Source organism: Ruegeria sp. AH12, from assembly GCF_056541465.1.
The window spans coordinates 286,473-343,901 of record NZ_JBQFYL010000003.1; the positions used below are offsets into that span (position 1 = coordinate 286,473).

Sequence of the window (57,429 nt, forward strand, 5' to 3'; positions counted from 1 at the left end):
ACTGCTGTTGTCCTTAACTGATCATGCAAAGAAAGACCGTCAGTTTAGTTGCGGTGAAATCCAGACACATGCGCGCCTCGGATACGGAACCTTTGAGGCGCGCATGAAAGTGCCATATGCACGCGGTATGAACGCAAATATGTTCACCTTCATTGGCCCGCCGCAGGACCGGCCACATAATGAAATCGACTTTGAGTTTATTGCGCCGAATAATCCGTTACTCCAGACGAATGTCCACTTTCGGGGCGACAGCGAAAACACAGAGTTGATCGCACGACCGGATGATAACGCATTCCATGACTATGCTTTTGTTTGGGAGTCTGGGCGCGTTCGCTGGTTCATTGACGGAGAACTTATCCGGGACCTTCGCGGTGATGCTTTACCGAATGAGCCGCAAAAGATGTATCTCAGCCTGTGGTCGACCGATACACTTGTGAGTTGGATGGGAAAGTTCGACGCCGCTTCTGCGCCGCAGGAACTAGAGGTCGAATGGGCCGCTTATACCAAGCTTGGGCAGGGCTGCGCCTTTGAGCAGTCGCTGTTGTGTCAGGATGGGGTCGATGTGCCCTGAGCCCGCCTATGTTCGTTTTATATGTGAGCCCAAGGTGCTCTCAGCTGAGTTAGCTTGTTCATTTTTTGGGCAAGTTACGGCGATGTTGGCGCTGGCTTTACGGGCTTTTGTTGTTTTGTGCGCCTCAATGCGGCACCTGAGACTACGCCATACCCTTGGGTTGCATATTGCACAGCGCGTTTTCACCTCCTGGGATCAACGGGAATTGGCTAAAACCGTATGAACGTCAGACTGGCCTCTATCATCGACCCCGAACGGAACACAGCTTATGTCGTGCCGGCCGTCGTGGCGTCGATGGTCACCTTTGCCTATTCGGTGAGTTTCGGCCCTTTGGTGATCCTCGCCTTCTACGGGTGCTGGATTCTGCCCTTTGCACTTGCCCCGCGCATTTTGCTGGCGCGTCCGGGGCCGGTGGTCCTGCTGCTTTTGGTTCCGTTTTTCTTTGCCTTGTCCGTATTGTGGAGCGATGCTCCGTCGACCACTCTGCGTGCTTCAATCCAATATGGTATTACCTTCTTTGCAGGCCTTGTCGCTGCGCGCATCACCTCTGTCGCCAATCTGGCGCTTGGGGGGACCATCGGTAGCCTTCTGATCCTGACATATTCGGCGATGAATGGCGGCTACTCCTATGACTATATTGATGGGAGTTATGCTTTTAACGGCGCCTTTTCATCAAAAAACCAACTGGGGTATTTCGCCACGCTCGCCATAATTTTCTCGCTTTCGTTGATCTGGGTTTTTCGGACGCGTGGCGCATTGATACCGATCTCGGCCCTCACCGGTGCGATGGGGTTCGTCATGCTGTGGATGTCAGATTCAGCAACATCGTTGCTATCCGCCTTTGCTGCTTTTTCCGCGATCCTGTTTGTTGGCTTTGTCCTGTTGCTTGCGCCCTGGCTGCGGCGGGCCGCAGTTTTTCTGGCTGTGACCGGAGGTGCTGCGATGGCGGTGGCATCTTATCGTTTGGGGGCATTCGACGCCGTGCTTGCAGCCTTTGGCAAGGATTCCAGTCTGACGGGTCGCACATATCTTTGGAGCAAAGCATTTGAATTTGGCGCTGATCGGCCGGTTTTGGGCCTTGGCTATAACGCTTTCTGGACACGCGGACGCCCCGAGGCCGAGGTGCTCTGGCAAGAGTTCTACATCACTGGTCGAACGGGGTTCCATTTCCACAACCTGTTGATTGAAACCTATGTGGGCACCGGGTTGGTAGGGTTGGGTCTTGTGGTTGGGCTTTGCCTTTTGCTGATCCTGATGCCGCTTCGCGCCGCTCTGGGCCGGGGCGGCGTAGGATCTCTGATGCTGATCTCGGGTCTGTCAGTGCTGTTTGTTGTCCGGTCGGTCGCCGAGGTTGATTTTGTTACGCCCCACACGGTCGGAACCTTTCTGGTCGCCTTCGCGCTTTTGCGGTTGTTCGATCACAATCGCAACGTCCGCCACGCAACACGCCTTGCCATGCCAACGCAACGCCCCCGACACGCAACGGAGATCCTGATATGACCGGCCCGGTACAGGAACGACGCATTCATTGGACCAAGGACAACACACATCTTCTTGCGGGCTATCGGGACGAACCGCGTGTCGATTTCGGAGCGATGATACGCGCAGTTCGGCGACAAATGCTGTTGGTCGCGGCTTTTTCTATGACTGGTGTCGCCATTGCCGTGATGATGATCCTTGGATCGGTGCCAAAATACACAGCCGTAGAAACAGTGCTGCTGGATGAAGAACGTGCCGAGCTGCTAAACGAGGTGTCGCCCCTGCCCAATGCCGTCCGGTCGGATACGGCGGTGCAAAGCGAGATGGAAATCATCAGATCCGGTGCTCTGGCCTATCAGGTGGTCGATTTGCTGCAACTGGACAAAGATGCCGATTTTCTGTCGCCGCCGGTTGGCTTGACGGAAAAAGTCAGTAAGGCGATTTCTTCCGTGACACGTCCATTGGCCCGACTGCTGACACCGGAACCGCCCGCCCGCGCGAACGAGAATGCTTCGGTAGCGGGCGAAGCTGGCCCGGATGACAACGCAATACCCGACTTTGATCTGGAATTGACGGATCGGGATCGTGCGGTTCGGATTCTGCGTGATCGGCTGTCGGTTTCACGATCGGGACGCAGCCTGGTGATTGAAATTGCGTTTGCTGATTTTGATCCGACGCGGGCTGCGCAGATCGCGCGTGGCTATGGCTCAGCATATGAGAGCTTTCAGCTGTTAACTACAAACGAGGTGGCGGCCAAGGCAGAAGAATGGTTGCGCGAACGATTGGAAGAGCTTGAGCAGAAGAGCATCGATGCCGCATCGGCGTTGCAGGAGTTCCGGACCGAAAACGACTTGGTGCAAGTGCGCGGCGATCTGCTGACCGAACAGCAGCAATCTGAGCTTGCCAGCGAGTTGATGACAGCCGCGGCAGCGGCGGCAGAGGCAGAAGCTTACCTTGAAAGCATGGAGTCGCTGAGCGCCCGGGCGGTTGATGGTGATGAGATCATCGCAGTTCCTTTGGTCGAAGGACTCGCAGCCGGGATCAGCGAGGAACTGCGGCGTGACTATCTGAATGCTCGCCAGCGGCGACAAGAAATTGTCAGCCAGTTTGGGGCGGATCATCCGCAGGTACAGCAACTCAATGGCAGTATTCAAGTATTAGAGAATGCCCTGAAGATCGAGTTGCAGCAGGCGACTGAGGCCGCGCGCGTTGCCTACAATATTGCACGTGGCCGAGAGCAGTCGTTGCGGTCCGATCTGGCCGCAATAACCGGAACAACGGATTGGAACGTGGCCCTGAGGGGCCGGTTGCAACAGCTCGAGGCGATCTCGGAAACCTATGCTCAGGTCTATCGCGACTATCTGGCCCGACTTGAGGTCACCATGCAGCAGCAGGGCTTTCCTATTGCATCGGTTAAAATCATCTCTCCGGCAGAAATTCCGCAGGCGCCGTCCAGCCCGCAGAAAAAGGCAATGCTGTTTGCGGGGCTATTTCTGGGTGGTCTGCTGGGGGCGTTGATAGGGGCCACTCGCGAGTTGATGCCGAAACCCGTGCGCACCGTCTCGACCCTGCGAGAGGAGGTCGGAGTAAACTGCGCAGGCTTGTTGCCCGGCACTAAAAGCCACAACGACGCGGGTGCTGAACGGGCTCAGATGCTTACAATGGAACGTCTGGCCGGAGCTTGCGAAACCATTCTGCAGAAATCGACAGGCGCTTTGATCGCAATCGCACCGCTTTCATCTGGTCTGAAGGCCGAGGCCGATTTGCCGCGCGACCTTGCTGAACGGCTATCCCGCGATGGGTCACGGAAGGTATTGGTGATTTATCAGGATGCGTTTGCGCAAGCGCTACCCGTAAGCAAATTAGCAGCTGTTGAAATCACCAGCTTGCAGCAAGTGCTCAAGACTGTTTTAGGGAGCGACCAGACACTACCGCAAGGTGCTGACCTAACGATGTTGGTCAGTGAGTTGCGCAGCAAATTCAGCTTTGTTCTATTCGCGCTCAGGCCTCTGAGCCAGGCCACTGCTTCCGATATTCTTGCGGAAGAATGCGATGCCACGCTGCTTCGCATCCAGTGGGGTAAGGCGTTGCCCAGCTTTATCTCTGACGCGTTGATGGATCATCCCCGCTTCAGGGAGGCCTTGATCACAACGGTTCTGGAAGAGGCCAACCTGGCGCAGGCCCGACGCTATATCGGCCCCGGCAGCTATGAGGAGCTTCAGATCAATGCTTAGAAACCGGCATTTCCGCATTATTGTTTGGCTCGTTTCATGTGCTATGGCGCTGAACGCGACGCACCGGAGTGTGGCTGTCGCGCAATCACAGCCCGAGCCTCTTGCGGGCACAGAAACCATTGGTCCGCAGCAAACGCTTGAAATCCGGATCGGGCGATGGGACCCGGTGAACGAGGTTTTTGCATCCTGGGACGCGGTTGGTGGCTCTTATCCTGTCAGCACTACCGGCGCGGTGACCCTACCGCTGATTGGGAGTGTTCAGGCAGCAGGCATGACACCCGATGATTTGGGCGCCGATGTTTCGCGGCGAATACAGGATCGGATGGGCTTGCGTAGCGATGTACAGACTATCGTTACGATCACCGAATTTGCGCCGATCTATGTTTTGGGCGATGTGCGGACACCGGGTGCTTACCCGCATGTGCCGGGCATGACAGTGCTACAGGCACTGAGCCTGTCCGGCGGGATCAACACACCCTCAGCTGCGTTGGTGCGCGGAGAACGCAATGCGCTGAGTGCACTTGGCACCTATCGTGTCATGGAGCTTGAAAAGATGCGGCGGCTGGCCCGGTTGGCCCGGTTGGAGGCTGAGGAAAGCGGCACCGAAATCCAGACCCCGCCAGAGCTCCAGTCCTCGCCGCTGGGGATCGAACTGCTTGAGCAAGAGCGCCGGATCATGGTGTCGCAGAACTCGGCCTTTGCGTCTAGTTTGGCCCAGATCGACGAGCTAGAGGCCTTGCTGCTCGACCGGATTAATAGTCTGAAACAACAGGCCGATCTGCGTGAGCGGCAATTGCTGCTACTGAATGAAGAGCTTGAAAACGCAAACAGCCTCGTCGAGCGCGGCTTGTCCACCGTTGTGCGAGGAAGCAATCTGCAACGCGCGGTTACAGATCAACAGGTCCGGCTGCTTGAAGTCGAAACCGCGCGGTTGAACGCGGAACAACGGCTGAATGAGACGCGCCGCGACAGGCTGGACCTGACCAACGCGCGTGACCGCGAACGTGTTCAGGGATTGCAGGATCAGCGCGCTGCCATTGCTGAATTGGGTGTAAAAATGGAGACCGAAGCCGCGTTGTTTTCCGAAGCGGCACGTACGGGCAACGGGCTGGTCGAGCTTTCGGACCTCGTATCGCCCAGATTGCAGATCACCAGAACGGGTCCCGAAGGGACGACCACTTTTGCGGCAAATCGAGATGACAAGATTGAAGGTGGAGATGTTCTGGAAGTCGTTCTCTCAACATCTACGCCAAACGACATGATACCCGTGCGCCGCCTGTCTCCCGATGCGTTCGGTGCCACATTGCCGTCTGACCCCTCTCAGATCATTCCGGGTGAAGCGGCTGGCGAGGTACCTCCTTCCTGACAGCGGTGCGCCCCGTCCAGCGGGATGGGGCGGGACAGAATATCCAGCAATGTATCAATTTGACGCTCCGGTCTCATCTCGGGCCTTGCGGCATGATCGAGCGCGGCCTGTGACGCCGCCGCGTAGATCTGTTCGTCGTTCCAGAGCATACGCACCGCTTCCGCCCATTCCTCAACCGGGGCATTACGGTTCAACAACAGTCCACCTGGCCCGACAGCTTCTGGTAGCCCCCCGATCCGGGACGCTATGACCGGGATGCCGCTGATCTGCGGCTCGGCGGCGATACGGCCAAATGCCTCTTCCCATTGGCTGGGGGCAAGCACGATGCGGGCATCTTTGTAAATCGTACGCATGTCGTTTGTGGATGATCGCAACGTGACGTTTGGCAGGCGGGCCAGGCTGGATTGCAGATGCGCCTCTTGCTCGGGTGTCAAACCCCAGCCGCGCACAAAGACAAAAGGGATTTCTGGACAGGCCGCTGCCACCTTAAGCGCGATATCGACACCTTTGTTCGGATGCGGGTTGATAAATGTCACATTGCTACGGGAAGAGGTCACGCGGTATTTCTCGGCTTCGATCATCGGATAGATCACATCGGCATGAATGCCTTCTGTTTCGGCAAATCGCCGCGCGGTGAAGTTAGAGTTCGCGATGTATCCCGTTTGGGTTAGGTCGCTCGGCGATCCGCCCAGATCCTCATCTTCGACATTCCGCAGATAGATAAACGTGCGTGTCGCGTCCCGGTTGATCGACTGGGCGAGTTGCACCGGCAAGCGAGATTGGAAGATCGCCACATCGGCCCTAAAATCAGCTACAACACGGCCCACGACCTCTTGAGCAAACCACGCGCGGAATACAGGATAACTAAGCCCAGTGTCGCGTACATAACCGCGCCGATGCAACTTGAGCTGCGCTCGGCTGCGCAGACCCAGCCAGCCTTCGCCTGTCAGACCCGCTAGAACTCCAACAGTATGCCCGCGTGCGCGCAGACGTTTGACAAGCTCATGCGTACTTGTCTGCGCCCCGCCATACATCTGCGGCAGATAGGGATGGGCACTTCCAAAAAGAATGCGCATGGACAAGTTTACCTCATTTTCAATCTTCGGCAGCGGAGCTTATAGCATGTGGTTGCGGGTCGATCAGATGCATATCTTGACAAGAACTTCACCGGCACGCTGATGTTGAAGCGGACCCGATGATTTCGGAAGGCGGAAACGACTGGATCACAAGACACCAGAGTCACCTCGTCAGTATTCGGCTCGGGAACGATTCGTTCTGAGCATGGGTTCGATCTAGCTTTCATGAATTTACTGCTCTTTGCTTGCTTTGAGCACTCTCGCATAGCGTGAGTCAGATTCGCGCATCCCGATTGTATCGGAACACGAAAAGTTCTGTAGCTGCCTTGAATTCAGGCAGCTCGCACAGCCGAAGTCAAAAGATACTCGGCAACCGTGTCTATATGTGCGGATTCCACGTTAACGACCCGTTATCCATAGGCAATGCTTCGCTCGCACGGATAATCGAGTTTGCAATTGCAGCAATTGTCATACCCTTCTTATCTACAGATGCGAGAAGGGGCTTTGTAATGAGGACAGCCTGGTAGAGATCACTTTCGCCTGCATCGGGTGATGCGTGTTGGCGATCGTCTTTTCAATTTAAGGGGGCATCGGCGCTGATTTGCAGCGTTACGCAACTGGGAAATGAGGATGTGATGTGATGAAACCATTAGAGACAGAACCGGCTCCTGCTGAGAGTATTATGGTGTCAGCGCTAGGCCCGGCACAGGCAATATGGATCCGTCCGAAGCCACATAACGCCCCTGTTGGCGGGTTGGCAAAACGCGCACTCGACGTCACGGTTGCATTGACCATGCTGGTCATGTTCTCGCCGCTGATGGTTGGACTGGCTTTGCTGGTATTCACAACCTCGCCAGGTCCTATCCTGTATCATCATTGTCGCGTCGGGTATCGCAAACGGTCATTTGGCTGCCTAAAGTTTCGGACAATGGTGGTGAATAGCGACGAGATCCTTCAACAACATCTGGAGAACAGCCCCGAGGCGCGGCTGGAGTGGGAGCAGACCCAGAAGCTGCGTGATGACCCGCGTGTCACGTCGGTCGGTCATGTTTTGCGGAAGCTCAGTCTTGATGAGCTGCCGCAGTTGATCAACGTTCTGCGTGGTGAGATGAGCCTTGTTGGTCCCCGCCCGGTTTTGTTTGATGAACTGCGCCGCTATGGCCCTTCGAGCCGCCACTATCTGCGAGCGCGCCCGGGCATTACAGGTTTGTGGCAGGTTAGTGGTCGCAACAACACGACCTACAAACGCCGCGTTGCCTATGACCGTGCTTATGTCACCAATGTAAACACCGCTACGGACATCGCCATCCTTGTGCAAACACTGCCAGCGGCGCTGCGGTCGGATGAAACGGCGTAATCCTCGCGGGTTTATGTACCGGTGCGCCGCTGTTCTGTGCGTTCTCTGAACCCACCGGGGCAATGCGTACATGAAAGCAGAACCCTCACCCCTGATTGCCGATGGTCCTGCGGAGGCCGAGATGGCCGGGCCATTGGTTTCGGTAATCATGTCGAATTACAACGGCTCCGCCTATCTAGCTGCAGCGGTGCTATCGGTTCTGAATCAATCATATTCCACTCTGGAGCTGATTGTTGTCGATGATGCCTCAATCGACGACAGTGTGGCGGTATTGCAAATACTGGCAGCCTCAGACAGCCGGCTTACAATCATTGCATTACCGAACAATTTAGGGCCTGCGGGAGCCAGAAACCGTGCGTTGGAGGCCGCAAATGGCGATTGGATTGCCATCATGGATGCGGATGATGTGATCCATCCCAAGCGGATTGCTCGCCTGCTGTCCGCCGCTTCGCAGCTAAAAGCCGATATGATCGCCGATGATCTGCTGAGCTTTGGATCGGCGAATGTTGCGGGTCAGACCTTGCTTGGAAAAGCTGCGACGGATGCCGCTAAACGCATCACCGCCGTCGATTTGGTCAAAAGTGACACAGCCAGTTCAGGGCTGGCATCGCTGGGTTATCTTAAACCAATGATCCACCGCGATGCCTTGCGTGCGCTGCGCTACGACGAAACGCTTCGGATCGGAGAGGACTTTGATCTATATTGCCGCCTGCTGATCGGCGGGGCCACGTTCTGGGTAACACCCGAGCCAACCTATCTCTATCGACGGCATTCGGAGTCTGTGTCACACCGTCTGTCCGTGCCTGCGCTAGAGAACTTGATTGCAGCTCACGACTCGGCAGCGACGCTGTCGAAATCGATGGGCGATGAAGGCTTGTACGCAGCGCTTGCAACTCGGCGACAACGTCTTATACGCACCTTACACTATCAGCATCTGGTGGTTGCGATTACTACGCGCGATACACTAAGCGCGTGCCGCCAACTGCTGCGGCGCCCCAAGCTTTTGATGGATCTGGTGGCCAGTCTGGCAGACCGTTGGAACCGCCGCCGACACGCCGCGTCGGATCGACATATCTCGGAACCTAGAACCGTTGTGCTTGCCTTGTCCGAGCAGATTTCGTCTGCTGATGCGCCTGAGGATGCGGTACGCGTATCGGTCGAATCTTGGTCTCCATCTAACCAGTCAAACCGATATGCAATGGTGTGCCACCTGACAGAATTGGCCGCACAGGGCCCGGTCCACATTATCGCAATAGGTTTGGAAGGTTTGGACGGGTTGGGCTACGTGCCTGACTGGAACTCAGCGCGGATAATTCTTACCGCAGAAGAAGCGAAGGCCGCTAGCATTCCCTCAAACGCGATGCTGGAGATCTTAGAATCCCGAGATGGGAACAGCTCTGTCAGGGTTCAATAGCAATCGCGCACCGGTCTCAGGGGCAGCCTCATCTGCCATTTTACTGAGCCCAAGTTTATCTCTTGCGATTTGGTGTATGACGGGCCAGACCCTGTCGCGCGCGTCCAGAAGATATTGGATTGCAACCCCCGAACCCTGTGTGCGGCGCAGATCAAGAAAAACCCTGTGATCATGCTTGTGGCGAACGTCCTTTAGATGCGCCTGCATTGCGCCGGTCAGATCAGGTGCGTGAGGTCCCATACGCAAATGCGCCTCAAGCGCTTTCTGGAATTGTTCCAGCTCTTGAGCGCCATGCTGTGCGCTCAACGAATTTGACCGCACAACTGCGGCATATCCCGGCCTGTGCGTAAGCTTCATTAGTGCCCCGGCGAGCAACATTCGTACATAAAGATCATAGTCTTCGCCCAGCCTGAGCGCTGGATCATAGCGCAAGTTATGTTTGACTAGAAATTCGCGCGAAAGAATGGGTTTCAAAAACCCCAACTCTCCTCGCGATACACCCGGCCTGCGTAAGTTGCCGAGCACGAAATCGACGGTTCCAAGCGAAGAAAACTCGGGCGCGATTTCCGACCAATCCTGAGTTGTTGCTGCGTCCAAATGGGCGGGCGCGACAAATGCTATGTTGTCAGCGATCACCTCGCAGTTTGCTACTGACGACAAGCGTCTCAACCGCCCCGGCAAGAATACGTCGTCCGAATCTAGAATAGCCACGAAATCGGAAATGGCGACCTCTAAGGCTCGATTGCGCGCGGCCGCAGGTCCTTGGTTTTTGTCCTGACAGATGAGCCGAACACGCGGGTCTTGTTGAGCTTCGGCAGCGGCGATGGCTACGGTTTCGTCTTTAGAGGCATCATCCACCACGATCACTTCCGCCGTTTCCTGCTCGGCAAGTGCAGATCGGATCGCCCGAGACAGCGTGTCTTGTGCGTTGTAGGCGGCGATGATGACGGTAACGCTGGGGCGCATCGAGACTGGACCGGTTTGAGCAAAGCCGAAAGGCACCGACGACGGGTTCTTTGATGCAAAAATCGTATGCGATCTGCCGTTTGTGTCCAAGCGCCTTTGAAGTTTGCGCTGGTGTCTCGGCAGTCGACCGCTCGCATTGCTATAGTTTTGAGCGTTTACCTACAAAGAGCGATTTTGGCATCACGCATCAGTCTCTTGAGCAACTTGAGTCGATGGGGTGGCTGGCGTTTTGCCGTCTTTGTCCTGACGTTTGCGCTTCTGGTTTGCCGCTAGCAAAGCAACAACCGCTACATATGCCAGTTGCAAAACAACCGCTACGGCAATGACAAATAGGATGAGCTTTCCGGTGCTGAAGCCAGCGGCCATACCAATTGCTGCCGCTACAGCAACAGAGAAAAAGAAACCCGCTATGAAGATCGGCAATCGCATCGTTTTCACCAGCAAAACGGACGCAGATCGAAGTTCAATTCGCCCATTGTTCGACAAAGCCTACAGCAAAAGTCCGCGACCCTGCTACAGTGTTTTGCTCAGGATCGTCGCTTGTTGCCTGACGTAGCATTCTATTCTGGACGTCAATTGAGCAAAATCGAGGAAATTTCTAGATGCTTGTCCACGGGATTCTCGGCGGGAATCCAGGTCAGATTCCAGTTACGCGACGCTTGCTCGAGGATGATCCGTATATTGCGACTTCGCGAAAGCCGATCAGTGACGCAATTGTGCCCATGTGCAACGCACCCCGCAGGAGGTTGGCGTTGCGGCGAGCAGCGACCGGGATGGTTACTAGCGCCAGCCCCATACAATAGACCACTTTTGCAAAAGCGAGCGGCAGCATGGCAAAACGCCCGTGGGTTCCGTTGTCTTGACGCAGGAGGTTCCCATGGGTTTGTCCCATCCGAAACCGGCGCTTCAGCAGCCATGAAATTGTTGCCCGCTCAGGGGTAACCGGTTCATCCAACCACGCAGTTGGCGCAAACGCGATTTGCGCGCCGTCCTGCATCGCCGCCCTGAAAAAGGCCGTATCCTCGCCACCAGATACTCCACGCTCAAGATCGAAACGGCGTCCTGTGAGCGCATCGCTCGCCAGATTCATGATCACATTGCAACTGTGCCCGGCGATGGGTCGTCCGTCTGCGTCTGTTTCAGGTTGCGTGTCATGGATACTGAGATGCTGCATCCAGCGCGGCGCATCAGTCGGATAAATGGCTCTTACCGGTCCGACGACGACATCCGCATCCGCGTCTGTCAGCCGGGTGATAAGCGTGTTGAGCCACTCGGGTGGTGCGATCTCGTCATCATCAATGAATGCGAAGACACTTAATTCGCGTCGCTCGGCCTCTTCCAATGCTGCGTTTCGGGCAATCGAGATGTTACCGGAGGGGGCGAAGCGATAGATTACGTTGTGCTGCGACCCAGAGGCGAAGCTCTCGACCATGTCACGCGCCGTGGGAGTATCGTCATTGTCGACGACAATGATCGATAGGCGGGTTCCGCATGGCAGTACCTGGCCTTCCAATGAACGCAAAGTCCCGAGCAGTTCCGGTCGCCGATGAGTGCAGACCCCGACGGCGACATGGTCGATTAAGACTGGTGCGGTCTCTGGGGGGTGAGCCAGCGCGAGGCGAGAATGCGATGCTGGTGGGCGCAGAAGAACCTGCCGCCAGAACCCGATCGACCATCCCAGATGCATCGTGGCAGCAATTGGCGCAGCCGCAAGCGCCAAAGGATCGCGACGATTAACCGCCAGAGCGGCTCCACCGATCAGACATGCAAGCCCCCATAGAGCAGCCGGAAGTGTAAAGAACATTCCAAACGAGGCCAGCGCCGCCATTGCGACCGCAGGAGCGACCAATATCATGAGAAGTTGACGAGGGCGCGGCCTTAGCTTGTGCTTTAGAACTGTGCGCGCTCGTCCTCGGCCGAAATTTAGATATTGCCGGAAGAGCGACGCAAGAGACTGGCGCGGAAAATAGGTTAACTTCGTGCGGGATGTCAGCCAGATGCGATGCCCTGCCTGCGTCAGCCGCAAGTCCAGTTCTGCATCTTCGTTATGCGAAAAGCTCTCATCATATCCACCCACTGACCGGAACGCATCCAGCCGCATCAGGGCGTGATGCCCGTGATCGACAAACCGTCCCGTTCCGGTGAGACGATGGGCCGATCCACCATTGCCCAGCCGAGTGTTCTGCGTGAGTGCGATGATGCGCTGCTTTGGGGTCGTGCCAACCGCGTTCATGGAAACAACGACGCTTGCCACGCCAGTTTTCTCAGCCTCTTTAAGCAGCACATCGGTAAAATCGTCAGGATAGCTGGAATGGGCATCCAGACGCAGCAACCAATCCATCCCATCTCCAAACCGGGCGCAGGCGGCGTTGATCGCTGCGCTTTGGATGCGGGCAGGATTGTTCAGTAGGCGGATGTCGAATTGCGGCAATGCGGCGATTCGATCCCGAACGATGTCCAGCGTGTCATCTGTTGATCCACCATCGGCAATCACAAGACGCACCAGCGCACCACAACGCAGCCTGCGTTGCATAAAACCGGCCAATCCATCGATGACAGCTGCGATATGCGCGGCTTCGTTCAGTGTCGGCACAACGATCAGAACCGCGTCCTGTGACGTATTAACACGTTGCTCGGCTTTTTTGCCTGCTATTGCGTCTACAAGGTCGCGGGCCTCTTGATCGGTTGTCCTCCAAGTACTGAGGGGTGCGGTGTGTTGGGCTTGGCGCAGATGTTCGAGAGTTTCGGACGACAGTTTATCCATCATATCGATGACCGCGTCGTTATCTGCTTGATCCAGGATCAGCCCCAGTTCCAGTTCGTTCAGACGTCGCGCAGTTTCGGTCCCGGCCAAGGCAATCGGCGGGACTTGATTGATCCCGCTTTCATACAGACGGTTTGGCAAAAGCCAGTCGGAATTGCTTCCGGTATCATATCGGTCGATCAACCATGCAAGATCGACTCCGCTATAAATGCGCGCCAGATCGTCCGGATACACATAGGATCCTTCGAACTGCAAGTCCGGGTTGGCCTCCACGATCCGGTGAAAATCGGGTAGAGCGTCAAGGGCCGGGCGTCCGCGCAAAATGACCTGATAGCGGCCCGGCCGCGCCCGTGTCAGCGCATCGAGACTGTGCAGCGAGAAAGGACACCTGAGTATCCCGAACCAGCCGATGCGCAACGGCGCGTCCTTACATTTGTACTCGCTGGGCTTGGGTATTGGGGAAGCAGCATTGACCGCTTTGTTTTCAACTAGAAAGACCGGTGCTTGGCACTGCTCATAGGCCTCGAAATGGGCACGTAGGAAGGCCGGAGACGATACGATCAGGCCATCGACTCCTCGGCACAGGCGTCGCTCGATCCAGCGCATCGCCCGCGCAGGTTTCGAAGGGCCAACCATCAGGCGGTGAATATCGAGGACCTCGTAGATAAGCGCAACGGGCCGACCCTTCGAAAGGCTACGACGCAACGGGACGGCCAATGCCAACATCTCGAGGTTGCGGCACAAAATAGTGTCGGGATGCGGGATGTCCGAAAACGATGCCTTCAAGCGCATGCGTTGTTGCAGCACAGACAGCACGCGTTGCAGCATTCTGGCGTTGTAGGTTTGGCCCAGAACCAGAGCGTTCTCGGGCAAAGGACCGGTGCGGCGACGAAACCCGGCAACCGTGACCTCCGCGCCGCCCAGACGCAGCATGTCAACACGACGCCAGATCGCGGCGTCATCCAGATCATGGGCCAGATAAAGGATACGTCTCTGCTCGTCGGGGTTCCTGCAACCCGCAGAAAAATTATCATGATTCTTGTAGCTCTGAGTCGTCATCGGTCGATCATCCCACCACGGATGCAGCTATGGGTTGTAGCTAGACTCGCGCTTCGGTGATTGTCAAAGCCGGAGCCAACAGCGGGCGAAACAGAGCCGATGTCTGAGCTGGAATGAGCAGGAAAACGTCGATGTGCGGATTCTTGCGGCAACAATCGAATGCAGTACTGGCTTAATACCCGGATGTCCGCTTTCAGTCTTGCGCGTGGAAAGTAAGCGGGTTTGCCACTTTGTCGGGCACCCGTATGGCGGGAATTTGCTGAAAAGGATGCTGCACCTGCAAAGGATGGGCGAGTCACATCCCGCTGTGCTTAGGTCGCCCCAACGCACGACGTCGAATTGTCGGAAAGAACCTCGCAATGGCTCAACGTGGACTTCATGAGGCAGTAAAGACTGTTGCTCATGACAGTTACAAAGGTACCGTGCTGCAGGGCAGCTTTTACACCGGGCTCAGCCAGGGTGTGACGGTCGGCTGCCAGATTGCTTCTGTCCTCATTCTGTCGCGTCTGCTGGTGCCTGCCGACTTTGGCCGTATCGCGATGATCGGTCCGGTTATCGCGTTCCTGTCGATGTTCAAGGAAATGGGTCTGCTGCAAGCCGTTATTCAGAAAAAGTCGCTGACATACGGTCAGCTCAATTCGCTGTTCTGGATCAATATGGGCGTGAGCGCTGTCCTGACGATTTTCCTGATCCTGATGGCACCGTTGATCGCACAATTCTACAATGAACCAGACCTGATCTGGCTGATCCGAGCGATGGCGCTTGGCATGATGCTGACCGCCCTTGGGGCGCAGCATTTTGCGCTGCTGAACCGCCGGATGATGTTTGGACGGATCGCAATAAACAGCGGAATGGTTGCGCTGGCCACCCTTGCAACATCGATCCTGTGGGCGCTTGTGTCGCCCTCACCCTGGGCCTTGGTTGCGGGTACGTTAGTGGGCGGAATTGTTGGGTCTGTGATGGTTTGGGTCTGGGTGACCTGGCGCCCTTCGCGGCCCGGCTTAGCGCCGGGAACAGCCGATTTGCTGGGGTTTGGTGCCGGGATCACAGGTTTCAAACTGGCAAATTTTCTGTCGCGCAATCTGGATAGTATTCTGATCGGTCGGGTCTGGGGCAGCGCGCAGCTTGGGTTTTATGACCGCGCCTACAAGCTGATCCTGTTCCCGCTGAACCGGGTGGCTCAGCCTCTGTCGCAGGTTATGGTGCCTGTCCTTTCGCGTATGCAGGATGAGCCCGAGCGCTATGCCCGTGCATTTTTTCGTGTCTTCGGGTTAATGCAGCTCGCGATCCTGCCCGGCGTCGCCGCGATGACCGGTATGGCAGAGACGGCGGTTCCCTTTCTGTTGGGCGCGCAATGGGCCAACAGCGCGCCAATTTTTGCGGCTTTGGGAATCGCTGCCCTGGCTCAACCGCTCGCTAATCCGACGGGCTGGCTGTTTGTCAGTCAGGGGCGTACGAGCGAGATGGCATTTTGGGGCCTCGCGTCAGCCGTGGTGACCTGCGGGGCCGTTCTGTGGGGTGTGCAATACGGTGTAAGGGAAGTTGCAGTGGCTTATGCCGCCGTCACGGTCCTGAAGCTGTTTCCGCTTTGGGCTCTTGTCAGTCGAAAAGGACCGATTGGTCGAGACAGCCTTAGCAAGCATATCCTGCCAGTTTTTTGCTCCGGGCTTGCCGCCTACGCAGTCATTTGGGGCAGCCACTCGGGGCTGCCCGATACTGCGTCGCTGAAACTGCTGATGGGGACTACGCTGAGCTATTTGGTTTTTGTGGTTGTTTTGACGTTCAGCTCCTACGGGCGCGAGATTCTGGTCGAGGTGAAGCAGCTGCTCATCCAGGCGGCAAGAACCCTCCGTCGGCCCAGATCGGGAAAGCACGCCTGATGCGAATAGGAGCTCCATATCTCGTCGAACAGCGTGCCACTCACCGTTGGATGGCGGGGGAACTGCGTTGACTTATCTAGAACAGATCGGAACCCGGATCAGCTGGCAGGTCGCGCCCGGTCGGATGATTGCGCGGTCTCATCCCAAACCTGATCCAAACCTTGATGACGTCTATATGAAACGCGGGCTGATTCTGATTCATATTCCCAAGAACGCGGGCACCTCGGTCGAGGACGCTATCTATGGCTATCACGTTCGTCACCGCACATGGCGCGAGGTTCAGGCGCTTTGTCCGCGCGCCTGGCAATCTCTTCCCAAGATCGCGATATTACGTGATCCGGTGGATCGGTTCCTATCGGCATTCGATTATCTCAAATCTGGCGGACGAAACGAGCAGGACAGACGATTCGGTGCGCGTATGATCGGGGATCGCTCAATTGACGCGTTCCTGGACCGGTTCTGCAACAATCCATCGTTTCGGGCTACCTCCATGCGGTATTTTCACTTCCGGCCCCAAAGCGAATTCATCTGTGACGGCGATGTCATCGAGGTAGATCACTTGATCCCGTTTCACAGGATAGCGCAGGGGCTGGAGAAATTTGCTGGTGTGGCCCCCAGTGCCCTTAAACATGCCAATAAAACAATCGGGCGGCGCTCGGAGCTGCCGCAATCGGCGGCCGATCATCTGCGCAGTATTTATGCGCAGGACGCCGCCCTGTTCACACAAACCTGCCAAATGTGGAGGGCGGAGTCATGCCAAGAAACCCGCACATGAGTTTTCCTCAGACGTCACTGCGCACGCTGTTTTCATGCGAATTTGGAAGGTTTTGACGATGCGAATTCTGTTTGCTGGCGGGAATAGCTGGTTGCCCGAAGCCAGCGGTGGAACCCAGAACAGCACCGATCACCTAATCCGACAGAGTATCGCACAGGGCCACGAATGCGCAGTCTATTGCGGCTTTTCCGGGCGCGGAGTTTTCGGCTTTCGAATGCGCGTGCAACGCAAGATGACAGGCCGACCGTTCAGTATCGACCAAAGGCAAGGTTATGAGGTGATGCGTACGTGGGAGCCGACCGATCCGCATCGGATCGCCGCAGCTGTCCAGCATTTCCGGCCCGATGTCGTTGTGATCCAGACACGCCATTCGGCCCATCTTGGGCATGAGTTCGCAAAGTTGGGTCTGCCCGTCGTGCTCTATCTGCGCAATGTCGAATTCAATGAGAATGAAGGCGATGTCAGCGCTATTCCGGGCGCTAGCTTCATCGCTAATTCTAACTTTACGGCCGGAGCCTATCGCGACGCTTATGGTATCGACTGCACAGTTATAACTCCGACTATAAACTTTGAAGAATACAGCTGCGATTCGACAAAAGAGTTTGCGACACTGATCAACATTCACCCCAAAAAAGGATATGAGGTGGCTCGCGACGTTGCGCGCGCCTGTCCCGACATTCCGTTCTTGTTTGTCGAGGCCTGGACCTTGTGGGACGGGCTTTTCAAACAGATTATGGCCGAGATCGCCGAGTTGCCGAATGTAACTTACATGAGCCGGACCTCGGATATGTCGAGGGTCTACGGCCGCACAAAGGTCCTGTTGGCCCCAAGCCAGTGGGAAGAAGCCTGGGGCCGCGTAGCGTCCGAGGCCCATTGTAGTGGTATCCCTGTTGTCGGCTCGGACAGGGGTGGGCTGGGTCAGGCTATTGGACCTGGCGGTATTGTCCTGCCCCATGATGCACCGACCGAAGACTGGGTCGCTGCGCTGCGCAGACTCTGGTTTGATGACACCGCTTATGCCGATCTGTCCGAAAAAGCGTTGGCCTACGCTCAACGGCCCGAGCTGAACTTCCATCGCCAGCATGATACTTTTATTTCGGTGCTCAAGCGCGCAGTTTCTAAGCAAGATGCCAGCGTTCCAGCCTGATATGCGGATTTCGATCACCCAAGGAAGCGGGCTATGAAGATCTGCTTTTGTGTCTCTAGCTTTCCGGTTCTGTCGCAAACCTTTGTGACCTCGCAGGTGCTTCATGCCTTGCGGCACGGGCACGAGGTGATCGTCGCGTGCAAGACGGTCGGCACGGACGTTGCTCTTTCAGAGGAACAGGAAAGCTTGCTTGGCAATGTGAAGACGATCATCTGGCCACGCGAACAGCCACGTATCCTGAAGGTTCTACCGAGTTCGTGGTCTCGCCGGATCGCCGCACAGCTGGACCGAGCTGCGTGGCGACGTCAGATCGATGCCGATGTTGTTGTTGCGCATTTCGGGTTTCGGGGACGGGCGGTCGCCCGGGCACAACGTGGCTGGAAACATCGCCCCCCGCTTGTGACCGTTTTCCACGGGCGCGATGTCAGCGTTGAATACCGGCGCAACGCGTTGGCGGGTTATCGTGACCTCTTTACCGAAGGAGATCTGCAAGTCACTGTAAATGAGCAGTTTGCCCGGCAACTTGTGGAATGCGGCGCCCCGTCAGACCAAGTTGAAACCCGGCATCTCGGAATCCCGATCTCGGATTACGAATTTTGCTCTCCATCGTTTGGAACAACACTACGCTTTGTTAGCGTGTGTCGGCTGGTTGAGAAAAAGGGGCTAGAAACAGCGATCAGGGCGCTGACACTGCTGCGTCAGAGGCACCCTGAGTTGGATTGGCGTTATGACATAGGCGGCGATGGTCCCCTAATGGAGCAGCTGCGCGATCAGGTGGAAAAAACAGAGCTTGGGGATCGCATAGAGTTTTTGGGCTCGTTGCCGCACAAGGATGCGCTGTATCGGATAGCAGGTGCGGATGCTTTGTTTGTGCCGAGCCTGACGGCAAGGGATGGTGATCAGGAAGGCATCCCGGTCACATTGATGGAAGCAATGGCGTTGGGGACACCGGTTTGCACCACGTACCATTCCGGAATCCCCGAGCTAGTGACCCACGGTGAAACCGGTTTGCTGGCGGATGAGCGCGATGCAGAAGGTTTCTATAAAAACATCGTCCGTCTCGCTCAAAACCCCGATCTGACCAAAGCTCTTGCCACCGCAGCACGGGAAAAGGTGGAGAGCGAGTTCAACGAGGACCAGCAGAACATCCAGTTCCTGGATCGCTGTCAGGCTTTGCTGAAACAAGCGTCGGCAATTGGACCCAGAAGCACCCGCACCCCCATCAAGCTGTCTTAACGCCTGAACGATTGGCCATTTTGGAGTCGATGACTTTGGAAACACCGGATTTCATTATCGGAGGGGCGCCGAAATGTGGAACGACCTCATTGCATCAGGTGCTGGACCAGCACCCTGGTGTCTGGATGGCAAAGAACGAATTGTATTTTTTTGATGCCGATGATCCGATTGCGCATCGCGATTTCTTTGAAATGGATGGCGAGGATCTGGTCTGGCGTGATCCGAAGGCTCCGGCTTTGCGCGACTGGTATCAGAGCCGGTTCTCAGAAGCCCCTGACGGCTGTCTTATAGGTGAGGACACGACCACATATCTGATGTCTGATGTCGCTGCCTTTCGTATCGGGGCGGCGGACCCCGCGGTGAAGGCTATTTTCATGCTGCGCGATCCGGTTGAACGCGCGTTTTCCCAATATTGGCATCTGGTCCGCAGTGGGCGCACATGTCTGTCGTTCGAAAAAGCGTTGAGCGAAGAGCCTTCGATCATACTGGGATCAACCTACGCACCTGCGTTGCGCCAGTTTTTTTCAGCTCTGGGAAAGGATCGCGTTCATGTGGTTCTGTTCGAGGAGTTCAAAACCAATCAGCAAACGGCCATGGACGGCGTCGCTAGCTTTCTCGGTTTACCAAATATATCACTCGATGAGCTTGAGACCTGGCACAACAGGACAAAGTACCCGGCCCGAACAAAAACATTGCTGCATCTGAATCGCGTGGGCAGGGTTCTGGTTCGGTACCGTTACGCCCGACACTTCGGTGACGACAGCAGGTTCTTGTTTCGAGTTGCGAATAAAGCGTACTGGCACTGGTTTCGCTTTGTGGCAAAGCGGGTGCTGACTGAAGACAACCCACCATCTTCGATGCGCCCTAAAACGCGCGCGTATCTATGCCAGCATCTTTCAGATCGAAACGCCGGTCTCTCGGAACTTCTCGACGTGGAGTTAGCCAATCATTGGCCGGGATTCTGTCAATGACTCGGATCCGAGCAAGGGTAGGCAAAAGCCGACAATCCTAAACGCTATTAACGTCAGATCACGCATGTTCGTCAAATGAGCCATATAGTTCGCGACACATCCTTGTCGGTACATTCCAGCGCGCAGCGGCGTGTGGTGAAACCGACCAGCGATTCGCTTGAATTTGAGCTTTGGAACCTCCAAAAACAGGAGTTGTGGACTTAGGTTTTGCCTGCAAAAGACTCAGGGCTACACAAAAATGTCACGATGACACTGCTCCGCCTCAGAAAATTTCGGGTACCCCGTCGCTTTGGGTTTCTTTCTACCTTTGGTTGTTTAAATGACCAGCTAAGTCTTTATCACTTGCCCAAATAGTGTCACGTTCTGCAGCAGTGAAAGTCGACTTTCGCAACCACCTCACCGACTGCAATTAAGAAAGCTGCGACGCAGTGTTCCTTGCGAATTGGCAAAACCAAAATCGAATTGAACTGAGTCCCAGCGAACGTCGGACAAATCATGCTGCCGGATGCCACCCCCTTTTCAGGGTGCAATTCTGGCACCGACAAATGGGAGCAACAACATGAATAAATACATCCGAAACTCGCTGGCGGGGCTGCTGTCCTCGACCATGATCGCAGGTGCCGCCTTTGCTGCAGGCACCCATCCGGTAACCGGTGAACCGCTGGCCGACGATCAGACCTTTATCTACCGCGTTCTTGACGAGCACAGTTCGGTCGATCCGCAGGTTGTCGAAGATACCGATGGGGCCGATATCGTCCGTGACCTGTTCGAAGGTCTGATGAACCAGGACGAAAACGGCAACCTCGTTCCTGGGGTGGCGACAGACTTTACTGTCAACGATACCAAAGACGTCTACACCTTCACCCTGCGCGACAACGCCAAATGGTCAAATGGTGATCCGGTAACCGCAGGTGATTTTGTTTACGCATGGAAACGAGCGGTCGATCCCGCGCTGTCTTCTCCTTACGCGTGGTTCATGGAACTGATGTCGATTGAAAATGCAGCAGCAATCATCGCCGGTGAAAAGCCGGTTGGCGAGTTGGGCGTCAAAGCAATCGACGATCAAACGCTCGAAGTGAGACTGAGCGCGCCCCTGCCCTACTTCCCGCAGATGACCACACATTCGACCACGTTTCCGGCCCCGCGGAAGGTAATCGAGGAGTTCGGCGATGCTTGGACCAAACCCGGTAACATCGTATCGAATGGTGCTTATGTTCTGACCGAGCACCTGCCGCAGGAGCGTTCGGTTCGTGAGCGCAACGAAATGTACTGGGATAACGAGAACACCATCCTCGACAAAGTCGTTGCCCTGGTCATCAATGATGAGAACGTTGCCCTGACCCGCTATCTGGCAGGTGAACTGGACCGTACCGATGTTCCCGCAGGTCAGTTCCCGCGTCTGAGCAAAGAATATCCTGACGAAGCGATCAGCTATCCACGTCTGTGCAACTATTACTATACCTTCAACCTGTCCGAAGGTGGCCCCGAGGCGTTCAAGGATCCGAACGTCCGTCAGGCCCTGTCCCTGGCCGTTGACCGTAAGATCATCACCGAGAACATCATGGCTGGCGGTCAGCCGCAGGCCTACACTTTCGCACCCGAAGCGACCGCGGGCTTCGACGTTCCGGAGGTGGAAATGGCGTCGATGTCGCAAGCCGAGCGTGACGAACTGGCCAAAGAACTGCTGGCTGCGGCGGGCTACGGTCCTGACAACCCACTGACCTTCTCGATGGTCTACAACACCTCAGAGGCGCACAAGAAAGTCGCCGTAGCGCTGAGCCAGATGTGGAAACAGAAGCTGGGTGCCAACGTCGAACTCGCCAACATGGAGTGGAAGATCTTCCTGGAAGAGCGCGGCAACCAGAACTTCGATCTGGCACGTGGCGCATGGTGTGGCGACTACAACGAAGCATCCACCTTCCTCGATCTGCTGCAGTCGGATTCCGGCTACAACGACGGCAAGTACAACAACGCTCGCGTTGATGAGCTGCTGGCCGAAGCAAAGACAGCAGATGATGCAGCACCTCTGTACACTGAGGTCGAGCGTATCATCGCGCAAGAAACCCCTGTCATTCCGATCTATCATTATGCTGGCGTCTACATGATGGATAGCGACCTGGGGAACTGGCCGATCAATAACGTAGAGCAGAACTGGTATTCCAAGAACCTCTACAAGATCGCCGAATAATCATCCTAAATCGTGCTTTGCCCCGGAACCCTATCCGGGGCAAAGCCAATAATGGGGGCATGAAATGCTTGCCTATATCATCCGGCGATTGCTGATCGCCGTTCCAACGATCCTTTTGCTGATCGTTGCCAGTTTCTTTTTAATGCACTTCGCGCCAGGTGGACCCTTCACCTCGGAACGGCCACTGCCGCCGGCGGTTCTGGCCAATATCGAGGCGCGGTACGGGTTGGACCAGCCGCTGTGGAAGCAGCTCTGGGATTACCTGTACAACATCGTCGTGCATTTCGATTTCGGCCCGTCCTTCAAGTTTAAGGACCGCGACGTAAATGACATCATCGCGCAGGGTTTCCCGATCTCGCTGACCTACGGCTCGCTGTCGTTTCTTGTTGCTACTTTTGTCGGTGTCAGCCTTGGGATTGCTGCTGCCATCAAGCACAATAGCTGGATCGACTATTTTGCCGTTGGTCTGGGCATCGCGGCGCAGGCACTGCCGAACTTCATCATGGGTCCGATCCTGATCCTGACATTTACCCTGTGGCTGGGATGGCTGCCAGGCGGTGGCTGGAATGGCGGTCAATGGCCCTATCTGATTATGCCCGTGATTGCGCTGGCGACGTCCTACATGGGATCAATCGCCCGGATCACGCGATCGTCGATGCTGGAAGTTCTGAACTCGAACTTCATCCGCACCGCCCGCGCAAAAGGTCTGCCGACAAGAACTGTGATCTGGCGCCATGCACTGAAGCCAACTTTGCTGCCAGTCGTATCCTATCTGGGTCCGGTCTTTGTCTACGTTCTGACCGGCTCGGTCTTTGTGGACATCTACTTCTCGACCGGCGGATTGGGACAGGCCTATGTGGGATCTGCTCTGTCTCGCGACTATGCCGTGCTGCTGGGGGTTACGATCCTCTACGGCGTTCTGACCGTTTTCGTGAACCTTCTGACCGACCTGGCCTATGCCTGGTTCGATCCGAAAATCCGTTACTGAGGGGCTGGCAATGCTTGGAAAATCACAAAAAGCCGCCCATCTGGCCGAAGAAATCACCGATTACACGGTCATTCAGGGGCGATCACTCTGGCAGGACGCGCGCATGCGTTTCGTCCGCAACAAGGCCGCAATGGCGAGCGTCTTCATTCTGGGTCTGATCGTGTTGTTCACGATTATCGGGCCCTACTTTGCCGTGTGGAACAACGAGGAAATCGACTGGAACGTCATGGGTGACGTACGCGGCATGGGAATGCCGTCCATTGAAACAGGACACTACTTCGGTGTCGATGATCTTGGGCGTGACCTCTATAGCCGGGTCATTCAGGCGACGACCACATCGCTGTTGGTGGGCTTGATCGGCGCTGCGACAGCTCTGATCGTTGGCACTTGTTACGGGATTACCGCCGGATACATCGGAGGCCGCACAGACGGCGCCATGATGCGATTTGTCGACATCCTGCTGGCCATTCCGGCGACACTGGTCATCATCCTTTTGCTGGTGGTCGCAGGGCGGTCATTCTTCATGCTGTTCATTGCACTTGGTGCGGTCGGCTGGCTGACCATGGCTCGGATCGTTAGGGGACAGACCCTGACCCTGAAAAACCGCGAATTCATCGAAGCCGCCCGAGCCGCTGGTGTCAGCGAGTTCACCATCATGTATCGCCACATTCTGCCCAACCTACTGGGGGTGGTAATTGTTTACGCGTCGCTGCTGGTTCCCGAGATGATCCTGACCGAGAGTTTCATTTCGTTCCTCGGATTGGGGATTTCGGAACCTTACACATCGTTGGGCCGTCTGATCGCAGAAGGGGCCGGAACGATGGGTTATGGCACCTTGTGGCAGTTGATGTTCCCGCTCACATTCTACGTCGCAATCATCATCACGATGTTCTTCATCGGGGATGGACTTCGTGACGCTCTGGACCCGAAGGATCGCTGATATGAGTCTGTTTTCCGTAAAAGACCTGAGCGTCCAGTTCGACACACCCGATGGCGTGGTCGAGGCTGTCAAAGGCATCAGCTTTGATATCAATCCGGGTGAATGTCTGGGCATCGTGGGCGAAAGCGGGTCTGGCAAGAGCCAAACCTTCATGGCCGCGATGGGATTGCTGCCTGCGGCTGGCAAGGCCTCGGGGTCTGCCATGCTGAACGGGCAGGAAATCCTGAACCTGCCGGTCAACAAATTGAACCAGATCCGCGGCGATGATGTGGGCATGATCTTTCAGGATCCGCTGACAGCACTGACCCCGCATCTGCGGATCGGCCAGCAGATGCGCGAAGTGCTGCAGGTTCACGAAGGGCTGCAAGGCTCGGCGGCTCGTGCGCGTTGCCTGGAATGGCTGGATCGCGTGCGCATTCCTGAAGCCAAGCGGCGTCTGGACCAGTATCCCCACGAGCTATCGGGTGGTATGCGCCAGCGGGTCATGATCGCGATGTCGATGCTGTGCAATCCAAAACTGCTGATCGCTGACGAACCAACGACAGCTCTGGATGTAACCGTACAGGCGGACATTCTGGACCTGATGGTGCGCCTGCAAAAGGACGAGGGAACCGCAGTTGCTCTGATCACCCATGACATGGGTGTCGTGGCACGTATGTGTGACCGCATTCAGGTCATGCGGCTGGGTCAATTCGTCGAAGCAGGTGACACGCGCGAGGTCTTCCGTGCGCCCCAGCACGAGTATACGCGGACGCTGCTTGAGGCGATGCCCCGGATCGATTCGGGTGACGCCCCCAAAGCGCTGGACAAAATCGAAGAGCCACTGCTCAAAGTCGATGACGTCAAGGTTCACTTCCCGATCCACATCTCAGGTGGATTGTTTGGTCGCAAAGTGCCCCTGAAAGCCGTTGATGGTGTCAGCTTCGATATCCGCAAGGGCGAAACGCTGGGTGTTGTGGGTGAATCCGGTTGCGGTAAGTCCACATTGGCCCGGGCTGTCCTACAACTGATCGAACCCAGTGGTGGGAATGTAAGTTGGTTGGGTCATCCCATCGTGGGACTGAAACGCGCTGAACTGAACAAGTACCGCAAAGACTTGCAGATCGTGTTTCAAGATCCGCTGGCCAGCCTTGATCCACGCATGACCATTTCGGCCTCGATTGCTGAACCGCTGAAAACCTATCGCCCTGACCTGACCGAGCGTGAACGCAAGGACATGGTTGCCGAAATGATGGAACGGGTCGGCCTCAAGGCCAACATGATCAACCGTTACCCGCATGAGCTGTCCGGTGGGCAGAACCAACGGGTCGGCATTGCACGTGCGATGATCAACAAACCCAAGCTGATCATTTGTGACGAGGCGGTATCGGCGCTGGACGTGTCCATTCAGGCTCAGATCGTGGAGCTTTTGCGCGAACTGCAAAAGGAATTCGGCCTGTCGATGATCTTCATAAGCCACGACTTGTCTGTGGTTCGCGCAGTCTCGAACCGGATAATGGTTCTTTATCTCGGCCGGATCGTCGAGTTGGGGGATGGTGAGGTGATTTGTTCCGCGCCTATCCATCCATACACCAAATCGCTGATCTCAGCGGTGCCGATCCCGGATCCGGATGTGGAACGCAGCCGCCAGCGGCTCAAGCTGCCGGGCGAGTTGCCATCGCCCATGGACCCCAAGGCGGCGCTGCGCTTCCTGCCGAGCAGGTTGAACAGTGGTCAGACGGACTATGTTCCAAAACTCAGCGAAGTCGCGCCTGATCACTTTGTGGCAGAGCACGACACGCTGGAAGCCATTATCGGAAACACTTGAAAATATGCCCCGAAGCCGCAAACCAGCTTCGGGGCCCTTTTTGTTGCTGGCAATCAAACCTTTTGGCTCGGGTATCGGACTGAAGGGAGTGATGCAAATACGGTTCTCAGCAGACGAGCTGGATGCAAAGGCCCGGGCGGCCACGGATTTCCTGAAGACTCTGGCGCATGACCAGCGGCTATCGACTGTTTGTCTGCATATGCACGGAGCGAAAACTGTCACTGAGCTTCAGCAGGCCTTTGGTGTGCTGCAGTCAGCGACATCCCAACAAATATCTCGGTTGCGTCTATCAGGGCTGGTTTCAGGACGGCGCAAAGGCAAAAAATACATTACTTAGTGTCCGACGAAAGAGCTCGTGCGGTTGTCGCAACGTTGTACGAGTCGTTCTTTCGGGACGACGAATCGCCGGGAGAACTTACACTATTGCGTTTGACCCTGCGCAATTGTCGGATCACACCCTTAACGTGTCACAAAAACTCACAACATCTGTTATAATTGTTTTCACCTAGCACTCTTGAAGCCAAGCGATTCAGGCGACCTTAAGAGAACTTTCTGAAGAGGAACAAAAATGAAGAAACTCACTGTTGTGATGGCGTTGTTGCTGATTGCGGCTTGTGATCTGCCCAACGATCCTTCGGGCCAGAGCTCGTCGACAAGCCAGGGTCTAGACCTTCCCAGCGCTGAAGAAACCAACGACGACCTAGACAGAGAAATGGACGAGCAACAACTGCAACTCGATTGCTTCGACGGCAACCAGAAGTCATGCGATGATTTGCAGAAGCTTCGTGAGATTGATGACGTAGGCGATATCATCAAAGACGTTGCGAGCTGACTAGCCCTGAATTTTGGGTCCCGGGAACTTAGCGGGTGTTCGAGACTTCGCATGCTGCCATATCTGGTCCCACTTCCACTCTGACCATGGTTGCGGATGTTCAAGACGTTGGCCAAGGCTCCAAGAATGTCGATACGGATCGCTACACATTCGGATATGATAAGGCCTCAGCTGCGCCCACGAGAGTGTAACCTGCTGAACTTGCGAATTCGCAACCTTCATATCCAAAGCTGTAAGATCGAAATCAACAGTAGCAGCGCCATTGCACCGTTGAATATGTGCCAATGCCGGTCAGTACGCATTGAGTGTGCGATGACCCCTCCTACCAAAACCCAAAGCGACAGCGAAGCAGAAGCGCATAGCAGAAACACAGTGGCAAGAATGCTGCCAAGCAAAATGGGATCTGAGACTATATTAGAGAAAGACGAAGCGACACCCACCGCCATCGCCCAGGCCTTTGGGTTGACCAGCAACAGCGCTGCCCCGACGAGGAAACTCATGGGTTTTGTCCCGCTTAAGCGCGTGGCCGAGGGAGAACCTGCCAATCCAATTTTCAGTGCCAGCCAAACAAGGTACGCCGACCCGAATGCTCTAATAGCAGAATTCAGAAAAGGCGTTGATTGCAGCATCGCCGTCAGGCTGGTTCCGGACACGGCCACCAACAGAGCAAGTGCAATGGCGATTCCAAAAATCAAAGGCAGGCTTTGCCGATAGCCAAACCGCGCACCAGACGCTGTTGCAAGCGCTGTTGCCCCACCGGGAGAGCCCGTGGCGATCAGCGCAAAGAGTATAAGAGCCCAAATCTGATCCGGCATGTGTCATCCAGGTCAACGGGCCGCAGTTACTTCGATTTCGACGAGAAGATCTGGCGCTGCGAGGGCAGCAACGACCAGAGTCGTCACCGCCGGCGGATGTCCTTGGTTCCACCGGGCCTGACGCAGTTTGGATAGCTCGGGCAGAAAAGCTGCGTCGGTGACATAGTATACAACGCGCACAATATCGGGCGTATCCAACTCAGCGTCTTTGAGAAGTGCCTCAACATTGTCCATCGCCTGGTGGCATTGCTGTTCGAACCCCTTATGGGTTTTACCATCCGGAGCGACGCCGATTTGCCCTGACAAAAATACAAACGACCGCGGAGCAGTGATCTGGGTGCCATGCACATAAATACCCTGATACTGTTCTGGTACCGCACGCAGCGAGGCCGGAGCCAAACGTGTGATCATCTGATTTCCTTTGCGTGTTAGAAGTGTTGCAACCGAAAACTTGGGCCAAGTCGAACATCAGCACCAACAAAACATCAGGGCCTGGCATCAATGGTCGTTTTGACTCGCTCAGCTCTGGTCGACGATGCTGGCGATCTGTCCATCTTCGACGCGAAACGCAGATGCGCCCTGGAACTTCAGATGCTGCCCTGCTTTCCACCCGTTGGGCAGATCAGCCGAAACCACCGCTGAATAGTCGATCTCAACCAGCGTGACAGTCCCGACCGATATCATGTTTGTCACCGTTTGCTGGCGGGTTTTGAACGCTTGCACACCGGCAGCGGCCAACTCGGTAAAGGCCGGTTTCCCGGACTTTTCAATCGTTACATCTCCGCTGACGATGTTTCGAAACACCACGTCATCGGAAAGGCACGCGACCATACCGGCCACATCCATCTGGTTGTAGGCCTCAATGTAGGCTGCAATTGATTCTGGTAGGTCGTTCATTCTATGTCTCGAGCAGTGCCGGACACCCGTACCGAGCTTCCTCTGACGTCATCCAACGACACTTGGATCAAGGATGGGCTGCCCATATCTTCACCCTGGCGGATGGTGAACTCGCCGCCGTGCGGCCAGTTGCTATCTCGCAGGTACCCAGCAAAAGCTGCTGCCGCAGCGCCCGTTGCCGGGTCTTCCAGAACACCTCCCGAAGCGAATGCATTGCGCGCAATGAATGTCTGATCGGTCTCAATAAAAACAAGCATCACAGTGACCAGATTATGATGGCGCATCACCTGCCGTCCCTTGTCGAGATCATAAGCCATGGCAGCCAGTCGGGTTCGACTTTTCAGTGGCAGCACGACATGATCAGCACCGCCATGGATATGCGCCGGAGCAAGGCGCGGATCGAGGTCATTTGCCGTCAGATCAAAAAGCGCCAGGATATCGCGTGTTTCTGCGTCTGCCAGTGTGCGGCTTTTGGTCGGAGGTGACGACAAAGTGGCCACTACGCCTTCAGGTGTCGTGTCCGTGTCTACTGTGATCGTGGCGTCATTCAGGGCCAGCAAATAGGTGCCGGGCCCACTATGTCGCCCGAGCGCGGCGCCCAAGGCAATTGTTGCATGGCCACAGAATGGAACCTCAGATTCAGGAGAGAAGTAACGAACGCGCCAGCTCTTTTTCCCGTCATCCCGTACGACGGCAAACGCAGTCTCTGAATACCCGACTTCGGCCGCGACCTGGGCCATTTCCTCGGCACTCGCTTCACGTTCCAACAGTACAACACCCGCGGGGTTGCCGCCTTCCGATCCCCTGCTGAACGCCGCGATACGTTGAACATCCATCCCTGTCTCCTTGAATTCTGCTGGCGGCAAACTATCGGACATAACTGAGTTTTGTCCCAGTACAGATGAAGGGAAAATCTGAATTTTCCTTTCACATCGTTGTCAAACTCCCTACACTTCCTTCATGTCGAAAGAACTGGATCAAACAGACTGCCGAATCGTAGAACTTCTCGATTCCTATGGCCGTACTAGCCTTGCAGATATTGGAAAGAACGTAGGTCTTTCGGGTCCTGCTGTCGGTGAACGCCTTCGCCACCTGCAGGAGAGCGGATACATCATAGGTTTTAGTGCCCGGATCGATTTGCGACGGTTTGGCTATACAATCCAGGCTCTGGTCCGGATCAAACCAAGAAGTGGGCAGCTTCATATTGTCGAAAAGATGATCGAAGAGCAGCCTCGCTTTATGTCATGTGACAGGGTCACCGGCGACGATTGTTATGTCGCGCGGCTGCTTTTAAAAGAGATCAGCGAACTCGACGATATCCTTCTGCCCTTCCACGACCGGGCCGAGACCAACACATCCATCATAAAATCTTCGATCTTCGAGCACAGATTGCCACCCCTCGACCAGCCCTAGATCTCGGAACATTAGGATCGCCAGTCCTTGGTCTTTGCTTCCAGCCATTTCCTGAACCCCCGTATCTTCTGCGAATTTCGGTGGCTCTCGGGATAAACAAGCCAATAGCCTGACCCATCTTCACAGGTCAGATCGAAAGGTTGGATCAACCGCCCGCCTGCAAGCTCATCCTTGAAAAAAGCAGGGGTCAACATTGCAACACCCTGGCCTGATATGGCGGCGTTGGCTTCCAATACCTGAGGGCCGAAATGTTGACGGGCCTCGTCTGACAGTTCCGGCCTGTTCAATCCCGCCTCTGCAAACCATCGGTTCCACCAGGGATCGGAGGGTGACAGGATGTGGAGGCGCATTAGGTCCTTGGGATCACGAACGCCGCCTATGCTTTCAGCCAGATCCTCGCTCAGCATTGGGGTAAAACGGGTTTGGATTAGCAGATGACTCGACAGCCCGCGCCAATTGCCTTTGCCGCCTCGAATGGCGACATCGAAACCGCTGGAGACAAAATCGGTCAGGGTTTCGCTCACTTCCACCCGCACCGCAATATTGGGATTTTCCACCTGAAATTCCCCTAGGTGCCGCGCAAGGAAATTGGTTGCAAATGTTGGAATGACACTGATGGAAAGCGTTTCTTGAGAAACGCCTTTGGCCTCGGCAAATGCATCACTCAGAACGTTAAGTGCGTCGGTCGCCTTTTCCGCGAAACCGACCCCTATATCTGTCAGGGAAACTCCGCGTGCCTCGCGACGGAAGAGTGGTGCGCCAACCCGTTCCTCAAGGATCTTAATCTGATAGCTGACAGCAGCCTGGGTCATCCCAAGCTTGTCAGCAGCAACCGTGAAGTTCTTGCACCTCGCGGCCTCCTCAAAAACCCGAATGGCAGCCAATGGCGGAAGAATACCTCGGGAAGCCATTTAAATTCCTTATGTTATTGGACGCTGTTTTGTTTGTTTTATAGCTCTTCAACCGGTCAAACGTATGACAGTCATCAATCCAGCGAATGTGAGCATCATATGAAACTGCTGGCTTATTTTCAAAGCTTTCTGACTCGCGCTAGCGCAAAACGCTGGAACAAAACTGCTCACCTAGGCGAGTTTCAACACTGGTCGGGCCACATGAAAAGGGACATTGGCATGGATTATCCAGCGCCACCGGAAAGGTGTTACTTTCAAAGATCATCCTGGTAGTGCGAAAGCATCGCTAAGTCAGAAAGGTTAATTCAACTTCTAACAATTGGACAATTTATGGACCCAAAGATCATATCGGCTGAACACATCTCACTCGAGGATTTGCGCCAGGCAATGAACAGCGCATTTTCAGACTACGCAGTTCCAATGCAACTGACCCGGCAATCATTTGCTTTCATGTTGAAGCAAAGGGGATTTGATCGCCAAGCCTCGCGTGTTGCGCTTGTTGAAGGACAAATCGCTGCCATTTGGTTGGTGTCTTTGCGCGGTCGCCACAGCTATTTGGTTGCCAGTGGTACGGTTCCTGCGTTCCGACGGCTGGGATTGGCGCGGAAACTCGCAAAGGACAGCATCGCGCATCTCCGGCAGAGGCACACCGTCAGTCTCCAGACTGAGGTATTGGTCGAGAACGGCAAAGCATATGATCTATACGCCTCACTGGGTATGAACACTGCCCGGACTCTGCAGTGTTATGACGTTCCACGCCCGCCAATTGTCGATGCTCCCGATATGGCGCAAAAGGTATCCTGGACGGAAATTCAGAGCGACGTCATCGCAATGATCGAATTGGAACCCTCCTGGCAAAACGACATCGCGGCCGTCAACGCCGTGGCGGATGAAGCACAGTACTGGGCCATATCCGACTACCATGGTCTGGTGGCCTATGCGGTCATGTTGCCAGTTAACCGAACTCTTGCCCAAATAGGCGTTCGTAATGACCGACGACGGGAAGGGATCGCCAGCTCATTGCTCCGGACATGCCAGGCTGGCGGCGCGCTTCGCCAACTCAACATCGACGTCACATCAACAGAGTTCCAGTCATTTCTTGGAAGTGTCGGTGCTGTACCGACCGTCCGTCAATTTGAACTGAAGATGGAATTATGAGTTCCGGAGCTTACGAATGCCCAAAAGCGAGATTTTTCGCCCGATTTCAGAGCAAATTCTGGCAAGTGACTGGGGTATTTTGACAAAATACGAATTTGAACTGCGTCGTCAGAATGGCGAATGGCAGCGCCAAACGCGAGAAGCTTATGATCGCGGCAACGGGGCGACTTGCCTGTTGCACAACCCGGATACAGATCAAGTATTGCTCACGCGTCAGTTCCGATTGCCAGTTTTCCTCAATGGAGGGTTTGATGGGTTGATCGAAACCCCCGCTGGGTTGCTTGACGGCGCTCAGGCCGATGAGCGAATGCGCAATGAGCTTGAAGAAGAAACCGGTTATCAGATCGACAAACTCATTCACTTGTTTGACGTCTACATGAGCCCAGGCTCAGTCACAGAGCATCTGTCTTTCTTCAAAGGTATCTATTCAGCCTTAGATCAAACGAGTCAGGGCGGTGGTTCTTTCGAAGAAGGAGAAGATATCGAGGTTATGCACGTTCCACTAGCGGACGCGATGCAGATGATTGCCGAAGGCGAAATTCGAGATGCGAAGACCATCATTCTTCTACAGCAACTGATGATCGAAAAGTTGACGAGAACTGGCGGCAACTGAGAATAATCCCCTGTTCTTAATCCAAAACCCCAGGTCCTAAGACGGAAAATTCGAGCATTGCGAAGTTTCGTGGTGGCCCGCTAGGTTATGTTGACGCATGACGCATGACGCATGACGCATGACGCATGACGCATGACGCATGACGCATGACGCATGACGCAGCCAGAGTCGAATTGATGTGATGTCAATGAGGCCGAGGTAGCTTTCTGCAGTCTTGTCATATCGGGTGGCGACGCGTCTGGCATTCTTCAGTTTGTTGAAGCAGCGTTCCACCATGTTGTGTAGGCGATAAAGCGAACGGTCGACACCGATACATTTCTTGCGTGATTTCCGCATGTGGATGACCGGGAGCACATCGCGGTTGTCCTTGGTATTTCGGATGCTGTCGGCGTCATAACCACGGTCGGCCAGCAGGGCGCTCGGCTGGGGTAAATTGTCTGCCATAGCCAGATCGAAACCGAGATAGTCGTATGTCTGGCCAGGTGTGATTTCCGTCCTCATGGGCAAGCCGTGCGCGTTGACAAAGAGGTGGATTTTGGTCGTGAGGCCAGCTCTTGAGCGGCCAAAACCGTGACGCGGAATCCCCCTTTAGCACCTGCTGCCTGATGATGGGTGCGGACCACGGTGCTGCCGATTATTTGCAAAGCGCTCGAAACCGCCCCGCTTTGGCTCAGAGCGTCCATGATTTCCTCCCTGAGACCCGCCAGCGTCCAGCGCCCGAACTGGCGATCGACGCTTGGCCATTTGCCAACCTCACCAGGCAGGTCCCGCCAAGGGGCTCTGGTTCGGGCAATCCAGAAAATCCCATCAAGGACACGGCGGTGATCGGTGGGCCTTCGCCCATTTGGGTCACGTACGGCGAGAATGAAACGCTCAAAGAACGCCCATTCCTCATCGTTCAACAGGTCTCGTGCCAAACTGGTCTCCATCGTAGATACCAGCTTGAACCACGCCAATCGTCCGATGTGAATCCCTTTTGCCAACACGACCTAGTGGTCGGTTCTGAGTACCTTTGGCCGGGCAGCTTCCACGAGCGTCTCCATATCTCGACAAGTCAGTATGCTAGGATCGTTCGCGATTGAGTCACGTCGATCGGTCTAGAGGCGAGCGCATATGGCGCGCATTCGATCAGGCGAACAAAGGTGACCCAGAGCTACAAGAAGACCGGCAACTTGCGGGTGATTCAGCTTCGGCTTGGACGCACCAAAATGGACAGCACGGTCCGATATCTGGGCGTCGAGCTTGAAGACGCGCTAGCAATCGCCGATGCCATTGAATTCTAGCAACCTCGGGCCATCTTCCAAGGCGGCCCAAAGGCGACCTTCGGCACCCGGTCATGATGCTGCAGGAGCAGCCCGCATTTCCGCCAGCCGCTGCAGTCACGAAGAAACAGCCCGATGTCGATATTCACGTCGAAAAATTGCTTGCTTCGCGCTGCTGGTGCGCTTGTTTTTTACTAGATGGCCACGCGGTCACCAGCCGCTCGACAGAGAATCCAGTCAATACCGCGCGGATAGTCATCCATTGTCAGGGGATTGTTTGCTCCGCTGGAAGCGGAGAGTACAAACCGTGCGCATAGTCGATCAGCAGGTGAACAAGAACGTCACCCCCATCGCTGTTCTTTGATTGGTCAGTGCTGGACTTCAACTCTGTCGCCAAGTTTGTCAGGTCCGAGCTTATCAGCGTCACATCCTCAAGGATCGCGCGCAATAGGTTTGCATTCTTCAAGGCGTACCCGCAATAGGTCGCAATGATGCTCCGGGCCCGTTCGACCGGCGTGCCCCCGCCCATACCATCCAGGACGCCCGCGAATGTATGTTCCACCAGATCGGACACAAGCTGTTCCTTGGTCCCGGCGTGATAAGTCACCGCCATCGGAGTGACCCCAAGCTGATCGGCAAGCATGTGAAACAATAACGTATCGACGCCGTTTCGTTGGACAATTGGCAAGGCCGTCTTCAGGATCAGTTGCCTCGAAAGGCGTTGATCGGCCTTCGGTGGCCGCCCGGGTGAAGGAGCTTTCGTCACGCTGCTTTCAGCTTGTAACCGAGGTCCACCAGACCCGAGGGAAAGCTTTTGACTGAAACCAGTTCCAGATCGACGTCGCCTGCGGTCTTGTCAAAAATGCGGATGCCCTCACCGATTAGAATGGGAACAAGGGTGATCCGCATATCTTCCACCAACCCGGCCCTCAGAAATGAGCGAATGATCGCGCCGCCATCCACATAGACGCGATTGAAACCACGAGCGTCAAAGCTTGTCATCAGGTGTTCGGGTGCCATGTCTGACACTTCCACTTTCTCGCGCAGATCGTCGGGGATGTCATCTGTTTTCATCGTCCTACTGAGAACCACAACCGGTTTGGAATAAGGCCAGGCTCCGAAACCTCGCACCGTTCGGTACGATCCCGACCCCATGACGATCACATCGACACTGTCCTGAAAGGCGACAAAGCCGTGATCTTCATCCGCGGTCGCTTGTTTTTCCAACCAGTCCAGGCTGTGATCAGGTCGGGCGACAAAGCCGTCCAGGCTCATCGCCATCATGATATGTCCAGTGGTCATCTTCCCGGTCTCCCAAAATAAATTTTATACGGCATATAATAGAAGCCCAAGAACTGCTCAGGGGAGAGTTTTGTCAGGCTTCGCCCAGAACCCAGTCTGAGAAAAACTGCACCGCCTCGCTCGAAGCGGCGCTGTGGGGTCGAACCAAAAAATACCCGTAGTCTGGCAATTCGATCCTGGACAAACGAAACAACCGTCCGGTCTTCACATCGCTTTGAACCAGATCATCCATCAAAGCAATCCCTTGTCCATCGATCACCGCCTGCACTCGGACATTCGGGTCAGGGACAATCAGCACATCTCGCCTCGCTTGCGGGGGAAGCCCTGAGGCATTCAGCCAATCGGACCAGGCGCTGCTGTCGTCACGATCTCTGAGCAAGGTCAGATGCGAAATCGCCTGTTCCATCCCCAATCGGTTCACCAGTTCGGCCGCCGCCCGATTGCCAACCGGATATGGTGGCATGGGCATGAAAGGTGTCACGGCGCCGTCTTCCCAAGTCCCGTTGCCCCATCTGATTGTCAGATCCACCGCTTGCAGTTCATGCGTCGAAAACTCGATCATCGGTTGGATGCGAAGCTGCACGTCCGGGTGGTCTTGCATGAACGACATTAGGCGTGGCGAGAGCCAGCGCGCGGCGAAATAGGTCGAGACGCCAACGGTCAGCGAAAGATCCGCTATTCCCTTCAACGCCTGAATGTCGGTTTCGATCTCTTCGTATCGTGTCTGGCAGATTGCGCGGAGCTTTAAACCATCGCCGGTGAGCGTGACGCCCCGTGAAGTACGCTGGAACAGGGCCATCCCCAAATCGGCCTCAAGCGTCTTGATTTGATAACTGATGGCGCCCTTAGTCATATTGAGCGCCACTGCGGCTGTCGAAAAGCTGGAATAGCGGGCAATTTCGGCAAATAGCCTGAGCAGGTCATGGTGATGAAAGCGGGCTGGCATAAGCTATCGTACAAATTTTTTAAACGCAGCGAAAAGAAAAATTCGATTTTCAGGCTTATTTTCATGCCCTCATTCTGAACCAGGCTTTTGAAACGACAAAGTAGTGTTGGATACCTTGAACGCGACAGCAGATACATCAACATTGGCGGGGCATCAGGGTCGCGTGCGTCGGGGCCGTTTGGCCCGTCACAACGTACCATCCGAAGCAGTGCCTTTCACGGGCCGCAAAATACCTGCCTACAATCTGCTGAGCGACACGGCACTGACCCGGATCGAGGATCAGGCCGATTGGATCCTGGAAAATATTGGCGTCGAGTTTCGGGGGGATCGAACGGCGCTGGATCACTTTGCTGAGGCTGGCGCCCGCATTGACGGTGCGTGCGTGCGGTTTGAGCCGGGTCACGTCCGCGCCCTGTGCGCAACTGCCCCGGCTGAGTTTCAGTTGCATGGCCGGGACCCGGCCAAAACCGTAACGCTTGGCGGCAACAACGTTGTGCTGATGCCGGGATATGGCTCTCCCTTTGTAAGCGATCTGGCGAAGGGACGACGGTATGCGACGCTGGAGGATTTCCGCAATTTCGTAAAGCTGACCTACAGCGCGCCCGCCTTGCATCATTCCGGCGGTACGGTGGTCGAGCCAACGGACATACCGGTGAACAAACGGCATCTGGACATGATGTTGGCGCATCTGACCCTCTCGACCAAGCCTTTCATGGGGTCCGTGACGGCGCCCGACCGCGCGCGGGACAGTATCGAAATGGCACGCCTCGTCTTTGGTGAGGTCATGGACCGCCACGCGGTGATGCAGGCTAATATCAACGTCAACTCGCCGCTGATCTATGATGGCACCATGTCCTCGGCCCTGCGCATTTATGCCGAGGCGGGCCAATGCGTCTGCGTCTCTCCCGCGATTTTCGCGGGTGCCATGGGGCCGCTTTCACCAGCCGCGGTGGCGGCACAAACATTAGCCGAAGCGATGGTGGGCATCGCGCTTGCCCAACTGATGCAGCCCGGTTGTCCGGCGGTCTTCGGGTCGTTCCACTCTAGCATGAACCTGCGGACAGGAGCCCTGACCTTTGGATCGCCCGAGGCGAACATGACCACGATGGCGCTTTCGCAACTTGGCCGAAGGCTTGGCGTGCCGGTGCGCTCTGGCGGGGGGCAGATCACCGCGTCCAACGCGCCGGACGGGCAAGCCATGCAGGACAGCACCGGCGCGATGTGGTCCACGCTGCTCTCTGGTGCGCATCAGGTCTGGCATGCGGCAGGCTGGCTCGAGGGCGGGCTTGTGATGTCTTATGAGAAATTCACCATGGACCTCGACCATTGCGGCGCGATGCTGAAACTCTTGCAAGGCTTCGATACCGATGACGAGGCCTTTGGCCGGGATGCATACTATGAGACCGGCCCGGGCGAGAATTTCCTGTCGACCAGCCACACCCTACGCCACTACACAACGGCGAATTTTGAGCCGCAGATATCTGATGCCGGGTCATTCGAAAGCTGGTCAGAAAACGGCGCACTTACCTCAGACCAACGCGCCACGCAACGGTGGCGGCAAATGTTGAACGACTACCAACAACCCGAAATGAAACCTGGCATCCAGGCAGCGCTTGAGGACTTTGTATCCGAGCGCAAGGCCCATTTGCCGGACGAATGGTACTAGAAAGGAACACCCATGACCGCAGGACTTAGTCGCACATCCGCCCTTGCCTCTCGCCACACAGCGCTTGGGTCGGGGCTGGAGGATTGGAATGGCATGGGCACCGCCTGGACCTACGACACCGACCCCAACTGTGAACATGATGCGGTGCGCGAGCGCGCGGGCATGTTCGATATGTCGCCTTTGAAAAAGGTGTTTGTGCGCGGGCCAGACGCTCAGGCGGTTCTTGATCACCTGACCACACGCGATCTTTCCAAGATAACGCCGGGAAAGGCGGCTTACCTGTGTGTTCTGACCGATCAGGGCGGGATCGCCGATGACGCGATCGTGTCGAACAACGGCGATAGCGAGTGGATGATCGTGCATGGCTCGGGCGACACAATGGCGCTTTTGCAGGCGTCGGCGGAGGGGCACGATGTTCAGGTGCAGTTCACCGATGATCTGCATGATCTGTCGGTGCAGGGACCTGCGTCGCTTGATATTCTCAACGCACATACGGATATCGACCTGAGTACTCTGGCCTATTTCGAACACGCGCCCGCGACGCTCTTCGGTCACCCCTGCCGCATCTCGCGCACCGGGTACTCCAGCGAACGCGGCTACGAGATTTTTGCCGATGGTTCAGTGATCACCGACATCTGGGACAGATTGGCGGAGGCAGGGGTCATGCCCTGTTCCTTCACCGCTCTGGACAAGGTACGCATCGAGGCCGGGCTACTGTTCTATGGCTACGACATGACCCAGGACAACACGCCCTGGGAGGTGGGCCTTGGTTTCACGGTCAGCACGACAAAGCCTGCTTTTCGAGGCAAGGTCGCTGTGATGGCGGCTAAGGGGGCGGATAGGGTCAATAACGTCTGTCTTGAGATTGATCACCCGGACATGGTCGAAGGTGGGGAAACGCTTACCCTGAACGGCCAAGACGTCGGTGTCATCAACAGCCCTTGTTTCTCGCATCGAATGGCCAAGTCGCTGGCCCTGGCACATGTTCAGCCGGGGATTGCCGCTGGAACCACGCTCAGGGTCTCGGGGAACGATGTCACGACAGATGCAACTGTTGTTTCCAGCCCGATATACGATCCCGGCAAAACGCGCGCTCACGAATAGAATGGCATCGGCGCCGGTCCATTTGCGCACGGGTCATCATATGGATCTCGGCTCAGCGAATACTCTGTACCGATAACAGTCTCTTCGTCCATTTCTTCTCCATGAAGGTTCGTGAGCACAGCCAAAGAACAAAGTGCCACGCTCACCTGTTCGCGGACGAAACTCGCGGGCATCAAGGCAATCAACATGATCCGCAAGGGGCAGATTGGACCTTCGGCAGGAGGATTCCGTCTATTTGCAGAGCTCGATTGCTATATCCACCCGCTCATAGCGATAGCTTGGAAACGTACCAAAGTTTGCGATACCGCCCATCTTCCGTTTACATGGTCGGCGAAAAGGCCGTGCAGGTCACTCTGGAGGACGCCTAACTACACACTTTCATGGAAGGAGGCCATCATGGCACATAGCGTCGAATCCCTCATGGACTTGAGTCAGCAGGAACTGGACGAATTGTTCTCCAGCGTGGCGGCCGGGAATATACCCGACGGCGAGGCCGAGGGGACTGCCATTGTGGCTCCAGGCACCAGGTTCACACCGCTGATCTCGCGCTTCATCAACAGTTTTGCCTGGCAGGGCAAAGTCTTCGACCAGCAGAAAGGCGTGTTACGCAATCGCATCCTACCGTTCGGGCTGAATGCGATTTTGGCCAAAGTCTACAAGGACACAAGCTGGCTTGATGGAAAGGAGTGCATCGTTTTGGATTACTCCGATACGTCGCTTCTTGCGCAGTGGATTCGCGACGAGATACGTGCCGTCGGTCCCGGTCTTTATCTCGGTAAAGTCTATTGGGACGACAATCGATTGATCGATTTTGCGCTGGACTTCAATGTCGATACGTCATCGCCCTAAATGTGGTAGACTCGTCCTGCCATGACGCAGCAAAGCACATTTCTGATTTTGGCCCCTGTCGATGAAGGGCGGATTGACGATTTGCGCGCGCTGCTGTCCGAAATGGCCGTCAAACCCGGGCTTGCGGACCCGAAGAACCCGATTGTGCCCTTTGCAGAGTTTGACCGTCTGCACGTCGCGCGGTTCTTCCTTACTCAGGTCGACACATGGCGCGACATTGAAGCCTACGAGGTTGAAGCTCGCCCATTCCCACCACATCTGGCCTTTTTGGGTGACATGGACGGAGATCGGGACAGCTTTCTGGACGAGTTGGCAAATCAGGCGGGCGAGGGATTGCGACGGATCTTTTCGCATTGCGAAGATTTCGACCAAGACACAGACCTGAGCGATTGGATGGCCCGGCACAATGTCGTCGAGGCCGCCAATTACGTGAACATGCGCGGTCGCACCGTGCAGCAGGTTCGCGAAGAAGCCGCACTTGCACAGGCACTGAAACCGGAATTGCGCGCGCTTGTGGATGCACATGGCACGGATGACGCCATTCTGTTGCATGAGCGTCTGCAAGAATTCGTCTCGGCCGAACAGCAGGCAGGGCGTCTGCGATTGACGCCCGCGCAGCCAACGCCGCTGCCACAGGCCGCCTTTGACTGGATCGAGAAGATCGCGGTGCCTCTGCTGCTGTTGGCTATTTCGCCGGTCGTTCTGCTGGCCTCGCCGCTGCTGCTGTGGAGGCTGCGCCGGCTTGAACGGTCCGACCCCGAAATCCTGCCGCGCCCAGGCGACGCACATATTGCTGAAATGGGGACCTTTGACGATCACGATGTCACCAACCCGTTTACTGCGGTTGGCGATCTAAAACCCGGTGGTTTTCGGCGCGCGATCACGACGGTTGCGCTGTATCTTCTGAATTACGCTGCCAAACATATCTTTTCGCGAGGCTATCTGACCCGTGTGCAGACAATCCACTTCGCGCGGTGGGTTTATTTCGACAACAAACGACGCGTGATGTTCTGCAGCAACTACGATGGGGCATTGGAAAGCTACATGGACGATTTCGTCAACAAGGTCGCCTGGGGGCTCAACCTCGTGTTTTCGAATGGCGTCGGGTATCCAAGCACACGGTTTCTGATCAAGGATGGGGCCGAGCAAGAGAGCAAGTTCAAGCGGTTCCTGCGCAACCGTCAGCAAGCCACCCCTGTGTGGTATAAGGCCTATCCCGGTCTGACGGCAATCGACCTCGACAGGCATTCACAGATCCGCGCGGGGCTTGAGCAACGCCCCGTCGGGCTCAGGGCATTGCGGAAATGGCTGGCAAAAATATGAAAGAAAACGACGATATCCCGGTCACACGGCCCGACTTTTCCGACATGCAGGGCTTGGTCCGGTTTGGCCATGGCAAGCTGACAGAGGCCGAGTTCCTATTGCTAACCATCTCAGATGCGCAGGCCGCGCGGGATTGGTTGACTGCCGCGCCGATCACCTCAGCCGAGTGGTTGGACACCCCCCCGGAGGCTGCACTGCAGGTCGCGTTCACAGCCAGCGGATTGCAGGCCCTTGGTCTACCGGGTGAGGTTCTCTCGCAATTTTCGCAGCCGTTCCTAGCGGGGATGGCAGGCGAGGAAAGCCGTACTCGGCGGCTTGGCGACACCGGCGGGAATGCTCCGGAAAACTGGGTCTGGGATGGTAGTGAGGTCCACGTTCTGTTGATGCTCTATGCGCGCGAGGGCGGACTCGATTCCTTGAAACCGAATTTGCTGAAAGGCGTTTTCAAAGATGCCTTCGACATCGCCCACGCACTGCCGACACGCCTAAATGACAGTATTGAACCTTTCGGTTTTGCAGACGGTATCAGCGAGCCAAAAGTGGATTGGGAACAACAAAGCCCGCCGCCAAAACATGGCCGTGAGAAATACGCCAACCTGATCGCACCCGGCGAGATCGTTTTGGGCCATGTCAATGAATACAAGGAAGTCTCACCTGCCCCACAGATCATTGGTGGCGAGGGGCATCACGACTTCGGACGTAACGGCAGCTATCTGGTCCTGCGCCAGCTTGAGCAGGACGTAGCGGGCTTCTGGCGGTATCTGGACTCGGCGGCAAACGGAGACGCGGCGTGGCGCGAGGCGTTGGCGACCGCAATGGTGGGCCGCGCGCGGGACGGCACGCCCTTGATTAGGGGGCGGCGCGAGATTGACGGCGGGCGAAAGGGGAACGATTTCACCTATGAGGATGACGTCGATGGCGTCGTCTGCCCGGTCGGCGCTCATATCCGGCGGGCCAACCCGCGAACCGGTGACCAGCCACCCGGCGTTGATAGCCGATCGGCCTGGCTTACCAGCACCCTCGGGTTTCGGCGAAGACGTGATGGCCTGCCCGGTCGGCACGATCTCGTCGCCTCGACACGGTTTCACCGTCTTGCCCGTCGCGGACGTGCTTATGGCCCGCCGCTGTCTCCCGAACAAGCGCTGTCGGGCATGCCTGACACCCAAGAAGCAAGAGGGCTGCATTTCGTCTGCCTCTGCGCCGACATCACACGCCAGTTTGAATTCGTCCAGAACGCATGGATGTCCTCCCCCACGTTCGATGGTCTGCATGGTGAGGCGGATCCGATCGTCGGCAGCCGCGAACCTGTCGGCGGCGTGTCCACAGACAGTTTCAGTATCCAGAGCGCGACCGGCATTGCAAAACGGCTCGAAGGTCTGCCCCAATTCGTGACCGTCAAGGGCGGCGGCTATTTCTTCCTGCCCAGCATGCGCGCGATACGCTTTCTCGCAGGGCAGAAGGACTAGGAGATCTTCATGCGCGCCATCCTTCTTGTTATTCGCCGGTTTTTACACTCCCTGCTTCAGATCGGGCTGAACTTCGAACGCAGGCTCGAACCGTTTTTCCGCCCGCAGCTAAATCGCCTCATACGCGACCCCGCGGCCCGGTTCCTTCAGCGCCTCAAGAACCGAAAGCGTCCCAACCACGGGCTTGGCTTGGCTGAGGAGAAGATATTCGACTGGGAAGAAGAGGCGCTGCAGACGATCATCGATGAGATGCGCGAGCAGATGAACCTGCATTTTCAACCCGGCGCCTACGAACGCGGCGGGAATACAAAAACCCATGGGCTGGTGCGCGCGACCTTTACTGTGAACCCTGACTTGCCCGAGCACTTGCGCAAAGGCGTGTTCGCAGGTGAACGCAGCTATCCGGCCTATATTCGCTTTGCCGGGCCGGGCCCCGACGTGCCCGAAGATATCCGCGATGTCGGGTTTGGGTCCATGTCAGTCAAACTGATGGACGTGCCCGGCCCTAAGCTGATGGAAGAAGAGAAATTCACGCAGGACTGGCCCGCCGTCGTCACGCCGACATTTGTTACCCCCGACGTGCGCGAGAACGCCAAGCTGCAGTATTGGAGTACCATAGACGAGCCGATCTGGTATTTTCTGAACCCCAAGGATACGCACCTGATCGACTTTCTCATGCAGGGTCTGTGGAACGAAACACAGTACAATCCGTTGGGCCAACGCTATTTTAGCTGTGTGCCGTATCTGCTGGGTGAAGGGCAGGCCATGATCTACTCCTACAGGCCTTTAACGGATGTGCCGATGGATATTCCTGGTGTCCCGTTCGGACGCGTGCCCCCGAACTATCTACGAGACAACATGGCACGCGCGCTACGCGCGGGTCCCGTCGAGTTCGAGATGTTGGTTCAGATACAGACCGACCCTCATCTGATGCCCATCGAGGATGCCTCGGTACTCTGGCCCGAAGAAAAATCGCCCTGGATACCGGTCGCACGCATCCATATCCCTCAGCAGGATTTCGACACACCTGCTCAAATGTCCTTTGCGCGGAACCTGCGGATCAATCCCTGGCATTCGCTGCCTGAACACCGCCCACTGGGCAACCAAAGCCGGGCACGGCGGCGCATGTATCAGGAATTGGCGGCGTTTCGCCAGAAAATGAACAAGGCTGACCACGTTGAACCTGACGGCTCCGAGACGTTTGAATGACAATTTAGCTGTCCTGTTGCGAAGACTTGGAGCGGCCAGATGACGCGTTTCCCCTCAGGACCAAACACCTAGGGTGATGCGAACCGCTCAAACATTTCCGGCAGCAGCGTATTGCGGTAAAGACCTTCAAAGTCCGACGGGCGGATGGCAGCCGGTTGGCCCGCACGGGTGAGCATACGGAAGAACGACTCCCATTGCTTGGTGGTGAGATCATCCAAAGCGTTCTTCTCCTCCAACAGTGCCATGAACTCTTCCTCGGGGATCAGACTATCGTCATGCTTAGCAGCCATGTCAGTTAATATCCGCATATAGCCCTCCAGCACATCTTCATCGATCATGCCGTTTTCGTCGTAGACCGTCGTGCGTTTGCCTGGTCGGCGTTTCGCCATCTCTTTGAGGGGAATGCCCCGGCCCAGCAATAGGTTTTTTAGTCCACCAAATTTGAAGGTCGACCCAAGAGTAAGAAACAGCGCTCGAGATCCGCTTGTTTCAAACGTTTGCCAGCCTTTCAGGTTTTCCGGCAGCCCAGCACGCGAGATGTCATTGCCTAGGTTGAAGGGAAGGATGTGCTTTTCCATATCCGTCAGCCTGATCTGCACGCCTTCACGCTTTTCGTCCTTGCGGTAGCCTCTCAGCTGATTCACTTCTTTCTGCGTCAAAATCCACTCGCTCACAAAGCCGGGATGATCAGGCGATTGGTAGCCGGGCCAAGGGTATTTTTTCTCGTCCAGAATGGCGTTGGCCGCGGCAATCAAATCGGCGCGGGTGACGTCATCGGGATCTTTGGTCAGCATATCGCGGGCAAAGACACGGCCTTTACCTTCCAAGTCGGCAAACACTACACCATCCGTTATGTCGACGATATACACCGAGTTCCCATGTGCCACGCGGATCAGTTGGTTGGGCACGTTGTTTTTGAAATGTGCGTCCTTCCACGGATCACCAAGACCCATGTCACGAATATGCTGATCGCCCCAGGTGATGATACCATTGGATTCCAGCGGATGTTCGTCCGGGGCCTCGGCTGCCGAAGTGCCAACATATTCGTAGGTGTTGACCGTCTTTCGGGTCTCCAGCCAATCGCGCAATTCCGGGCAGTGCAGGTATAGCATTTTTTCCTTATCAACGGCCTCTACCAGATTGATGGCCGTCCACCCAACTTCGTCCGGGCGCCATTTCTCAGTGAGGTAGGGGTTTTTGCGGATGCGGCTGGTGGCTTCCTGCACAAAGGTCTGGAAGCCTTCGTTGGTGATGGCCAGACCCTCGGGCCGATGCTCATTCAAGGTCAACCCAATGATCGCATCCAGCGTTTCGATGCCTTCGGGGTAGAGTTCTTGGAGCTTTGCAATCGTCGCTTTGGATGCCTCGCTTGAAGGATCAAGGAACAGGTGTTCCCACTTCTCGCTTGGCGGAATATTGTGGGCCCGCTGATAATCTGTCCAGAAGGGCGTGCCACGCTCGCGGTCCTTGCGGATTTCCTGCTCCAACATGTTCATGACACCTTCTTCGGTCGCCATGTTCCGGAAGAAATCCGCCGTGTTGCCCGCAACGGGCGCGCCAAGACGGGTATTCATCATGTAATAGTAGACCGCGCCAAGACCCTCATCCTTGAGGAATTGGTGGCCATCAAGCTCGCGCAAGTTCATCATGTTCACTTCGCGCGTGCCATCTTTGATGGTCTCTCCGATGGGCGGGCATTTCAGTTGATCGACCCAGATCTGGTGGCCAAAACGATAGGCCTTGCTGAAGAAGTTTCCTTTGATCTCGGGCTTGTTCTTCTCAACCTTCCCAGCCGCAATGCCGTGGGCCACAGGATCCGTGCCTTGTTCAGGCCGGTAGATCTTTTTGTCGAAATGCGGCAGCTTGCGTTCCGCGCGCCCGAACAGATTGGCGTTCAGCCCGTTGACCACGGCTTCGTTGGCAAACAGCGTGTGCGTCCAGGTGCCGGTGTGGATTTTCACGTAGGTCATAGTGACCACGCGCCGAGCGATCTGGAAAATCTGATTGTCTGACCAGTCAGGATAACGCTCCTTCAGGACCTCCGCGACCCAATTGTGATGGCGCGCATATAACGTGTGTTCTGCTTCCAACGGGGCCGTCATATTGCGCCCAAAGCCGGTCACAATCTGCTTTTGCAGCGGGCCATCTTCACTAACAGACACGTCTTTCAGTGGAAGAAATCCGCCTGTACCGTCTTCTTCAGTGTCTTCCAAATAGAGCTTACCGCCTGGCATTGGCGTGCCGTCTGGGTAGGAGCGCACTTCTGCCAGTGTTCCGATATCGCTGCCATAAATGTGGCTCATGTCCCACCAGACAGTGGTGCCATGCATGCCTTCGCCGTCTTCGCGCAACGCATGCGGCGCATCGGACCGGCTCCAATCATATTTCACACCAAGCGCGGCCCATTCACAGTCGGGGTCGATGGGAATCGCGTGTTTTAACGCATTGTCCGGCGCGGTTTGTGCCACGTCATGGACCAGCTGCTGCAGATGGGCGGCGGCATGAAAACTGGCTGTTTTCGCTTCTATGGTTTGGCCATTGCGATAGCCAAAAACTTTCGCAACATCCGCTTCGCTCGGCAGTTTTGGATTTTGGGATTGGTCTTGCGGGCGATAGCCTTTTTGAAAGCCGTGATCGACAAATTCTTGACCCACGCGGCCTTCGCCCGGCCCAAATTGTGTATCGAGATACGCGCCATCGGGAGAAAATCCGGAATCCGCCCATTTTGGTATGTCGCCTTTGGGCAGTTGGCCAACGATGTCACCGCGTTCTCCGTCAGGGTCGCGCTCGCCCTTTTCCATCTGCGTGCGCGCATCGCCCAATGCCGCGAGCCGCAGAATGCCAAGCTTGCGCTGCGTCCAACGGCCTGCATTGCCAGGCGTCGCGCCGGAATTCGCCCAGGCACCAACGGGACCCAGCGCCATAGAAACCAGAGAATCCTTGAAGTTTCGCGCCCTGTCCAGCAGCGATTTCTCGGGGATATGATCGCCTGGGTGTTTGAAATCTGTACACAACACCCACGCATCTTTGTGGCCCTCATACGCCTTAGCCGGATCGGTCTTTAGATATTCTTCCGTCAGTTCGTTGGGTCGAAGAATGCCCGCACCGTTTTGTCCATCCACTCGGTTCTTGTCGATCTGCTGGGTCCAGAATACCGCAAACTTATGGCTTGGGTCTTTCTGAACGGCCTTCTCGAACCAATCCGCTGCCGAGAGGAAGTCTCCCACATTGCGGAAAGCGTGCGCGCCGAGGGCATAATCTTCAGCAGTCGCAAGACCCTCTTCGTGGCGTTCGGCATATAGCTTAATGGCTGTCGAAAAATTGCCTGCATTTATGTTTTCCAGCGGATCGTCAGAGACAAAATCGACCCGCTGGTTGTGCTTGGCAGCAACAGGACATCCAGAAACGACGTTCATTTCAACCTCCAACAATAATTTGGGTTGAGGTGCTACAAGATACCAAAAACCCTGAATGAGATGTAGAAACGTGACACCTGCCAGCCTAAATTTGCTGGCTGGATAGGGTTTATTCTAATTTACAAGGCTACTCAGGGCGACTGTTTTTTCTGTCATGACCGGGAAGCCCTAAACCTCGACACCCAGAGGCTCGGTTGTTGATGCTCTTGTGCGACCTCACGCTTTACGGCACCATACTAGCCTGTTTGTCCGCGATGATCCGCTTGGGAATGAAACCAATTGGATGTGTTGCAAACTATGAGGTCCAATTGACGAACATGCGTGATCTGATGTTTGTTCCCGTCGAATAGATTTTGAACAGGTTTCAGCATGATCTCACTGAAAGGCTGCCATTTCCCCAAGGATGCGGTTTTGTACGCTGTGTACTTCTATCTGCGGTACACGGTGTCTTATCGGGATTTGGAAGAGACTTACATACGTGTGCGCGGCAAATGGATGTATCTCTATCGAGCAGTCGACAAAGCGGGAGACACCCTCGACTTCATGCTGTCTGAGCGTAGGAACCCTCCAGCAGCAGCCAGGTTCTTTGCCAAAGCGCTGTCGTCAAATGGAATTCCGAGCAAGATCGTCATCGACAAAAGCGGCGCTAACGCGGCCGGCATCTAAGAAGTGAACAGAATTCTGAGGTGATTTGGATGCCCAGCCAATGTTCAGATAATCAAGTCCAAGTATCTGAACAACATGATCGAATAGGGTCATCGGTTCATCAAGCGGCGTGCTCGGCACATGTGAGGGTTTAAGTCGTTCGAAGCCGCCTCAGCCACATTGGATGGCATTGAGGTGGCCAACATGATCCGAAATCAGTAATTCTCTAGCGCGACGACCTCGGGCTTCCGGATGTTTGCTGAGATCGCAGGATAGGTGTATCCAGTATATCACTGACTTTGGCCGTTCCAAATATTCGCGACACATCTGATTTGCTGCGCATGAGCGGTTTGCCGCGTATCTGACAAGAGGTGAAACCACGTTTTCGGCGGAAGGCCGCGTGCCCTTCTGGTTGTGGTTTGCCTGTCTACTCGCGCCGGATATCTGTGAGCGAGACGATTCATATCTGTGAACAATATCTGGTACAGGGCATGACGTTGCATCTTGCACGATCCGGTCTCTTTGGCATTTCGCTATTGATAACCTCTGGTGTAGCGGCAGAGGAAGATGGCTCGTTTTTTGATCCGTTTGACGAGCTGGTGAAAAGCCGCTGGTTTTGCAAACGCGATGGCTGACACATGTGACGTTCAACAATTCGCCACCCGTTCAGTACAGGAGCTGACAGATAGGCAGGGCCAACAGGCCGCAGCAAGAACTGATACGAACCGTCCGCTATCCTCCGCTAGTTCAAAATCAAGACGTACTTCGCTTTCCAGTTCCCAAAACTCGGACCTCCAACCAGTGGAACGCCAAAGCAATCACACCCGCCACCAGAATATAGAATACAGCCAATAGAAGGAGCGGCTCGTAGATAATGAAAGTATCGGAACGCACACGTGAAGAGACGGCGTAGATATCGACAACGGTGATAGTGGCGACCAAGGGGGTTGCTTTCAACTGAAGGATGGTTTCGCCACCCAATGTCGGAAGAACATTGCGGATCGCCTGTGGCAACCAGATGCGGCGGAACATGGTAAACCGCGGCATACCAAAAGACTTGGCGGCCTCAAGCTGCCCCTTGGCAACGCCCTTGAACGCGCCACGCATAACTTCACCTTCATAACCGGCATAGGATAACGTCAACGCCAGCACCGCATAAGGCCATGCCTGCCGCAGATAGGGCCATAGTTCTGAAGACCGTATCCACGGAAACTGCGGGAAGAGCGAGCCCAACCCATAGTACAATAACCAAAGCTGCAACAGCAGCGGAGTACCGCGGATGATGGTACAAAATGCCTTGGCAGGGGCGGCAAGATACCAGGGTCCAACCGCCTGCGCCAACCCAAGCGGAACCGCAATCAGGAAACCAAGAACAACGGTGACAACCAACAACCAGATTGTCGTCCAAATACCCTGAAGGGCCAGTGGGGCGTATTTCGGAATCCAGTCCCATTGCAGCGATACGGCGCACCATATGACGATCCCGACGAAGACTAGCATCATCACGATACGGTGTGGTTGCATCAGCGATCTGAAATCGATCATCTGCTCCCTCCGGTCAGAGAGGGTTGGCCACGACGAGCCCATTTCTCAATCCGTGCAAAGATACCGCCAGAAAACAGCGTGACCATAAGATAGAGGAAACCTGCCGCCAGAAAGAAAGTGAAATAGGCGCGTGTGCTGCTGGCAGCTTGTCGGGTCTCCAGCGTCAACTCGTTGAAACCCACGACAGCAAGAAGTGCCGTGTCTTTGGTCGCAATCAGCCACAGGTTGGCCAAACCGGGCACCGCAAAGCTCATCATCGCAGGGATTGTGACACGCCGCATGGTCATGAAGGCGGGCATCCCGTAGGATTTGGCAGCTTCGATCTGACCAGGTGGAACCGCCTGAATGGCGCCGCGCAGAATTTCGGTTGCATATGCGCCCTGAACAACGCCCAGCACCCATATACCCGCGCCAACGCCGCTAACCTCGACCCGACCAGCACCCATGGCAGCAGAGATTTTGTTGATGATATCCGATCCCACGTAATACAGGATCAGGATCAGAACCAGTTCCGGTACGGCCCGGATCACGGTCGTGTAAATGGCAAGAAGATCGCGCGTGACCTTCCCGCCATAAAGTTTGCCATAAGCTCCGAACAATCCGATCACCAGGCCCAGCGCATATGCACCAAGGGCGATCTGCAATGAGTGGGACAATCCGCGCAGCAGATTGGCCCCCCACCCCGGTGGCGAGAGCGACAGAAGCTCTGCGCTCTGCGCCAATCCAAGTGAGTCCAACAGTTCGGTCACAGCGGCAGCTTAGTAGATGCTGGCCGAGAAATAGTTCGACGTGATTTCCTCGTGCGTTCCATCGGCCAGAATTGCCGCGATGCCCTTATTCAGCGCCGCAAGCAGGTCATCCTGACCCTTGCGGACACCAGCACCCACACCGCGGCCCAGAATGGCCGGATCGTCTGCAACGGCACCTTTGATTTCACAGCAGGCGCCGGCATCCGAGTTCACAAAGTCAGCCATCGCAATGCTATCAGCCTGCGTAGCATCAATGCGGCCTGCGAACAGATCCTGATTAGCCTCATCCTGGGTTTGGTAGACGCGCAGTTCGGAATCCTTGAAGTATTCCTGCGCATAGGCCTGGTGGATGGTCGAAGCCTGAATGCCAACAACTTTACCTGCCAGCGACTCGGGGGTTGCTTCGATATCCATTGATTTATCCGCGACGATGACGGCGGGTGTGTTGTAATAAGGATCGCTGAAATCAATGGTCTTCAAGCGTTCCTCGGTGATCGACATCGAGGCCATGATCGCATCGATCTGCTGACCGGTCAGCGATGGGATGATACCATCCCAAGCGACGGGTGTGATAACACAGTCAAGTTCGGCTGCAGCACAGACAGCGTTGATGACATCAATCTCCCAGCCGACCCAATTGCCTGAGCTATCGAGCGACGCGAATGGCGGGTAAGGCTCAGCTGCGATGCCGATCTTGACCTCTTCGGCACTGGCGACACCAGCCGAAAGGATGGCGGCGGCTAGCCCGGATGCGAGCAGTTTCTTGACGTTCATTTTGTTACTCCCTGTTGGTTCATTCGTTTGTTTCGACTGGATCAGGCGACCGAGCTGAGAAATTGCTTCAACCGTTCTGATTTTGGGTTCCCGAAGACCTCGGCAGGTGGCCCCTGCTCTTCAATGCGGCCTTCGAAGAGATAAACGACGTGGTTTGCGACCTCGCGCGCAAATTTCATTTCATGGGTGACAAGCAGCATGGTGCGCCCTTCTGCAGCAAGATCACGGATCACGGTCAAAACCTCGCCTACCAGTTCGGGATCAAGCGCCGAGGTGGGCTCGTCAAAAAGCATGACGGACGGATCGACCGCAAGCGCGCGTGCAATGGCAGCGCGCTGTTGCTGACCACCTGACAGATAGGCTGGATAGGTGTCGGCCTTGTCGCCGAGCCCTACCCTTTCCAGCAGTTCATGCGCCCGCGCAATGGCCTCTGACTTTGGTACCTTTAGCACATGCACAGGCACTTCGATCACGTTCTCTAAAAGCGTGCGATGTGTCCACAGATTGAACTGCTGAAACACCATCGCCAACCGCGTTCGGATACGTTCGATCTGGCGGCGGTTGGACGGGCTGCCATCGGTATGCATCTCAACCAGTTCACCACCTATGGTGATCTTTCCCGAACTCGGCGTTTCCAAGAAATTGATGCAGCGCAGCATAGTGGATTTACCAGAACCTGACCCCCCGATGATGGCAACGACATCCCCTTTGTTGGCTGTTAGGGATACACCTTTCAAAACCTCCAGCGTACCGAAAGATTTGTGGAGGGCTTCAACCTTTATTGCCTCGTTCGACGCGGTTGCTTCGAGTGTGGATGATGTTGCTCTGGCTGTGTCCATATCCAAGAATCTTCTGATTTCGACTTGCAGTAAGCCTCGAATCTCGCAATTATGCAAGTGTATAATAGCGCCATGCCATGGATGACCCGGACGTGCAGGACGACAGCCGAAAATTTACACGTGAGTCTGCTGAGGTTCGGCGCGAGGCGCTGATCCTGGCGACTTTAGATCTGATCGCCGAGATGGGCGTTCGGGGCGCCACAGTGCGTGAGATCGCTGCCCGCGCCAATGTGACTCAAGGGTTGATCCGTCATTACTTCTCATCGAAAGAAGAGTTGGTTCAGGCTGCATATGAGCACCACATGAACACGCTGACCGATCAGACAGCTGCTTCATCGGGTCAGGGCAGCGCAGTCTCTCGGTTAACCAACTTCGTTGACGCCTCGTTGCGGCCACCAATCGTTAATACGAGCGCTGTGGCCTTATGGGCCGGTTTCCTGAACAAGGTGCAGCATGATCCAAAAATGCAGCGCATCCACCAGCAAACCTACAACTATTTCCGGGATCACCTCGAGAAGTTGATCGTCGCCGCATTGCAAGAAACCGGGCGCTCGGTCGGAGCGTCGGAGGCAAAGCAACTGGCCATTGCCTGTAACGCGGTGATCGACGGCCTCTGGCTGGAAGGGGGTGCGCTTCCGGATGCATTTTTCGAAGGTCAGCTGGCACAGATCGGGTTGGATTCTGTCAGCTCCATCGTCGGTATTCCTTTGACCAAAGAGGTAAAACAGCCATGAAGACCACGTCAGTGACCGAACGGTTGGCGGGTTTGGGGGGCGCCAAATGGGGCGTCCATCTAAAAGCGCGCGACCTTATCAAAGCCGGAGCGGATATCGTTGAGATGACGATCGGCGAACCGGATGTGCCGGTGCCCGAAGCGTTGGTCGAAGCCACAGTGACCTCACTACGTGCGCAGCGGACAGGATATTCCAACGGACGCGGTGAAGCTGGACTGCTTGACGCGCTTGCCACGCGCTATTCAGCCTCTCGTGGGCGGGTTTTCGGGCCCGAGAACTTTCTTTGCTTTCCCGGGACACAAACCGCCCTGTTTGCAGCGATCGCAGGGGTTGCAGAGGCAGGTGATGAAGTTCTGGTCGGTGATCCAATGTACGCAACTTACGAAGGAGTCGTGCGTGCCTCCGGGGCGGAAATGGTGCCGGTGCCGCTGCGGCCCGAGCATGGGTTTCGCATGCAGGCCAATGACATCGCTGCGCGGATCACGCCGCGTAGCCGTGCCATTCTTCTTACAACACCACATAACCCGACGGGTGCGATCCTGACTGCCTCGGAAATCGCCGAAATCGGGAAACTCGCGATTGCCCATGAACTGTGGATCATCTCGGATGAGGTCTATGAAGAATTGATCTTTGACGGGGCCCGTTTTTTTTCGCCATTGGCTCAACCAGAACTGGCGGATCGCGTCATAGGCGTCTCATCCATCTCGAAATCACATGCTGCCCCGGGGTTTCGCAGCGGCTGGTGCGTGGGGCCTGCAGCGTTTTGCGACGCACTGTTGCCGTATTCCGAGACCATGCTCTTTGGCAATCAGCCCTTCATCGCGGATATGACCGAAAAGGCAATCCGCGACGGGTCTGAAGTTGCCCCTGGTATGGCCGCCCGTTTCTCAGGGCGCGCCACCTTGCTGGCTGATCGCCTTGAAGCGGAAACGGATCTGACTGTTCACCGCCCCGAGGCAGGAATGTTTGCGCTCATCAACGTGTCTGCCACCGGGCTGGACGGCGAAGCTTATGCCTGGGATCTGTTGCAAGCCGGGGTCGCTGTGATGCCGGGTTCCGCCTTTGGGGACAGCTTGAAGAACTGGGTGCGCGTCGCGCTGACGATCAACGACACAGATTTTGCCACCGCAATCTCTCGCATCATCGATCACGCCAACAGCAAATCACGCGAGGTTGCATGAGCAAAATGACAATCGGCGAAGCTCTGGTTTCGAAACTTCGCCAAAGAAATGTGACCTGCGTTTTCGGAATTCCAGGAGTTCACACGGTTGAGCTGTACCGCGGGCTTGCGGCCTCGGGCATTCGTCATGTTACGCCTCGGCACGAACAGGGTGCGGGTTTCATGGCCGATGGCTATGCCCGCGTGTCGGGCAAACCGGGCGTGGCCTTTGTGATTACCGGCCCGGGATTGACCAATACGTTGACGCCGATGGCACAGGCGCGCGCCGATTCAGTGCCAATGTTGGTGGTGTCTGGCGTCAACAAAACCGCATCGCTCGGCAAAGGCTTGGGGCATCTGCATGAATTGCCTGATCAACTGGTGCTATCCAAAACAGTTGCGCTAGTTTCGGAGCAAGTCTCCAACACCACGGCTCTGGACCCGACCTTGAGCCGCGTTCTTGACAGCCTCGCAAACGGTCGCCCCGGGCCGGTGCATATCGAGGTTCCGTTGGATATCGCTGCGGCTGAATATCAGGAAACGCCTCTCGAGACACTCAATCCAGAGCCGCCGGTTAACCCGATTTTGATCACACAAGCCGTAAAGCAACTGGCCGAAGCGAAGCAAACTGTCATTTTGGCAGGTGGCGGCGCGAAACGTGTTGGGGCCGGATTGCAGGCTTTGGCCGAAGCGCTGGATGCCCCCGTGGTCCAAACTGTCAACGCCCGCGGCCTGATGCATGGGCATCCTCTGACCGTTCCGGCTAGCCCGAGCCTGAACGCGGTACGCGCACTGATAGAAAGCGCCGATTGCGTGCTTGCTTTGGGAACCGAGCTAGGTCCAACAGACTACGATATGTACGACACGGGTGAGTTTGCAAAACTGTCGGGCCTGATCCGGGTTGATCGGTGTAGCAGTCAACTAGCCCGACACGAGGCAACCCTTGCGATTCACGGTGACGTTGACGTGGTTGTGCCGAAGCTGCTCAAGGCTTTGCCTCTGGACGCAAAGCAATGCGATGGTGCAGAACGTGCCAGCAATACACGCGACGCCGCCTGGGAAGAAATTGGCCCCGATTATCGCCATCAGGTGGAAATCCTGAATGCGATGCGCGCGGCGGCCCCAAATGCGCTGATGGTCGGGGACTCTACCCAACCAATTTATGCTGGTAATCTTTTCTACGATCACGACCGGGCTGGTGGCTGGTTCAATGCAGCGACGGGGTACGGCGCGCTGGGATACGGTATACCGGCGGCGATCGGCGCATCAATCGCCGATCCGGTCGCGCGGGTGATCTGTGTAGCCGGCGATGGCGGCGCACAGTTTTCATTGCCCGAAATTATGGCAGCAGTCGATGAAAACCTGCCCATCACATTCGTGATCTGGAACAACCACGGGTATCGGGAAATCGCCACGTCAATGCAGGATGTGGGCGTGACCGTCATAGGGTGTGATCCCTCGCCCCCAGATTTCGCCGCCACCGCCAAGTCATTTGGCATTCCATTCAGTTCGATTCCCGCTGAACCCAGCGTTGTCGCGCAGGCCATTCGCGACACAGTTGCCACAGATGGACCGGTCATGATCGAAGTCACCGCTCTGAAATTCGAACCTCAGAAAGATTGAAACATGTCAGACCCTACCTTTGAGTTTTCCCGTGCCATCACCCGTCGACCCGCTCCGACGATAGCCGGAGGGCTACGTGCAGAAGATATCGGAAACCCAGATTTTGATGGGATGATAGCGGCGCATAAGACTTACGTTGCAGCACTAAAAAGCACCGGAGCGGAGGTGATCGAGCTTGAGTCCCTCGACGCATTCCCTGACGCGCAATTTGTCGAGGATACGGCCCTGTGCCTGCCGCAAGGAGCCATACTGATGCGGCCAGGTGCACCGTCGCGGATGGGTGAAGTGGACCAAATGGCCCCGACACTTCGAAATTGCTACGAAACAGTTCTTGAGATCAAAGGTCCCGGTCATGTCGAGGGGGGAGATATCCTTGTCACCGGACGCGAGATCTTGGTGGGCAGGTCGGAGCGAACGGATGCTGAAGGTGTCGCCGAGTTGGCACAAATCACCTCCAACTGGGGCCACAAACTGCGCGAAGTATTTACGCCCGAAGGCGTTCTGCACTTCAAGACAGATTGTTCATTGATGGATGCCGAGACAATCCTGTCGACCCGTCGATTGGATGCATCGGGTTGCTTTGAAGGCTACCATGTATTGCATGTCGCCGACGGCGAAGAAGCCGCTGCCAACGCAATCCGCTTTAACAATCTGGTCCTGATGGCAGCGGGCTTTCCACGCACTGCAGAGATGCTGGATCGCGAAGGCTACCAGGTCGTTGAGATCGACAACACCGACTGCGCAAAGTTGGATGGGGGGATGTCCTGTCTTTCGTTGAGATTCTGAAGGTTTCGTTTCGGTCGCTTTTGATCATCGGTACAGGTTTGGTTGGCATCAGCGCGAATTGAGTCACGTCTGATGACATGGATCATTGTTCAAGGCGAGGTCATAGAATGAAGCTGACACCTGCATCAATTTAGCCAGGCCAAAACGCAGTGCGCGGCTCTCAAGGCGATTGAATTGATCCGGGTCGATGACGTTGTTCAGGTCCATGGATTTGCACGAGCGCATATCAAAAAGATCGTGCATGTACTGGGCCTCGTGGGGTATGTGGTCACCCGACGAAGGCACAATGGTGGTGTTCAATTGGGCAAACCTTTTGTTCTCTCACATTGCTACAATTGAAAAGGGTATCGTGGCACCGATGCGCAAGGCACGATGATCGCTGATTGGACAGAGCGCTTTCAGGGGACCGCGGCCTTGCCGCGCTCGGTGCGCGACCGCCTGCTTAAGGAAGCGCGGATCGTCGAAATGCCTAAAGGCGCGCAGGTTTTTGGACCCGCGAATGTGCCAGATAGCCTCTTCTTTCTTTATGATGGACGCATCCGTGTCTCGCAAAGTTCGGACACGGGTCGGGATATCGTCCTCTATCGCGTAGATGCCGGGGAAAGCTGCGTTCTGACGACGGCCTGTATGCTGGCGGAGGAGGCTTACAACGCCGAAGGTATGGCAGAGACTGACATAACCGCCATCGTTCTTCCAAAGCTTGCCTTTGACAGGTTGGTCGCCGAAGAAGAAGAGTTTCGGAAATTCGTCTTCGCGGCCTATTCAAGGCGGCTGATCGACCTCCTGCGTGTCGTGGATGACGTTGCCTTTGGACATATGGATGTGCGTTTGGCTGAGCGGCTTCTGACGTTGGCAGGCGAGTTTAAGGAGATCTCGACCACCCACCAACAGTTAGCGAGTGAACTGGGTACAGCAAGAGAGGTCGTCAGCCGAATTCTTCAGGATTTTCAGAAGCGTGAGATGATTGCTCAATCACGTGGCCACATTTTGTTGCTGGACAAACAAGCGCTACGAGAACGCGCTGCATCCGACTAATTCAGATTTTTGCATGTTAAGTGACAATGTCACTGAACCCCTGAAGTCAAAACTATATCCGTTCTCCAAGTTATGATGATGGAGAACACCATGAACGCGAACGTTGGAACCATTGACCGCATCCTGCGCGCTGCGCTTGG

The 57,429-nt window shown here is 55.7% G+C and carries 51 protein-coding genes and 3 pseudogenes (2 of these 54 running past the window's edge); 35 read left to right on the forward strand and 19 right to left on the reverse strand.

Annotated elements, in window-relative coordinates; genetic code table 11:
• From ACR0EL_RS08085 to ACR0EL_RS08100, 4 genes are all read left to right on the forward strand, one after another.
• Positions 1-571, forward strand: partial view of a family 16 glycosylhydrolase gene (locus ACR0EL_RS08085; RefSeq protein ID WP_480499294.1) — the 3' portion only. Its footprint begins 203 nt before the window's first position; the window shows 571 of its 774 coding nt (coding positions 204-774); its start codon lies off the left edge, out of view; the stop codon is at positions 569-571.
• Positions 572-790: 219 nt separating this feature from the next.
• Positions 791-2,071, forward strand: a complete 1,281-nt coding sequence (locus tag ACR0EL_RS08090) for an O-antigen ligase family protein (protein WP_480499295.1) — start codon at positions 791-793, stop codon at positions 2,069-2,071.
• Entirely contained in the window at positions 2,068-4,284 is a 2,217-nt protein-coding gene (locus ACR0EL_RS08095; RefSeq protein WP_480499296.1) for a Wzz/FepE/Etk N-terminal domain-containing protein, read from the forward strand. The genes ACR0EL_RS08090 and ACR0EL_RS08095 overlap by 4 nt, the downstream gene beginning before the upstream one ends.
• On the forward strand, positions 4,277-5,650 hold the full coding sequence (locus ACR0EL_RS08100) for a polysaccharide biosynthesis/export family protein (RefSeq protein ID WP_480499297.1): 1,374 nt from the start codon (positions 4,277-4,279) through the stop codon (positions 5,648-5,650). The genes ACR0EL_RS08095 and ACR0EL_RS08100 overlap by 8 nt, the downstream gene beginning before the upstream one ends.
• Here the strand turns inward: ACR0EL_RS08100 and ACR0EL_RS08105 are convergent.
• Positions 5,605-6,726: a glycosyltransferase gene (locus tag ACR0EL_RS08105; protein ID WP_480499298.1), complete on the reverse strand. Its 1,122-nt coding sequence runs from the start codon at positions 6,724-6,726 to the stop codon at positions 5,605-5,607. The two genes, ACR0EL_RS08100 and ACR0EL_RS08105, sit on opposite strands and share 46 nt — an antisense overlap.
• A gap of 640 nt (positions 6,727-7,366) precedes the next feature.
• On the opposite strand from ACR0EL_RS08105, the gene ACR0EL_RS08110 reads away from it, so the two are divergent.
• Together ACR0EL_RS08110 and ACR0EL_RS08115 are read left to right on the forward strand one after the other, a co-directional pair.
• On the forward strand, positions 7,367-8,083 hold the full coding sequence (locus tag ACR0EL_RS08110; protein WP_480499299.1) for a sugar transferase: 717 nt from the start codon (positions 7,367-7,369) through the stop codon (positions 8,081-8,083).
• A gap of 70 nt (positions 8,084-8,153) precedes the next feature.
• Positions 8,154-9,497, forward strand: a complete 1,344-nt coding sequence (locus ACR0EL_RS08115; protein WP_480499300.1) for a glycosyltransferase family 2 protein — start codon at positions 8,154-8,156, stop codon at positions 9,495-9,497.
• Here the strand turns inward: ACR0EL_RS08115 and ACR0EL_RS08120 are convergent.
• From ACR0EL_RS08120 to ACR0EL_RS08130, 3 genes are all read right to left on the reverse strand, one after another.
• Positions 9,456-10,463 (reverse strand): glycosyltransferase family 2 protein, encoded by a 1,008-nt coding sequence (locus ACR0EL_RS08120; RefSeq protein ID WP_480499301.1) that lies wholly within the window; start codon positions 10,461-10,463, stop codon positions 9,456-9,458. The genes ACR0EL_RS08115 and ACR0EL_RS08120 overlap by 42 nt on opposite strands.
• Positions 10,464-10,643: 180 nt before the next feature.
• Positions 10,644-10,892 carry a hypothetical protein gene (locus tag ACR0EL_RS08125; RefSeq protein WP_480499302.1) on the reverse strand — a complete coding sequence of 83 codons (249 nt, stop codon included), beginning with the start codon at positions 10,890-10,892 and terminating at the stop codon, positions 10,644-10,646.
• A gap of 208 nt (positions 10,893-11,100) precedes the next feature.
• A complete protein-coding gene (locus tag ACR0EL_RS08130; protein WP_480499303.1) occupies positions 11,101-14,286 on the reverse strand; it encodes a glycosyltransferase in 3,186 nt (1,061 codons plus the stop codon).
• A gap of 359 nt (positions 14,287-14,645) precedes the next feature.
• On the opposite strand from ACR0EL_RS08130, the gene ACR0EL_RS08135 reads away from it, so the two are divergent.
• The 11 genes from ACR0EL_RS08135 to ACR0EL_RS08185 all read left to right on the forward strand — a co-directional run bounded on the left by ACR0EL_RS08135 (position 14,646) and on the right by ACR0EL_RS08185 (position 27,050).
• Entirely contained in the window at positions 14,646-16,166 is a 1,521-nt protein-coding gene (locus ACR0EL_RS08135; protein WP_480499304.1) for a lipopolysaccharide biosynthesis protein, read from the forward strand.
• Between the two features lie 67 nt (positions 16,167-16,233).
• Complete coding sequence (locus ACR0EL_RS08140) at positions 16,234-16,941, forward strand: sulfotransferase family 2 domain-containing protein (protein WP_480499306.1); 708 nt, start codon at positions 16,234-16,236, stop codon at positions 16,939-16,941.
• A 58-nt stretch (positions 16,942-16,999) separates the two neighbouring features.
• Positions 17,000-18,088 (forward strand): glycosyltransferase, encoded by a 1,089-nt coding sequence (locus ACR0EL_RS08145; RefSeq protein ID WP_480499308.1) that lies wholly within the window; start codon positions 17,000-17,002, stop codon positions 18,086-18,088.
• A gap of 33 nt (positions 18,089-18,121) precedes the next feature.
• Positions 18,122-19,324 carry a glycosyltransferase gene (locus ACR0EL_RS08150; protein ID WP_480499309.1) on the forward strand — a complete coding sequence of 401 codons (1,203 nt, stop codon included), beginning with the start codon at positions 18,122-18,124 and terminating at the stop codon, positions 19,322-19,324.
• Between the two features lie 29 nt (positions 19,325-19,353).
• Positions 19,354-20,295, forward strand: coding sequence for a sulfotransferase family protein (locus ACR0EL_RS08155; protein ID WP_480499311.1), 942 nt, complete (start codon positions 19,354-19,356; stop codon positions 20,293-20,295).
• Positions 20,296-20,854: 559 nt separating this feature from the next.
• Complete coding sequence (locus tag ACR0EL_RS08160; RefSeq protein ID WP_480499312.1) at positions 20,855-22,483, forward strand: peptide ABC transporter substrate-binding protein; 1,629 nt, start codon at positions 20,855-20,857, stop codon at positions 22,481-22,483.
• Positions 22,484-22,547: 64 nt separating this feature from the next.
• Positions 22,548-23,471 carry an oligopeptide ABC transporter permease OppB gene (gene oppB / locus ACR0EL_RS08165; protein ID WP_155148402.1) on the forward strand — a complete coding sequence of 308 codons (924 nt, stop codon included), beginning with the start codon at positions 22,548-22,550 and terminating at the stop codon, positions 23,469-23,471.
• A gap of 10 nt (positions 23,472-23,481) precedes the next feature.
• Positions 23,482-24,411, forward strand: coding sequence for an ABC transporter permease subunit (locus ACR0EL_RS08170; protein ID WP_155148404.1), 930 nt, complete (start codon positions 23,482-23,484; stop codon positions 24,409-24,411).
• A gap of 1 nt (position 24,412) precedes the next feature.
• A complete protein-coding gene (locus tag ACR0EL_RS08175) occupies positions 24,413-26,218 on the forward strand; it encodes an ABC transporter ATP-binding protein (protein ID WP_480499313.1) in 1,806 nt (601 codons plus the stop codon).
• A 40-nt stretch (positions 26,219-26,258) separates the two neighbouring features.
• The gene (locus tag ACR0EL_RS08180; protein WP_480499314.1) at positions 26,259-26,555 is read left to right on the forward strand and encodes an ArsR/SmtB family transcription factor; all 297 of its coding nucleotides are present in this window, start codon (positions 26,259-26,261) and stop codon (positions 26,553-26,555) included.
• A gap of 231 nt (positions 26,556-26,786) precedes the next feature.
• Positions 26,787-27,050 (forward strand): hypothetical protein, encoded by a 264-nt coding sequence (locus tag ACR0EL_RS08185; RefSeq protein WP_480499315.1) that lies wholly within the window; start codon positions 26,787-26,789, stop codon positions 27,048-27,050.
• A gap of 218 nt (positions 27,051-27,268) precedes the next feature.
• On the opposite strand, the gene ACR0EL_RS08190 is transcribed toward ACR0EL_RS08185, so the two are convergent.
• The 4 genes from ACR0EL_RS08190 to ACR0EL_RS08205 form a co-directional block, all read right to left on the reverse strand.
• On the reverse strand, positions 27,269-27,865 hold the full coding sequence (locus ACR0EL_RS08190; RefSeq protein WP_480499316.1) for a LysE family translocator: 597 nt from the start codon (positions 27,863-27,865) through the stop codon (positions 27,269-27,271).
• Positions 27,866-27,877: 12 nt separating this feature from the next.
• On the reverse strand, positions 27,878-28,276 hold the full coding sequence (locus tag ACR0EL_RS08195) for a RidA family protein (RefSeq protein WP_353013790.1): 399 nt from the start codon (positions 28,274-28,276) through the stop codon (positions 27,878-27,880).
• Positions 28,277-28,384: 108 nt separating this feature from the next.
• The gene (locus ACR0EL_RS08200; protein ID WP_480499318.1) at positions 28,385-28,762 is read right to left on the reverse strand and encodes a nuclear transport factor 2 family protein; all 378 of its coding nucleotides are present in this window, start codon (positions 28,760-28,762) and stop codon (positions 28,385-28,387) included.
• On the reverse strand, positions 28,759-29,598 hold the full coding sequence (locus ACR0EL_RS08205) for a PhzF family phenazine biosynthesis protein (RefSeq protein ID WP_480499319.1): 840 nt from the start codon (positions 29,596-29,598) through the stop codon (positions 28,759-28,761). The genes ACR0EL_RS08200 and ACR0EL_RS08205 overlap by 4 nt, the downstream gene beginning before the upstream one ends.
• A 124-nt stretch (positions 29,599-29,722) precedes the next feature.
• On the opposite strand from ACR0EL_RS08205, the gene ACR0EL_RS08210 reads away from it, so the two are divergent.
• Positions 29,723-30,175 (forward strand): Lrp/AsnC family transcriptional regulator, encoded by a 453-nt coding sequence (locus tag ACR0EL_RS08210; RefSeq protein WP_480499320.1) that lies wholly within the window; start codon positions 29,723-29,725, stop codon positions 30,173-30,175.
• Positions 30,176-30,186: 11 nt separating this feature from the next.
• Here the strand turns inward: ACR0EL_RS08210 and ACR0EL_RS08215 are convergent, their stop codons facing one another.
• On the reverse strand, positions 30,187-31,086 hold the full coding sequence (locus ACR0EL_RS08215; protein ID WP_480499321.1) for a LysR substrate-binding domain-containing protein: 900 nt from the start codon (positions 31,084-31,086) through the stop codon (positions 30,187-30,189).
• A 330-nt stretch (positions 31,087-31,416) separates the two neighbouring features.
• On the opposite strand from ACR0EL_RS08215, the gene ACR0EL_RS08220 reads away from it, so the two are divergent.
• Both ACR0EL_RS08220 and ACR0EL_RS08225 read left to right on the forward strand, forming a co-directional pair.
• The gene (locus ACR0EL_RS08220; protein ID WP_480499322.1) at positions 31,417-32,244 is read left to right on the forward strand and encodes a GNAT family N-acetyltransferase; all 828 of its coding nucleotides are present in this window, start codon (positions 31,417-31,419) and stop codon (positions 32,242-32,244) included.
• A gap of 16 nt (positions 32,245-32,260) precedes the next feature.
• Positions 32,261-32,857, forward strand: a complete 597-nt coding sequence (locus ACR0EL_RS08225) for an NUDIX domain-containing protein (protein WP_480499323.1) — start codon at positions 32,261-32,263, stop codon at positions 32,855-32,857.
• Between the two features lie 147 nt (positions 32,858-33,004).
• Here the strand turns inward: ACR0EL_RS08225 and ACR0EL_RS08230 are convergent.
• Positions 33,005-33,786: pseudogene (locus tag ACR0EL_RS08230) on the reverse strand (IS5 family transposase); the annotation flags it as partial.
• 60 nt (positions 33,787-33,846) lie between these two features.
• Here ACR0EL_RS08230 and ACR0EL_RS08235 point away from each other — a divergent pair.
• Positions 33,847-34,140, forward strand: a pseudogene (locus tag ACR0EL_RS08235) (site-specific integrase); the annotation flags it as partial.
• Positions 34,141-34,384: 244 nt separating this feature from the next.
• Here ACR0EL_RS08235 and ACR0EL_RS08240 read toward each other — a convergent pair.
• The 3 genes from ACR0EL_RS08240 to ACR0EL_RS08250 all read right to left on the reverse strand — a co-directional run bounded on the left by ACR0EL_RS08240 (position 34,385) and on the right by ACR0EL_RS08250 (position 36,367).
• On the reverse strand, positions 34,385-34,807 hold the full coding sequence (locus ACR0EL_RS08240; RefSeq protein ID WP_480499325.1) for a TetR/AcrR family transcriptional regulator: 423 nt from the start codon (positions 34,805-34,807) through the stop codon (positions 34,385-34,387).
• A 74-nt stretch (positions 34,808-34,881) separates the two neighbouring features.
• Positions 34,882-35,421 carry a dihydrofolate reductase family protein gene (locus ACR0EL_RS08245; RefSeq protein ID WP_480499327.1) on the reverse strand — a complete coding sequence of 180 codons (540 nt, stop codon included), beginning with the start codon at positions 35,419-35,421 and terminating at the stop codon, positions 34,882-34,884.
• A gap of 73 nt (positions 35,422-35,494) precedes the next feature.
• Complete coding sequence (locus ACR0EL_RS08250; RefSeq protein ID WP_480499328.1) at positions 35,495-36,367, reverse strand: LysR substrate-binding domain-containing protein; 873 nt, start codon at positions 36,365-36,367, stop codon at positions 35,495-35,497.
• A gap of 103 nt (positions 36,368-36,470) precedes the next feature.
• Here ACR0EL_RS08250 and ACR0EL_RS08255 point away from each other — a divergent pair, with 103 nt between their 5' ends.
• The 6 genes from ACR0EL_RS08255 (at position 36,471) to ACR0EL_RS08280 (ending at position 43,984) form a co-directional block, all read left to right on the forward strand.
• A complete protein-coding gene (locus ACR0EL_RS08255; RefSeq protein WP_480499329.1) occupies positions 36,471-38,033 on the forward strand; it encodes a trimethylamine methyltransferase family protein in 1,563 nt (520 codons plus the stop codon).
• 12 nt (positions 38,034-38,045) lie between these two features.
• Positions 38,046-39,137 carry an aminomethyl transferase family protein gene (locus ACR0EL_RS08260; protein WP_480499331.1) on the forward strand — a complete coding sequence of 364 codons (1,092 nt, stop codon included), beginning with the start codon at positions 38,046-38,048 and terminating at the stop codon, positions 39,135-39,137.
• Positions 39,138-39,533: 396 nt separating this feature from the next.
• Entirely contained in the window at positions 39,534-39,986 is a 453-nt protein-coding gene (locus ACR0EL_RS08265) for a hypothetical protein (protein WP_353010310.1), read from the forward strand.
• A gap of 21 nt (positions 39,987-40,007) precedes the next feature.
• Entirely contained in the window at positions 40,008-41,309 is a 1,302-nt protein-coding gene (locus tag ACR0EL_RS08270; protein ID WP_480499332.1) for a hypothetical protein, read from the forward strand.
• The gene (locus tag ACR0EL_RS08275) at positions 41,291-42,775 is read left to right on the forward strand and encodes a Dyp-type peroxidase (RefSeq protein ID WP_480499333.1); all 1,485 of its coding nucleotides are present in this window, start codon (positions 41,291-41,293) and stop codon (positions 42,773-42,775) included. The genes ACR0EL_RS08270 and ACR0EL_RS08275 overlap by 19 nt, the downstream gene beginning before the upstream one ends.
• A gap of 9 nt (positions 42,776-42,784) precedes the next feature.
• Positions 42,785-43,984: a catalase family protein gene (locus ACR0EL_RS08280; RefSeq protein ID WP_480499334.1), complete on the forward strand. Its 1,200-nt coding sequence runs from the start codon at positions 42,785-42,787 to the stop codon at positions 43,982-43,984.
• Positions 43,985-44,052: 68 nt separating this feature from the next.
• On the opposite strand, the gene ACR0EL_RS08285 is transcribed toward ACR0EL_RS08280, so the two are convergent.
• Positions 44,053-47,400, reverse strand: a complete 3,348-nt coding sequence (locus tag ACR0EL_RS08285) for a peroxidase family protein (RefSeq protein WP_480499335.1) — start codon at positions 47,398-47,400, stop codon at positions 44,053-44,055.
• Positions 47,401-47,769: 369 nt separating this feature from the next.
• Here ACR0EL_RS08285 and ACR0EL_RS08290 point away from each other — a divergent pair.
• Positions 47,770-48,267 (forward strand): annotated as a pseudogene (locus ACR0EL_RS08290) (IS6 family transposase).
• 224 nt (positions 48,268-48,491) lie between these two features.
• A complete protein-coding gene (locus ACR0EL_RS08295; RefSeq protein ID WP_480499336.1) occupies positions 48,492-48,680 on the forward strand; it encodes a hypothetical protein in 189 nt (62 codons plus the stop codon).
• A 118-nt stretch (positions 48,681-48,798) separates the two neighbouring features.
• On the opposite strand, the gene ACR0EL_RS08300 is transcribed toward ACR0EL_RS08295, so the two are convergent.
• Genes ACR0EL_RS08300 through ACR0EL_RS08315 form a run of 4 tightly spaced genes read right to left on the reverse strand, consistent with a single transcriptional unit; the run spans position 48,799 to position 51,952 of the window.
• A complete protein-coding gene (locus tag ACR0EL_RS08300) occupies positions 48,799-49,590 on the reverse strand; it encodes an ABC transporter permease (RefSeq protein ID WP_353009627.1) in 792 nt (263 codons plus the stop codon).
• Entirely contained in the window at positions 49,587-50,339 is a 753-nt protein-coding gene (locus ACR0EL_RS08305) for an ABC transporter permease (RefSeq protein WP_480499337.1), read from the reverse strand. The genes ACR0EL_RS08300 and ACR0EL_RS08305 overlap by 4 nt, the downstream gene beginning before the upstream one ends.
• Positions 50,340-50,348: 9 nt before the next feature.
• Positions 50,349-51,113, reverse strand: coding sequence for a transporter substrate-binding domain-containing protein (locus ACR0EL_RS08310; protein WP_480499338.1), 765 nt, complete (start codon positions 51,111-51,113; stop codon positions 50,349-50,351).
• Between the two features lie 41 nt (positions 51,114-51,154).
• Positions 51,155-51,952, reverse strand: coding sequence for an ABC transporter ATP-binding protein (locus ACR0EL_RS08315; protein ID WP_480499339.1), 798 nt, complete (start codon positions 51,950-51,952; stop codon positions 51,155-51,157).
• Positions 51,953-52,029: 77 nt separating this feature from the next.
• On the opposite strand from ACR0EL_RS08315, the gene ACR0EL_RS08320 reads away from it, so the two are divergent.
• From ACR0EL_RS08320 to ACR0EL_RS08335, 4 genes are read left to right on the forward strand one after another with little or no spacing between them, the layout of a single operon-like run.
• Positions 52,030-52,686, forward strand: coding sequence for a TetR family transcriptional regulator C-terminal domain-containing protein (locus ACR0EL_RS08320; RefSeq protein WP_480499341.1), 657 nt, complete (start codon positions 52,030-52,032; stop codon positions 52,684-52,686).
• On the forward strand, positions 52,683-53,867 hold the full coding sequence (locus ACR0EL_RS08325) for a pyridoxal phosphate-dependent aminotransferase (protein ID WP_480499342.1): 1,185 nt from the start codon (positions 52,683-52,685) through the stop codon (positions 53,865-53,867). The genes ACR0EL_RS08320 and ACR0EL_RS08325 overlap by 4 nt, the downstream gene beginning before the upstream one ends.
• Positions 53,864-55,468 carry a 5-guanidino-2-oxopentanoate decarboxylase gene (locus ACR0EL_RS08330; protein ID WP_480499343.1) on the forward strand — a complete coding sequence of 535 codons (1,605 nt, stop codon included), beginning with the start codon at positions 53,864-53,866 and terminating at the stop codon, positions 55,466-55,468. Before ACR0EL_RS08325 ends, ACR0EL_RS08330 begins: the two co-directional genes overlap by 4 nt.
• A gap of 3 nt (positions 55,469-55,471) precedes the next feature.
• Entirely contained in the window at positions 55,472-56,254 is a 783-nt protein-coding gene (locus tag ACR0EL_RS08335) for a dimethylarginine dimethylaminohydrolase family protein (RefSeq protein WP_480499344.1), read from the forward strand.
• A 63-nt stretch (positions 56,255-56,317) separates the two neighbouring features.
• Here ACR0EL_RS08335 and ACR0EL_RS08340 read toward each other — a convergent pair whose 3' ends face one another.
• Positions 56,318-56,497, reverse strand: coding sequence for a hypothetical protein (locus ACR0EL_RS08340; RefSeq protein ID WP_480499345.1), 180 nt, complete (start codon positions 56,495-56,497; stop codon positions 56,318-56,320).
• Between the two features lie 129 nt (positions 56,498-56,626).
• On the opposite strand from ACR0EL_RS08340, the gene ACR0EL_RS08345 reads away from it, so the two are divergent.
• Entirely contained in the window at positions 56,627-57,289 is a 663-nt protein-coding gene (locus tag ACR0EL_RS08345) for a Crp/Fnr family transcriptional regulator (protein WP_480499346.1), read from the forward strand.
• 90 nt (positions 57,290-57,379) lie between these two features.
• Positions 57,380-57,429, forward strand: the start of a protein-coding gene (locus ACR0EL_RS08350) for a YgaP family membrane protein (RefSeq protein ID WP_480499348.1). The gene runs 163 nt beyond the window's last position; only the first 50 of its 213 coding nucleotides appear in the window; its start codon is at positions 57,380-57,382; its stop codon lies off the right edge, out of view.

Coding starts and splice junctions, on each gene's coding strand:
- ACR0EL_RS08130 (WP_480499303.1), bottom strand. CDS start 14,286: ATGACGACTCAGAGCTACAAGAATCATGATAATTTTTCTGCGGGTTGC.
- ACR0EL_RS08160 (WP_480499312.1), top strand. CDS start 20,855: ATGAATAAATACATCCGAAACTCGCTGGCGGGGCTGCTGTCCTCGACC.
- ACR0EL_RS08100 (WP_480499297.1), top strand. CDS start 4,277: ATGCTTAGAAACCGGCATTTCCGCATTATTGTTTGGCTCGTTTCATGT.
- ACR0EL_RS08205 (WP_480499319.1), bottom strand. CDS start 29,598: ATGGATGTTCAACGTATCGCGGCGTTCAGCAGGGGATCGGAAGGCGGC.
- ACR0EL_RS08175 (WP_480499313.1), top strand. CDS start 24,413: ATGAGTCTGTTTTCCGTAAAAGACCTGAGCGTCCAGTTCGACACACCC.
- ACR0EL_RS08325 (WP_480499342.1), top strand. CDS start 52,683: ATGAAGACCACGTCAGTGACCGAACGGTTGGCGGGTTTGGGGGGCGCC.
- ACR0EL_RS08280 (WP_480499334.1), top strand. CDS start 42,785: ATGCGCGCCATCCTTCTTGTTATTCGCCGGTTTTTACACTCCCTGCTT.
- ACR0EL_RS08245 (WP_480499327.1), bottom strand. CDS start 35,421: ATGACCACTGGACATATCATGATGGCGATGAGCCTGGACGGCTTTGTC.
- ACR0EL_RS08250 (WP_480499328.1), bottom strand. CDS start 36,367: ATGCCAGCCCGCTTTCATCACCATGACCTGCTCAGGCTATTTGCCGAA.
- ACR0EL_RS08195 (WP_353013790.1), bottom strand. CDS start 28,276: ATGATCACACGTTTGGCTCCGGCCTCGCTGCGTGCGGTACCAGAACAG.
- ACR0EL_RS08150 (WP_480499309.1), top strand. CDS start 18,122: ATGAAGATCTGCTTTTGTGTCTCTAGCTTTCCGGTTCTGTCGCAAACC.
- ACR0EL_RS08260 (WP_480499331.1), top strand. CDS start 38,046: ATGACCGCAGGACTTAGTCGCACATCCGCCCTTGCCTCTCGCCACACA.
- ACR0EL_RS08135 (WP_480499304.1), top strand. CDS start 14,646: ATGGCTCAACGTGGACTTCATGAGGCAGTAAAGACTGTTGCTCATGAC.
- oppB (WP_155148402.1), top strand. CDS start 22,548: ATGCTTGCCTATATCATCCGGCGATTGCTGATCGCCGTTCCAACGATC.
- ACR0EL_RS08345 (WP_480499346.1), top strand. CDS start 56,627: ATGATCGCTGATTGGACAGAGCGCTTTCAGGGGACCGCGGCCTTGCCG.
- ACR0EL_RS08190 (WP_480499316.1), bottom strand. CDS start 27,865: ATGCCGGATCAGATTTGGGCTCTTATACTCTTTGCGCTGATCGCCACG.
- ACR0EL_RS08125 (WP_480499302.1), bottom strand. CDS start 10,892: ATGCGATTGCCGATCTTCATAGCGGGTTTCTTTTTCTCTGTTGCTGTA.
- ACR0EL_RS08335 (WP_480499344.1), top strand. CDS start 55,472: ATGTCAGACCCTACCTTTGAGTTTTCCCGTGCCATCACCCGTCGACCC.
- ACR0EL_RS08095 (WP_480499296.1), top strand. CDS start 2,068: ATGACCGGCCCGGTACAGGAACGACGCATTCATTGGACCAAGGACAAC.
- ACR0EL_RS08115 (WP_480499300.1), top strand. CDS start 8,154: ATGAAAGCAGAACCCTCACCCCTGATTGCCGATGGTCCTGCGGAGGCC.
- ACR0EL_RS08200 (WP_480499318.1), bottom strand. CDS start 28,762: ATGAACGACCTACCAGAATCAATTGCAGCCTACATTGAGGCCTACAAC.
- ACR0EL_RS08330 (WP_480499343.1), top strand. CDS start 53,864: ATGAGCAAAATGACAATCGGCGAAGCTCTGGTTTCGAAACTTCGCCAA.
- ACR0EL_RS08265 (WP_353010310.1), top strand. CDS start 39,534: ATGGCACATAGCGTCGAATCCCTCATGGACTTGAGTCAGCAGGAACTG.
- ACR0EL_RS08340 (WP_480499345.1), bottom strand. CDS start 56,497: ATGCACGATCTTTTTGATATGCGCTCGTGCAAATCCATGGACCTGAAC.
- ACR0EL_RS08090 (WP_480499295.1), top strand. CDS start 791: ATGAACGTCAGACTGGCCTCTATCATCGACCCCGAACGGAACACAGCT.
- ACR0EL_RS08155 (WP_480499311.1), top strand. CDS start 19,354: ATGACTTTGGAAACACCGGATTTCATTATCGGAGGGGCGCCGAAATGT.
- ACR0EL_RS08215 (WP_480499321.1), bottom strand. CDS start 31,086: ATGGCTTCCCGAGGTATTCTTCCGCCATTGGCTGCCATTCGGGTTTTT.
- ACR0EL_RS08270 (WP_480499332.1), top strand. CDS start 40,008: ATGACGCAGCAAAGCACATTTCTGATTTTGGCCCCTGTCGATGAAGGG.
- ACR0EL_RS08110 (WP_480499299.1), top strand. CDS start 7,367: ATGAAACCATTAGAGACAGAACCGGCTCCTGCTGAGAGTATTATGGTG.
- ACR0EL_RS08315 (WP_480499339.1), bottom strand. CDS start 51,952: ATGGACACAGCCAGAGCAACATCATCCACACTCGAAGCAACCGCGTCG.
- ACR0EL_RS08300 (WP_353009627.1), bottom strand. CDS start 49,590: ATGATCGATTTCAGATCGCTGATGCAACCACACCGTATCGTGATGATG.
- ACR0EL_RS08225 (WP_480499323.1), top strand. CDS start 32,261: ATGCCCAAAAGCGAGATTTTTCGCCCGATTTCAGAGCAAATTCTGGCA.
- ACR0EL_RS08210 (WP_480499320.1), top strand. CDS start 29,723: ATGTCGAAAGAACTGGATCAAACAGACTGCCGAATCGTAGAACTTCTC.
- ACR0EL_RS08310 (WP_480499338.1), bottom strand. CDS start 51,113: ATGAACGTCAAGAAACTGCTCGCATCCGGGCTAGCCGCCGCCATCCTT.
- ACR0EL_RS08145 (WP_480499308.1), top strand. CDS start 17,000: ATGCGAATTCTGTTTGCTGGCGGGAATAGCTGGTTGCCCGAAGCCAGC.
- ACR0EL_RS08320 (WP_480499341.1), top strand. CDS start 52,030: ATGGATGACCCGGACGTGCAGGACGACAGCCGAAAATTTACACGTGAG.
- ACR0EL_RS08120 (WP_480499301.1), bottom strand. CDS start 10,463: ATGCGCCCCAGCGTTACCGTCATCATCGCCGCCTACAACGCACAAGAC.
- ACR0EL_RS08105 (WP_480499298.1), bottom strand. CDS start 6,726: ATGCGCATTCTTTTTGGAAGTGCCCATCCCTATCTGCCGCAGATGTAT.
- ACR0EL_RS08220 (WP_480499322.1), top strand. CDS start 31,417: ATGGACCCAAAGATCATATCGGCTGAACACATCTCACTCGAGGATTTG.
- ACR0EL_RS08275 (WP_480499333.1), top strand. CDS start 41,291: ATGGCTGGCAAAAATATGAAAGAAAACGACGATATCCCGGTCACACGG.
- ACR0EL_RS08185 (WP_480499315.1), top strand. CDS start 26,787: ATGAAGAAACTCACTGTTGTGATGGCGTTGTTGCTGATTGCGGCTTGT.
- ACR0EL_RS08170 (WP_155148404.1), top strand. CDS start 23,482: ATGCTTGGAAAATCACAAAAAGCCGCCCATCTGGCCGAAGAAATCACC.
- ACR0EL_RS08285 (WP_480499335.1), bottom strand. CDS start 47,400: ATGAACGTCGTTTCTGGATGTCCTGTTGCTGCCAAGCACAACCAGCGG.